The following is a 42795-nucleotide window of genomic DNA, read 5'->3' as shown; positions in this document are numbered from 1 at the left end:
CTTTAATAATGTGATCAGGTAATTCATGTGGGCGCTTGCCTTGATAATTGGTGATTTATCACCCTCATCGGCAAGCGCCCACATGAATTACCTGATCACATTATTAAAGAGCGTTTCGCTTGCGGGCCTCAAAACCTGACGTGGCCGCTGCTAAGCGAGGAAGGCGTATTCTACGCACTTTCCAATGTTTGTCAACGGCTGTTTGGCAGAAGCGAAGGAAATGTTTAACTCAACTTCCCTTCCTGCTATTTGCCTAACCTACTGACAAACCGAGGTTTTTACACCTCATTCACCGCTGGCAACGCTGGGCGTCCCCGGCAGCGGATGCGTACTTTACGGCTTTGCTGACGAGTTGGCAAGAGGTATTAAAAATAAAAAAAGCGACAGGTCTGATTCAAAGAACCAGGCCTGCCGCAAACCACCGATCAGAACGCCTGACCAGAGAGTGCCCGTTCGCGGCCTGCGGCCGCGCTAACCGTTAATCAGATTTCAAACCCCAGACCAAAGTCCTCACTGGACATTGCCATCAGGCTACCCGCACCCGACTGGATCATTTGCGCGTGCGCCTTGGTGCGCGGTAACAACCGCTGGTAATAGAAACGCGCAGTGTTCAACTTCGCGGCATAGAAAGACTTTTCTTCGCCCGTCAGAGACAACGACGCCTGCTTGGCAGCCCGAGCAAACAGGTACGCGAGCGTGACATAGCCGGAATACATGAGGTAATCAACGCTTGCCGCCCCAACTTCTTCGCGGTCCTGCATGGCTTTCATGCCAACGCCCATGGTCAGCTCGCCCCATTCGGCATTCAGCTTGGAAAGCGGCTCGACAAACTCTTTGAGGTCGGCATTGTCGGCTTCTGCCTTGCAGAACTTGTGAATTTCCTTGGTAAACACCTTCAACGACTCACCCTGGCTCATGAGCACTTTACGGCCCAGCAGGTCGAGCGCCTGAATACCGGTCGTGCCTTCATAGAGGCGGGTAATTCGCGCATCACGGACCAGTTGCTCCATTCCCCACTCTTTGATGAAGCCATGACCACCGTAGATCTGTACGCCCTCATTAGTGCTTTCAAAACCGACTTCGGTCAGGAAGGCTTTAACAATAGGTGTTAGCAAGCCCAGCAGGGTTTCAGCATGATCCCGGTCTTCACCCGGCTCACCATGCTCCACCACATCGAGCATTTGTGCGGTATAAAGCACCAGCATACGGCCACCTTCAGCAAAGGCTTTTTGCGTTAGCAGCATGCGGCGCACATCGGGATGGACGATAATCGGGTCAGCAGGCTTTTCGGGAGCCTGTTTGCCGGACAAGCCACGCATCTGCAAACGGTCACGAGCATAGCTCAGTGAGTTCTGAAAACTCGCTTCAATCAGACCCAGCCCCTGAATCCCGACCCCAAGACGTGCCGCATTCATCATGGTGAACATGCACGCCAACCCCTTGTTGGGCGGTCCCACGAGGTAACCGGTTGCGCCATCGAAGTTCATCACGCAGGTAGCGTTTCCATGAATACCCATCTTGTGCTCCAGCGAACCACAGGTGACGCCATTGCGTTCGCCGGGATTGCCTTCTGCATTCGGCAGAAATTTGGGGACAACAAACAGCGAAATGCCCTTGGAGCCTTCAGGCGCATCGGGCAGCTTTGCCAGCACCAAATGCACGATATTCTCGGCAAGGTTGTGCTCACCCGCCGAGATAAAAATCTTGGTGCCGGTAATCGCGTACGCATTGTCCGCAACGGGTACCGCACGCGTCTTGATCAAACCGAGATCAGTACCGCAATGCGGCTCGGTCAGGCACATGGTTCCTGTCCAAACGCCCTCAACCAACTTGGTGAGATAGGTGGCTTTTTGCTCGTCGGTGCCATGGTGCCTTAGCGCATCGGCTGCGCCATGGGAAAGCCCTGGGTACATCCCCCACGCCAGGTTAGTTGCGCAAATCATTTCTGACAGCATCATCGCCAATGAAGGCGGCAGCCCCTGGCCACCTTGCTCGGGGTCTGCAGCCAGACTGGGCCACCCACCTTCTACATACTGCTGATAAGCCTCTTTAAAGCCTTTGGGTGCTTTAACTTCTCCGCCTTCCAGCAAGCAGCCTTCTGCATCGCCGCTTTGATTGATGGGCAGCAGTACGTCACGGGCAAAGCGCGCTCCCTCTTCCAGAATGGCGCTCACCACGTCAGGAGAAGCGTCCTCACCGTTGGGCAGAGAGGCATAATGGGCGGGATAGTCAAACATTTCGTCCATGACGAAACGCATGTCACGCAAGGGGGCCTGGTAGCTGGGCATGGCACTTCTCCTAAACAGGGGGCTGAAAGCAACGAGCATCTTCAGAAAACGGCTTTCAAACGCATGTTTGAAAATTAGCGCGAGCCCGCCCAGTAGTCAAGCAGTCGTTTTAATTTAGCCGTCCAAATCGCTACCACTTTGGTCGCCCAACGGGTCAGTCATGCCTCAGAAAAAAATAAAGCCTGCCGACGAGAACACCGGCAGGCTATCTAATAGCGGATGAATAGGACATTTATTACTGCATTCGAATACCACCGTCCAGCCGGATCACTTCTCCGTTCAACATCGAGTTGGTAATAATCTGCTCTGCCAACTGGGCGAATTCTTCTGGCTTGCCCAACCGTTTAGGGAATGGAACGGCGGCGGCCAGCGCCTGGGCGGCTTCGTCAGGTATTTCACTCATCATGGGAGTTTCAAACACGCCGGGGGCAATGGCCATGACGCGAACGGCATGACGCGAAAGCTCCCTGGCAGCAGGCAGGCTCATACCCACAACACCCGCTTTGGAGGCACTGTATGCACACTGCCCCACCTGCCCATCAAATGCCGCTATGGACGCCGTATTGATGATTACCCCACGCTCGCCGGTCTCATTCGGCGTGTTTTTGGCCATTGCGGCCGCCGCCAGGCGCATGACATTAAAAGTACCGACGAGATTGATATTGATCGTTTTGGTATAGCTTTCCAGGTCAGCAGGATTGCCTTCGCGGTCAACCAGCTTGGCAACACTGACAACGCCTGCGCAGTGAATGACACCCGAAAGCCCGTGTTCGCCGCCCAATGCTACGGCGGTATCAACTGCCTGCTGCATCTGTTCTTGAGACGTGATATCCGCCAGGCATGCACGCGCGTCTTCCCCCAACTGCTCTGCATGGGACTTGACACTGTCGCTGAGGTCGCACAAGACGACGCGAGCACCAGCAGCCACGAGACGCTCTGCTGTCGCAGCCCCTAAGCCTGAAGCGGCGCCGGTGATTAAAAATGTATGATCCTTCACCTGCATAGTCGTGTTTCCCTGTCATGAAAGTCGTTATTGGCTCAAGTTGACGTCTTCTGCTGCTTGAGCGCGTAACTTGAAGCGCTGAATTTTGCCGCTTGGCGTCTTGGGGAGTTCGTCGACAAATTCGATGACCCGGGGAAATGCATGGGCCGACAAACGCTCGCGTACCTGCTGACGAATTTCATCCGCCAGGGCTTCGCTTGCCGCGTAGCCGTCACGCAACACAATGTACGACTTGATCACTTCGCCCCGAATATCATCCGGCTGACCAACCGCTGCCGACTCTGCCACAGCGGGGTGTGCCATAACGCTGTTTTCGACATCGGTCGGGCCCACACGGTACCCGGACGTCGTGATGATATCGTCATCACGGCCAGCAAACTGAAACGACCCATCCTCGTTGCGAATCACTACATCGCCAGTCAGGTAATACCCCTGCACAAAGGGATCTTTTTCCTGCCAGGTATAACCCTGAAAAAAGTGCGCGGGCGACTGTTCAATATCCACGGCCAGAACCCCCGGCTCGCCGGGCGGCAACTCATTGTACTCAGCATCCAGAATCGCCAGGCGGTACCCGGGCATGGGCACTCCCATGCCACCGACATGTTTGGGGTGATCAAGGGCATGGTGGTTGTTACACGTCATCCCGGTTTCGGTTTGTCCATAGTGGTCCATCACCGAACAGCCCAACGATGCCTCCACCCATGAAACCACTTCGGTATTCAAGGGCTCACCCGCTGAACTGGCGGCACGCAACTCAAGCGTTTGATGAGCGTCATCGAAAAGGCCTGATGCCTTCATTAGCCGATAGGCCGTTGGCGCTGCGGCAAAGTTGGTAATACGGTGGCGCTTCATGAACTCAAGCGCTCCTTCGGCACTGAACCCTGCTTCGCAAAAGTGGGTCGTGACCCCCAGAAGCAACGGGCCTGCAATCGCATAGTAAAGCCCGTACGCCCAGCCGGGGTCCGCCATGTTCCAGAAGCGATCTTCCTCGCGAAGGTCAACCGCCAACTCCATGTAGAGAGCGAATGCCGTCATACCGGAAAGCGGCACGGCAACGCCCTTTGGCTTGCCCACCGTCCCCGAAGTAAACATCTGCAGGAAAGGCTTATCCGCTGACAGGCGGGGCGGCTCACCGCTCATTGACGTATGCGTCAACGCTGTTTGCCAATCATGGTCGTCAGAATGCTCTCGGGTCGGCCCACCGACTGCCAAGACGGGTGGGCATTGGCCCAGACCATCAAACTTGTAACGGTTTGCATGGTCGGTAATGACAAGCCTGGAGTCAGCCCGCCCCAACCGATAATCCACTGCATCGGGTCCAAAGGCAGTGAACAACGGTTGGTAAACCGCGCCAATACGCCAGGTCGCCACCACAGCTACCAAAAGCGCCAGCGAACGGGGGAGCATACACGCAATGCGATCACCCTCGCCGAGTCCTTGAGCTTGAAACCAGCCCGCCAGCTTAGCGCTCTGCTGGTCGAGTTCCTTATAGCTCAACGTGTGCGTCGCACCTTCCAGGTCCTCCTGCACCAGAGCCAACACCTCGCCCCTGCCGGCACGGACATGGCGCCCACAACATGCTTCGAAGGCGTTTAACTGACCGTCCTGATGATCATCAAGTTTGGCGATGACTTCTCCGATGGAAAACGAATCAAGGTAATCCGAATAATTGGGGCGTGATGTCGCTGTCATGATGGCTCTCTTGGGTATTGTTGGTAGTGAGCATCGGGTTACGCAGGCGTCGGCATTGTTTTTATCAGTTTACGTTAACGGAACCCTTTGAATAAAACTACGCTAAAAGCAAACACGAAGAAGCGCAAGCGAGTCGTGGCGTTTACTGGTTATACGTTAGTCGCGCAAAGCCAGAGAGTCACTCTGTTCATCCTGACGGGCCATGATCATTGCGACCAGTTCATCGGCCAGATCATCCGGTGTTCTAGGGCCGTCCGGGTCGTACCAGCGCACCGTCCAGTTCAAAGCACCCAGTACAAAGCGTGAGACCAGGAAGCGATCCCCATGAATCAGCCCTGCTGCCAAGGCATCATCGATCACCGCCACCCACAGCGCTTCGTACGCATCACGCAGATGGCTCAGATGAGCGCTGGCATCAGGTGTTAACCGTCGCCACTCAAACAACGCCACCACGTGGGCATTGCGATCGGTAAACAGTGTTTCGAGGTGCGCTCGCGCCATTGCGCGAAGACGCACCTCGGGGTGATCTGCGCAGCTATCGAGCGCACGACGCGCAATCAACAGCGCATTGTGAGTGCCTTCTTCAATCACAGCCGCCAGGATTTCCTGCTTATCTTTAAAATGGTGGAACAAGCTACCGGACTTGATACCCATTTCCTGCGCCAGCATGCGCACCGTGGTACGGTCGAAGCCTTCCTGAACAAAGAGCTGAGCCGCGAGGCGTGTTAATTCCTTGCGACGAGGAGATGCATTCATTACATTCATGTCGTTCACACTAGCGCTTGCTTGGTTACCTCGGAGAAGACCACAGCACCGACAACGGGTCAACGCATAGCGCACCTCTCAGTGAGATAATCACAATAACCTTTATGGAGAACACCATGAGTAACGCTAAAGACATCGTGTTTCTGTCGGCAACACGCACCCCGATGGGCGGCATGATGGGTAGCCTGTCGAGCATGAGTGCTACCGAGCTGGGCGCGATTGCCATCCGTGCCGCCATTGAGCGCGCCAGTATCGACCCCACGACGATCGAAGAAGGCATTATGGGCTGTGTACTGCCGGCGGGCGTTAAACAGGGCCCGGCACGGCAAGCCATGCGCCAGGCAGGCATCCCCGATGCCAACGGCGCCACCACCATTAACAAGCTGTGTGGCTCGGGAATGAAAGCCACCATGCTGGCTCACGACCTGATCAAGGCAGGCAGTGGCAATGTCATCCTGGCTGGCGGCATGGAGTCCATGTCCAACGCTCCCCACGTTCTCACCAAGGCGCGCAGCGGTTATCGGTTAGGTCACGGGGAACTGAAAGATCACATGTTCCTGGATGGCCTGGAAGATGCCGAGACCGGCAAGTTGATGGGCGTCTTCGCGCAGGATGTCGCGTCTCAGCGTGGCTACACCCGCGAGCGGCTTGACGATTTCGCCATCGCCTCGCTCGAACGCGCCATGGCGGCCACCAATGCAGGGCATTTAGATGCCGAAATGGCCGCCGTCACCGTTACCTCGCGCCATGGCGAGGCTATGGTTGAACATGACGAGCAGCCCTTTCAGGCCAAACTGGACAAAATCCGCCAACTGCGCCCCGCCTTTGCCAAGGAGGGCACCATTACTGCTGCCAACTCAAGCTCGATATCTGACGGCGCATCGGCACTTATCCTGGCCAGCCAGGCAGCGGCGGATCAGCACGGCCTTAAACCGATGGCGCGCATGCTGGGGCACACAACCCACTCACGCCACCCGAGCGAGTTCACGATCGCGCCCGTGGGCGCGATTGAAAAGTTGATGAAGAAGCTGGATTGGAACGTTAGTGACGTTGACCTCTTTGAAATCAACGAAGCCTTTGCCGTGGTAACCCTGATGGCAATGGATGACTTGGGCCTCCCCCACGACAAGGTCAATGTCTTTGGTGGCGCCTGCGCCCAGGGTCACCCGATCGGCTCTACCGGCTCACGCATCATTGCGACATTAATCCACGCGCTGCGCACCAAAGGCGGCAAGCGTGGTATTGCAAGCCTGTGCATCGGCGGCGGCGAAGCCACGGCCGTCGCGGTTGAGTTGATGGATTAGCCAACGATTTCCCGGGTAAAACAATATTGATTCACGCCCTGGCAACGTTTCAGCCAGGGCGACTCGACTACTTAGCGAGGCCATGAGTATTGCTATGAAGCGGCCAGCAAACGAACATCAGGGCCCTTCTTGCCGGGGCGGGCTGTGGCACTACCATCTTGGCTAAGCTGCTCCCATTCGGGATACTCGATGCCCTCTTCATTGGTGCGGTCATGACCTTCGTCTGCGACCTCCCCATCGACACTGAACTGACCGGCATATTCCCGCATTTGCAATGCTTCGCGGGATAGCACCTCCGCGCTATGGGCAGCCTGATTGACCAGGCTCATGGTTCCCTGGGTAGTCGTGTCGATCTGCACGACGGCCTGATTGACCTCCTCTATACCCCGCCGCTGCTCCTCCGACGCATGGGCCATCTGGATCATCAAGGTATCCACATGACGAGCCGCCTGCATGATAGATCTGGTGTGTTCACCCGCCTGCTGCGAAAGCTCACTGCCTTGTTCCACACTATCCCGGGATGCCTCGATACGCTTCCGAATGTCGCTAGCGGCATTGGCGCTGCGCGTCGCCAACGCACGTACCTCGTTGGCGACGACCGCAAAACCACGGCCATGCTCACCGGCACGGGCCGCTTCCACCGAGGCATTAAGCGCGAGGATATTGGTCTGAAACGCAATACTTTCAATCATTCTGATAATGCTTTGAATTTCTTCGGAGTGACGATTGATCGCTTCCATTGTCATAATGAACTGAGAGATCACCTCATCACCCTGCTGCGCCTTGTGTGACACATCCGCAGTTGACTGACTGACATGCGACGCGCTCTCCGCGTTTTGATTCACCGTGGCGGTCAATTGCTCCAGACTCGCCGCCATCTGTTGCAAGGCGGACACCTGAGTATCTGTCTGCCTCGCCAAACGCTGGTTCTGTTCGGTCATTTCCTGGCTATTACTGTGCACCTGCTCGCTACTTACAGTCAGTCGATTCACCGTCGTACGCAGTGATTGCTGCATATAGGCAAGCTCACTGAACAGTTGACCAATCTCGTTATTTGCGTGCGACTCAACCGGAACAGAGAGATCACCTTTGGCGATGCGCTGGAAATGCTTAGTAATGGCTCTTAGAGGTCGAAGCACATTTTTAAAGACGCCCCACACGACCACTGACACGACCATCAGCGAGGCGACCAGCGCTGCGATCACCCCCCAAAAGAGTAGTGATGACACTTCCTCGAAACGTGCAAAAAGCGCATTACCGCGCTGCGCTGAGGCATCAAAGAATGCGTCGGCACTGTCAATAAAGCGCTGACTGCTTTCGTCCACTCGCGACTCCCCCGAGAAGAAACCCGTTATATCGCGATCTTGAAGCATCATCATCTGCAGACTGAGGTTATTGTTAACAAATGATTGAAAGTCAGATGCTAACTGATCGACGATCGCCTGCTGTTCTTGATCAAAATGACTTGCCTCGAAGCGGGTAAAATCCTCTGCTGCCGAGGCAAGCAGTTGCTCCGCCTCATCTATCAGGGGATCGGGGCGATCAAACGACGGCGTCCGAATCAGTTCCGCTGCCCGGTTCATTTGGATACGTGCGCGCAATAGCTGATTGTAAGCACTGTTGAGCTGGCTAATCTGTGTCATGTCGCGTTGATGCAACGAGGTAAATGCCTCACGACCAAAATGATTGGCGAACAACCCAAGCCCGCCAATCACGACTACCAGGCCGCTGAACATTACCAGCACCAACGTCCAGCTTGCTTTAACACTTAACGCATTGAGCCATTTCATCCCGCCCCTCCCTTTGACTGTGATTTACTCAGACGTATGCAGTGGCAGCCACAACTGCAAGCGACGACGAATTTCCTGCAGCGCCTGCTGATAAGCATCTGGCTTGTTGATCAGTCTGGGATCACGGATATCCCAATAAAGAGTCTCTCCGGCCTTCCCCTGCCAATCGCGACAGGCCTGAAGATCCTTGTCACAAAGCACAATCACGTAGTCGAAGGCTTCGCTTTCAAACGCATCAAGCGACTTGCTGTACAACCCTTCTGTGGAAAGTCCTTGCTTGTTAAGGGCATCGAGGGTCAGCGCATGAGGTTCATCCGGCTCGGTGCCCGCGCTGAACGCCTCGAATCGGTCACCGGCCATATGACGAAGCAGCACCTCACCCATCAATGAACGTGCAGAATTGGCGTTGCAAAGAAATAACACACGACGTTTGGACATAAATAAACAACCTCTTATCTAAAGATTGAACATCACATTACGCAGCAATCATGACGGCATTGTTGCAGCGATAACGATGCCGCTAGAAATATATGGAAAAACATATATTATGAAGACAGTGCGTTTCGACGTGAATCAAAAAGGAAGCCGATCATATGACCACTCTGGACGATTTACCCAATCTGGACGCGAACCTCTTTCAAATACCCAACCTAGAGCGACTGGGTTTAACGGCAGGCAATACACAAGCACCGAAAATTCTGCTGCTTTATGGCTCCCTGCGTGAACGTTCGTTTAGCCGTTTAGCAACTGAAGAAGCCGCCCGCTTGCTCAACGCCATGGGCGCTGAAACAAGAATTTTTGACCCTAGAGAGTTGCCGTTGCCGGATACAGAAGATGCCAGCCACCCCAAGGTTGAAGAGCTGCGCCAATTGGCCCAATGGTCAGAAGGCATGGTGTGGTGTTCTCCCGAACGCCACGGCGCGATGACCGGGATCATGAAAGCGCAGATTGACTGGATCCCGCTTGCGTTAGGTGGCGTGCGTCCAACCCAGGGCAAGACATTGGCGGTAATGCAGGTATGCGGCGGTTCCCAGTCATTCAACACCGTCAACCAACTACGTATTTTGGGCCGCTGGATGCGCATGCTGACGATCCCCAACCAATCATCAGTGCCCAAAGCGTTTAAGGAATTCGACGATAACGACCGCATGAAAGCATCACCTTTCTACGACCGCATCGTGGATGTCATGGAAGAACTGGTGAAGTTTACGCTACTTGTGCGGGACCGCAGCTCGCTGCTCACCGACCGTTATTCAGAGCGCAAGGAAAGCGCCGAAGAACTCTCCAAGCGGGTTAACCAGCGGGCCATTTGATCAGGAGCTTTTCATGTCATCCAAACAGGATACGTCATCCCCCTCCACGGCTGAGGGCATGGGGCTATTCGAGCGCTTTCTCTCGGTATGGGTCGCTCTTGCCATTGTGGCAGGCATCTTGCTCGGGCAGCTCGCCCCGGCGATACCGGAAGCGCTTTCACGTCTTGAGGTAGCCCAGGTCTCCATCCCTATCGCGGTACTCATCTGGGCCATGATTTTTCCCATGATGGCGCAAATTGACTTCACCTCCATCGCTGGGGTTCGCCGCCAACCCAAAGGGCTAACCATCACCACAGCCGTCAATTGGCTGATCAAGCCCTTCACCATGTTTGCCATTGCCTGGCTTTTTTTAATGGTGATCTTTCGGCCCTTTATCCCTGAAGCGCTTGCCAGCCAGTATCTCGCGGGGGCTATCCTACTTGGTGCCGCGCCGTGTACCGCCATGGTGTTTGTATGGAGCTATCTCACGCGAGGGGACGCGGCTTATACCCTGGTGCAGGTGGCTCTCAATGATCTGATCATGCTGTTCGCGTTTGCCCCCATCGTGGTCTTCCTGCTGGGGATCTCCAACATTCAGGTGCCCTGGGACACCGTCGCCCTGTCGGTCGTGTTGTATATCGTGATTCCCCTGGCAGCAGGCTACATTACGCGGCAAAGCTTGATTAAAAAACGCGGCGCCGAGTGGTACGACAATGTGTTCATGAAGCGCGTTGGCCCGATCACCCCGATTGGCTTGATCATTACCCTGGTGCTGCTGTTTGCCTTCCAGGGCGAGGTCATTCTGAATAATCCACTGCATATTGTGCTCATTGCCATTCCGCTGATTATTCAAACCTTTCTGATCTTTTTTATCGCCTACGGCTGGGCGAAAGCCTGGTGCGTTCCTCACAACATTGCCGCTCCCGGCGCGATGATTGGCGCGAGCAACTTTTTTGAACTCGCCGTCGCAGCCGCCATTGCGCTGTTTGGCATGCAGTCAGGCGCGGCACTGGCAACGGTCGTCGGCGTATTGGTCGAAGTGCCGCTGATGCTGGCACTGGTAAGCATCGCCAACAAGACGCGCCACCGCTTTAAAACGCCATAAAGCGAGAAAGAATGATATCAGCGCTAAGCTGGTTGCCTGGGCAACGCCAGCGCCATCACCGCGCTGGAAGCAACCAGCGCAGCGGCAACCCACAGGCAAGCACTCAGGCCGAAGGCCATATATAGCCAGCCCGATAGCAGTGTGCCCACTAATCGCCCCATGGCATTGGCCATATAGTAAAAACCGACGTCCATGGAAACACCGTCGGCGCGGGCATAATGCACAATCAGATAGCTGTGCCAGCTGGAATTGATCGCAAACAGAACGCCAAACGCCAGTAAGCCAACGACCAGCCAACCGACCTGCGCCAAGGGCAGCATCGCCAACACAATCGCCAGCACTGCCAGTGCCGCTGCCCAGCCTGCGGTAAGGGCGCGCGCATCGCCCTTGATCAACCGCGTGAGCTTGGGGGCCTGAGTCTGCACACCGCCATAGCCAATAACCCATATCGCCAGCAAACCGCCCACGGTCCAGTGGGTCCAACCGTGTTGGTCATATAAAAACACCGGCAGCGCCACCACGAACCAAACATCCCGCGAGGCGAACAGGCAAAACCGCGCCGCTGACAACACATTAATGGCACGTGATTTCGAGAAGACTTCTGAAAACCTGGGTTTTACCTTTTGCCGACCCAGGTCAGCCCTCAAGCGCCATAGCGATAACAGCAATACCACGCCCAGCATCACGGCCATGACCACCACGGCACCGCGAAAACCAATCAGTGTCAGCAGCAGTCCGCCGACGAAAAAACCCAAGCCTTTCAGCGCATTCTTAGAGCCGGTCAACATGGCCACCCAGCGGTAGAGCGAGCTGTTGGCGTTGGCGCTCTCTTTAGGCACCAGCACTTTCACGGCACTTTTGGCGCTCATCTTGTTGAGGTCTTTGGCGATGCCCGACAGCGCCTGGGCGGCCATGACCCAGGCGACGGTCAGCAATCCGGCAGGCACCATCAGCATGGCCAGGGCAATTATCTGTAGCCCAAGTCCGACGTTCATGGTGCGGTTGAGACCCAGGCGAGCGCCCAGCCAACCACCGACCAGATTCGTCACTACGCCAAAGGCTTCATAGAACAGAAACAACATGGCGATGGCCAACGGCGAGTAGCCCAACTGGTGGAAGTGCATCACCACCAGCATGCGCAGCGCGCCATCGGTAATCGTGAAGGCCCAGTAATTGCCCGTTATCAGCATGTACTGGCGGACTTCAAACGGCAGTGCCTTTACACGTGCCCGCATTTTCAACAACGCCGATTCAGCCACGCTCCACCTGCTCGCCACCTACCTGCAGGGCCAGCTCGGCGGTACGGTTGGCATAGCCCCACTCGTTGTCATACCAGGCGTAGAGTTTCAACTGAGTGCCGTTGATCACCATGGTGGAGAGCGCATCGATAACCGAGCTGCGCGGATCGGTGCGGTAATCGATCGACACCAGCGGACGCTCTTCATAGCCTAAAATCCCCGCCAGCGAGCCATCGGCGGCGGCTTTGAGCGCCTGGTTGACCTCATCCACTGTGACCGAGCGCTCCAGCTCAAACACCATATCGGTCAGCGACGCATTGGCCAGCGGCACGCGCACGGCATGACCATTAAGCTTGCCTTCCAGCTCAGGAAAGATCGCAGTAATGGCTTTCGCCGAGCCGGTCGTGGTGGGAATCAGGCTCATGCCGCAAGCACGGGCACGGCGTAGATCCTTATGCGGGGCGTCGAGAATCGTCTGTGTATTAGTGATGTCGTGTACCGTGGTCATTGAGCCATGGCGAATACCGAAGCCTTCCTGAATAACCTTGACCACCGGTGCCAGGCAGTTGGTGGTACAACTGGCGGCAGTGACAATCTTGTGTTGAATGGGATCAAAGAGATGGTCGTTGACGCCAACAACCACGTTCAACGCGTCCTCATCTTTCAGAGGCGCACTTACCACCACCCGGGCAACGTCCTGATCAAGATACGGCTGAAGCTGAGCGGTGTTTTTCACCATGCCCGAACATTCGATGACCACCTCGCAACCGGACCAGTCGCTATCCACGATCTGCTTGTTGGCGCTGAATGGGATCGAATCGCCGTCGATCACAATGGCGTCCTGATCAGCGACTATACCGGCACCCGGTGACCACTGCCCATGCACGGAGTCAAACTCAAGCAGGTGCGCGAAGGTCGCCGCATCACCACCAGGGTCGTTAATGTGAGCCAGCTCCACTTCACCCGCTTCTACCCGCGGCCACAAACTTCGCAGTGTCAGTCGACCAATACGGCCGAATCCGTTGATACCGATACGTAGTGCCATGGAAGCCTCCTAAGCTATTTGCCGCATATAAAGCTTAATGCTCATATACGAAAAATCATATATGAAGGGGTAAAAAAACACGTCCTTCGTCAGGCCCACCGTGCCAACGGTGGGCCTGACTGGCGAGGGCTATTTAGCCATAACGTCCGGAAATGTAATCTTCGGTTTTTTTCTTGGCCGGGGTTGAGAACATCACTTTCGTGTCGTTGTACTCAATGATTTCCCCCAGATGGAAAAACGCCGTGTAGTCAGCCACCCGCGCCGCCTGCTGCATATTGTGCGTTACCGTCACAATGGTGAATTTCTCTTTCAGGCGGTCCATCAGATCCTCGATGGTCGCCGTGGAAATCGGATCAAGGGCCGATGTCGGCTCATCCATCAAGATGACGTCAGGTTGCACGGCAATTGCCCGGGCAATGCACAACCGCTGCTGCTGACCACCGGAGAGCGACGTACCCGGCTCCTGAAGCTTGTCTTTCACCTCTTCCCAGAGACCTGCATCACGCAACGCTTTTTCAACCAGTTCGTCCTGCTCGGCTTTACGGCTGACCATATCGTGCATACGTGGCGCATAGGCGACATTTTCAAAAATTGACTTGGGAAATGGATTGGGTTTCTGGAACACCATGCCCACGCGCCGACGCAGCGCCACTTCGTCCATTTTGGACTCGTTGACGTCGTGGCCGTCCATCTCCACCAGCCCTTCGGTGCGCACACTGGGAATAAGGTCATTCATTCGGTTCAGACAGCGCAGGAACGTGGACTTACCGCAGCCGGAAGGCCCTATCAACGCCGTCACATTTTTCTGGAACAGGTCGATATTGAGGTTTTTCAGCGCCTGGTTCTTGCCGTACCAGAGGTTCAGGTCGCGGATGCGGATACTCAGGTCATGGCACGCCTGTTCATTGCGCGTATAGGGCTGACCAACGCTCGGCGTATCTTGCTCAGTCATTACGGGTGCTTGGCTATTCATAGCGATATCCTTTTTAACGCGCTGGATTACCAGCGACGCTCAAATTTCTTGCGCAGTAACACGGCGAAAGCGTTGAGGGAAATGAGCACTGCCAGAAGAACCAGAATGCCGCCGGCGGTTTTTTCCACGAACGCTGGCTCCGGCTCACCGGCCCAGGTAAAGATCTGCGCGGGCATCACGGTAGCTGCCTCAGTAAAGGAGGCGCTCATATCTGGGATAAACGCTACCATCCCAACGATGATCAACGGGGCCGTCTCCCCCATGGCTTGCGCCAGACCAATAATCGAACCGGTCATGATACCCGGCATTGCCAGTGGCAATACGTGATCGCGCACCACCTGCCAACGCGAACAGCCCACGCCAAACGCCGCATGCCGAATCGAATCCGGTACGCTACGCAGCGCCGCACGCGTCGAGATAATGATCACCGGCAGGGTCATCAACGCCAGTGTCATACCACCGGCCAGCGGCGATGAGCGCGGCACACCAAAAAAGTTGATAAAAATCGCCAGGCCCAACAAACCAAACAGGATCGAGGGGATCGCGGCCAGGTTGTTGATATTGATTTCAATCGCCTGGGTAATCCGGTTATCCGGCGCGAACTCTTCCAGATACACCGCCGTCATCACGCCAATCGGAAAGGAGATCGCCAAGGTAACGATCATGGTCATGATGGTACCTACGACGGCTGCCAATATACCGGCGCTCTCAGAGGATTTGGAGTCACCCTCTGTAAAGAAGGTGTGGTTAAATCCCAGCTCGACCTGCCCTGACTCAACCCGTTCATCAATGGCCGCACGTTCCTCTTCGCTCAGGCTATTACGATTGCCCTTGAGGTATTGGTCTACCTCACTGTTCGCCAACAGCCATTTTTGCTCGGACGTCCCTAAAAGGTCCTCGTTATTACGCATTTGCAGTGGGATGCTACGGATCTCGGTTCGGCTGACCAGGGGCACCAGGTCACCAGGAATTGCTTGCCGCGCATCGGAGGCCGCTTCCTCTGTATAGTTTATTTCCGTATTAACATACGCCTGTTGGAAGGCGGGTAAACCCTTATTGAGCATGTCGGCGAAAAACAGCAGCAAAAACAGACCTGCCAGACCGAGTGCGCCCATGGAGATCCACTTTAAGCGGCTCGACTTGCGGTGACGCCGCTTGAGCTGCTGGCTGATGTCATCAAAAGTTTGGCTCATCGAATCAGTTCCTCGGCGTTACAGGTTATTCACGCGATATTTTTCACGGAAGCGGCGGATCATCAGCACCGAGACCAGGTTAAGCGTCAGCGTGACGGCAAACAGCACCAGACCAAGCGCAAAGGCAGACAGGGTTTCAGCGCTTTCAAACTCCTGATCCCCGGTCAGTGCAGCCACGATGCGCACCGTCACGGTGGTCATGTCTTCCAATGGGTTGGCCGTCAAGTTGGGACGCATACCCGCCGCCATGACCACAATCATGGTTTCCCCCATTGCCCGTGAAACACCCAGAAGCGACGCTGAAATAATCCCCGGTAACGCTGCTGGTATCACCACGTCGCGAATGGTTTCGCCTTTGGTCATGCCCAGCGCGAGCGACCCCTGACGCATGGTATCGGGTACCGAATTGATCACGTCATCCGACAGCGATGAGATAAACGGAATGATCATGATGCCCATGACGATGCCCGGTGCCAGCGCGTTGTTATAAGAAGCTTCTAGGCCCAAAAAACCGGCAACATCGACGATGATGGGTGCTACAGTGATTGCCGCGAAGAAACCGTAAACCACGGTGGGAATACCTGCCAGAACCTCAAGCACAGGCTTGGCGATGGTACGAACCTTGCTGGGGGCATATTCGGACATGTAAACCGCCGAGAACAAGCCAACCGGTACCGCCACCAGCATGGCGACGGCGGTAATCATGAAGGTACCGGCGAAAAGCGGCACCGAACCGAACTGGGCGCCACCGCCGTCGCCGCGACCGGCAGCCGCCAGGAAGCTGTCACCCGGGCTCCAGGTCGTGCCGGTGATGAACTCCCAGAAACTGTGCATCTGGAAAAAGCGAATGGCCTCGGAGATGATCGAGATCAGGATGCCAAAGGTCGTAAAAATCGAGATCAGGGCCGCTGACGCCAGTGCCAGTCGTATCACCTTTTCGATTGCCTGGCGGGCGTGAAAATCAGCACGCACTTGCGCCAACCCCACCACCAGACCGGCGGCAGATACCACCAGGCTTGCGGCAAGAAGATAGAAGGTGGGTATATCCGCCCCCAGCAGAAGCATGATAAAGGCGCCCACCGCTCCCACGACTATGGCGGGGCCTGCGGTGGAGAGCACGGCAAACCACGCATACTGGTCGGGTTGGGCAAACATCTTGCCTCCCCCGCTGCGAACCCGCGAGGCCTTGGTGCGACCTGCAAAAAAGGCCGCAAGTCCCAGCAGCAAGATCACGGTGCAAAAGAGTAAAACTAGCTGGTTGGTTTGCATCTAATCTCTCTCGCGTTACTGATGAAATCGATTTTGAAATATCTTGAGGTAAAAACATTACAGCAATATGACAGTCAGCGAATCGAAAGCCGATCTCGCAACATCAATCGCAAAATAAAAGGCCGACAGCTTATGCTGCCGGCCGATGCCACATTCTCAATTAAACACTCTGTTATTGCAGGTCAGAGAGTTCCAACTGAGTGCGGTCTGCCACTTGTTGGCGCCATTCTTCACGCTCACTTTCCGGCAGCACGATCAAGCCGAGATCACGGAGGTAACCGTCGCCGCCAATCATCTGTTCTGACATGAACATGTCAACGTATTCGTACATGGGCGGCACTTCGTCAGCGTGCTGGTTCTTGACGTAGAACCACAGTGAACGGGCAACCGGATAGTCACCAGAACTGATGGCTTCGGGCTCCGGCTCAACACCGTTGATTGTTGCCGCATTCAGCGTGTTGGTGTTCTCTTCCAGGAATGAATAGCCGAAGATACCGAAGGCACCAGTGTCTTCCTGGAGACGCTGAACGATCAGGTTATCGTTCTCACCAGCGTCGATGTAGACACCGTCAGAACGGATGTCAGTGTAGGCTTCTTCGTAGGCATCCATACCTTCGGAGGCGGTTTCCATCACCAGCTCTTCGAAGGCATCACGGGTACCGGACGTGGTGGGCGGTCCGTAGATGGAGATTTCGCGATCCGGCAGCGAAGCGTCGATTTCGCTCCAGTTGGTGTAGGGGTTTTCAACCAGTTGGCCATCCTGGGGCACCTGCGCGGCCACAGCCATGAAGATGTGTTCAAGGGTGAGTGGCACGACATCGTTTTCGTTAGACTGACCGAGCACGATACCATCCGAGCCGATCTTGGCTTCGGTAATATCGGTCACGCCGTTCTCTGCACAGCGCTCGAACTCAGACGGCTTCATGCGGCGCGATGCGTTGGTGATATCCGGGGTGCCATCGCCAACACCGTTACAAAACAGACGCAAACCGCCGCCTGAACCGGTAGACTCGATGACCGGCGTCGGGTAGTTGGTTGTCGCGCCAAATTCCTCGGTCACATAGCTGGCAAACGGATACACAGTGCTAGAGCCGACAATGTTTATTTGATCACGAGCCTGAGCAACACCTGCCACGCTCATTACAGCTGCCGCGAGCACGGTAGTTTTGAGAATACGGTTCATGCGAATTACTCCTGAAGCTGTTAGGGATATTGCCTTCGCAAGGCACACTTTGCATCGCTTCGATGACAGCTTCATGACAAGCAATGTCACAACATAATTTTTTTAAAATTTTTCATCACGGCTCGCAACGCCATCATTTATTACAACAAAAGCCCCACGGCTGCCAGGGTACATAGCGCAAGCGACGCGGCCTGAAGCCATTGCCGATCAATGCGATGCGCCACCCTGTCGGCAAGCGCATTCCCCAGCAGTACAGCGGGCAATAACGTTGCCGCCACGCCTAAATGCCATAAACCCACCTGCCCTGCCAACGCCAGTGTAGCGAGCGTCAGCATCGAGGTGATGATAAAGAAAGCCGCGAGGTTGCCGCGCAGTCGGTCTGGGGCAAATCCATGCATTAGCAGGACCATTGGCGGCCCGCCGATGGCAGCGACAGTGCCAAAAATCCCCGAGAATACCCCCGCACCAAATAACGACACGCGATTGACCGGCACCCGCACGCGGCATAGCGTGACAAATACCGCAAACAGAACGATGGCAGCAATCAACTTTTCCAATACCACCATTGGCGCTGCGATAAGCAGCCAAAGCCCCAACGCATTGCCCGGCAAGCGTCCCACCAGTGCCATGGTCAGTGCCCCCAGGCGTACCTCGTGCAGGTAGTGGCGTACCATTATTAGCGACACGGTGAACCCGAAAAGCACCAACACCACGGGCACCAGGCGCGGCTCTATCATCAACAACAGCGGCGCCCCAATAACCGCCAAGCCAAAACCAGTGGCGCGTTGTACAAAGGCACCTAACGCGAGGGTCAGCGCGCACCCCGTCCAGGTGCTCGGCGACATATCCAACCACGTCACAACGTCCTCGATCATCCCGATCGCACATCCGTTGCCGCTGGCGTCAGCAAGCGCACGCCGACGTTGCCCAACAGGGCAGCCGCCAGCATGGTCAGAACCATCGGCCATAGGTGTTCGACTTCAAAGAGACCCACCATGGCGCCTGCCAGGGCACCACAGCTAAATTGAATACCACCTAACAAGGCAGTGGCGGTGGCACTGATGTGGCCGAAATGATCCAGCAACGAGGAAATGGCATTGGGTGTAATAAGGCCAATCATGCCGGTAAATAGCATTACCAGCGGTACGACAACGGCCAATGAAGCAATATTGAGCGCTGTGGCAGCCACCAAGCCCATTGCAGCGACCAGTTGAACCGCCAGCCCCAAGCGTAAATTTTGCTGGGGTGTGCGTTTACGCAATAGATAGATATTGACTCGGTTCGAACCGGCGATCATGACCACGTTGACGCCAAACACGAACGGATACACCCCCGGGCTCAACGAAAAATAGTCCAGATATAGAAACGGCGACGCTGTCACAAAGGCAAACAGGCCAGCGAACGAGGCGGCAACGGCGCAGATATACCCCATTCCCTCGCGATGGCGCAGCACACTGGCATAGTTGCGAATCACCTGGCGCGGCGAGGCTGCAGGCAACGACATATCCCGGGTTTCGGGCAGCCTTGTTCCCAACAGCCAGAGAAGAAACCCCGCATACACAGCGAGAAACACAAAGATCAGCCACCAGTCCGCCATGTGCAGCAGCAGGCTGCCGACCGCCGGGGCTACCAGAGGCGCGAGCATCATGATCATGGCCATGGTCGACATCACTCTGGCGGCTTCACGACCACTGAAACAGTCGCGCACAATCGCCGCCGAGTTGACGACGCAGGCCCCGCCACCCAAGGCCTGTACAAACCGCCAAACAAGCAGAGAGGTAAGGGTGTCGGCGGTCATAATCATCAAGCTTGCGCACAGAAACACGACCAGGCCGCTCATCAGCACCGGCTTACGACCTAGCCGGTCAGACATGGGCCCGAAACACAGTTGCCCCAGCGCAAAGCCGAACAGGAAGACGCTAATCGAAAGCTCGGTACGATGAATACTCGCATTGATGGTATCGGCAATGGCCGCCATTGCCGGTAAATAGGCATCAATGGCAAAGGGAGCCAGCGCCGTGTTGGCGGCTACCAGAATAGCGACGCGCCGGGGATTGAGTTCCATGTCTCTCCTTAGGGTGGCCGCAGTCACCCTTGCAGCATAAAGGTAGGCCGCTAATTATATGCCTTTTAGGCTGCATTGTCGGCCATGATCACTCGAAGGCCGTCAAGGAGATGATAATTGAGGGGGAAAAATCGTCTGAGGCCAGCGTGCGGACGCGTCAGTGGTGGGGCGTCTCTTGGGATTCGAGCATTTCCACCAACGGCTGAAACTGTTCGCGGTTGTGCTCGTTCATGCGCATAAGAATACGGTGAGCTTCCAGGATCCGCTCACGCAGGCCTTCCTCATCTGCCGGGACTTCAGGCAATTCTTCTAACGCACTATTCAAGCCAGCCGTAGGCTGAAGGGGGGCTTCCATCAAGGTGAAAAAACGCGCAAACCCCATGACATCAAGCATTTGGCGAACGTCCTGATTATCCACGATGATCGTCGGGGGCTGTTCCAGGCGCCCTTTCACCGCCATGGACACCTTGGCAAGAAAACCAAGCGCCGTGGAGTCAACGTTTGTCGCTTCACGCAGATCGATCATTACAGCGCTCAACCCTGGCGTCTCAGCCAAGCGCTGAGCCTGAGTATCCAGGGTGGCACACAGTGTCAAGCGTACATCGCCACACAATTTTAAAACAAAAACACCAGAGTCGAACGCCGCTTTTATGCGACCTTCTTCAGTCAGCATGACCAAATCCGCTCACCATCATGATTGTCAGGTCGTCGGGCAAAGCATCACGATCAGGGCTGTCCTCATCACCAGCACGCTGTTTGCTTAATAGCGCGTTGTTGTTGGTCAGTCGATCACAAAGCTGTTCAAGCGTGGTACTCACGCTTACGAGTTGCTCAAGCTCCCTGAGCCGCGTGTCGAGCGAATCACCCGGCAAGCACTCCAATACGCCATCCGAGCACAGCCATAGCCGAAAATCCTCCGGCAGTTCACAACTGAGAACGGGGTAATCCACATCAGGAAACAGCCCTACCGGCATCCCTTCACCTGGCAACCGCGTCAGTTGATCACCCGAAACCAATAGGGGCATCGGCAGCTGTGCTCCGAGCGAATAGTGAAGAGTATGCGCCTCATGGTCAATAACGCCAACAAATAATGTGGCGTGCTTACCAATATCAGTACCCTGTAACTCTCGATTCATCGCCGCCAGCCATTGACTGGGCAGTTTGTCTGGCTCAATACCATCCCACTCCCCTAGCCAGCGATTGCAGAGATACTTTAACAATACCGTGACAAATGCCGAGGACGCCCCATGGCCTGATACATCAGCAAAGTAAAAGGCACTGTAGCGCGAATTGTAGCGCTGGTAGTCGAGAAAATCCCCGGACAAATAAAGCGATGGCGCGAACCAGTAGTCATAATAAACACCGTTGATGACCTTGGGGCGCGGCGGTAGCAGGCGACGTTGAATATGCCCCCCGCTCTGCTGGTCCATACGCAGCAATGCCAGATGGGTTTCCAGACTTTCGTTCAGCTCGGCCAATCGCTCGTGATCCCTGGCACGGGCTTTTTCAAGCACGTCCAGTTCGATCGCCTTGCGGATCATGCGCCGAAGGAGTTCAGCGTGTCTCAATGGGTGGACAATGTAGTCGACCAGCCCAACGTCCACCGCTTTGATCAAGTCGGCATCCTGGCGCGAGTCGCTCACTACCAGCGTGGGCAGTTGATGGGTCAACTGCGACCACTGCTGACGGGGAACCGCCCGGGCATGGGCCACAATCAGAGCGGTTTCGTCCGGTAGATGCGCAATATTGTCCGCTGCATATACCCACATACCATCGCAGGTAATCGCCTCGGCAAGCGCATCGCGCTCTGAACCGGGTTCATCGATCACCGCAATCAGCTGCTTATGCGCCATGGCAAGCCTCAGTCGGCGAAGTCGGCATCATCAAATTCAAAGTCATCGGCAGAAAACGGATCATCCCCGAGTTCGCCATCGCTAATTTCAAATTGACGACGCTGGAGGTAGGCGTCCCGAATAAACCGGTAGCGATCGCCCTGGATCAATTCTTCCTGATCCAACAGACCGGCTCGTGTATCAACGATATTCAGTGCCGTCAGGCCCGCTCGCACCGCGTCATCATCAACGTAAGTGACCGGGTAGGCTGCCATATCGGCAGGCAATCCGGATGTGTCACGCAGCGTGCTGGGCCCGAGCAGCGGCAGCACCAGATAGCGTGAGTCTTCCCACCCCCATGTCGCCAGGGTTTGGCCAAAGTCTTCTTCATCGGCTTCAATGGGCATCAGTGACGCAATATCGAATAGCCCACCCAGCCCCATGGTCGAGTTGACCAAAAAGCGCGAGGTCGAGCGCCCGGCGTTGGCTGGCTTGCCCTGTAAAAGGCTATTGAGCGTCGTGGGAATCTCACCCAAGTTGCTGAAAAAATTACCTACCCCCTGCTGTAACGGATCGGGGGTGATCGTGCGGTATCCCGTGGCAACCGGCTTCAACGCATAGCGATCAAGCACATCATTGAAGACAAACACTTTACGGTTAAAGCCTTCCCAGGGGTCATCCGGACTAGACGCTTGCGAGGTTTCCGAACCGGTTGAGCCGGTGCTGGCACAACCACCAAGCGCTATCGTCGAGGCCAAGGCGACCCCCCATAGACATCGCTGCATCAAATGAAATGTCCCTACCCTAGGCATACTGCGTTCCTCTGTTTTGCATTTTGTATCTGCAAGCGACTCATTGGCGCCTGACAACCACACTGCCCGCACTATACCCCGCACCGAAAGAGCAGATAACACCAATGTCACCCGCCTCCAACGATTCACGGTGTAAATGAAACGCAATGATCGACCCTGCTGAGCTGGTATTCGCGTAGCGGTCAAGAATGATCGGCGCCTGTTCCTCACTGGGGTCGTAACCGAGCACTTTGCGCGCAATCATATCGTTCATGTGGCGGTTTGCCTGATGCAGCCAGAGGCGCTTCAAATCGCTTCCCTGTAACTCCAGCGATGCCAGATGCTGCGCGATCATTGACGCCACCATGGGGCATACCTCGCGGAAAACGCGGCGCCCTTCCTGAACGAACAGTTTATCTTCCGCCAGCGGATCACTATCGGTGACGCGATTCAAAAATCCGGCATTATTACGGATGGCATTGGAATATGCCGTCGCCAACCGAGTCCCCAGAATCTCGTAGGCTTCGTCGGCGGACGCACACGCAGCGTCTTCCAGCACCATCGCGGTACACGCATCACCAAAAATAAAGTGGCTGTCGCGGTCAGTAAAATTGAGGTGTGCGGAGCATATTTCAGGATTCACGATCAACGCACGCTTCACGCTACCCGATGCAATGGCGTTCGCGGCGGTTTCAATCGCGAAGGTCGCCGAACTGCAGGCCACATTCATATCGAAACCATAGCCACCCGCGCCAAGCGCGTGCTGAAGTTCAACCGCCACAGCTGGGTAGGCGCGCTCCAGGTTGGAGCAGGCAACAATCACAAGCTCAATATCGCTAGCATCCACCTGGGCACTGGCTAATGCCTCACGGGCAGCACTAAGCGCCATGTCACATTGGATAGAAGGCTCGTCGTTTTGCCGCTGGGGCAGTTTGGGACGCATACGCGCCGGGTCAAGAATACCGCCGGCATCCAATACGTAGCGACTTTTGATGCCCGACGCTTTTTCAATGAACTCACTACTTGAATGAGCGAGCGGTTCCCGTTCCCCCTGCTCAATGGCTTCTGCATGGCGAGTATTTTCCTGATCCACCCAGGCGTTGAATGCGGCAACCAACGACGCATTATCAATGGCGTGTTCCGGTGTATAAAGCCCCGTACCGGTTATCACCACATGTGTCATGTACATCTCCTTTTCACGGCTGCTTGCGCCAGGTAGCTTAAACCGCCGCCAATATCATCACTGTGTGCGTTTCACACACATTTTTCCAGCCCGCGTCTAAACGCTAATTATCTCTTGCCAACGTTTTTCCAGTCGCTTCACCGAAACGGGCATTCGTGTTCCTAACTGCTGGGCAAACAACGATACGCGAAGTTCCTGCAACCACCAGCCAAACTCGACGAGTGATGGATCCTCCACGCGCCCACGGCGCTCGTTTTCGCGACGTGCATCGAATTTTTCCTCCATCGCCTGAACGTCCTGCATCAGCATTTGATCGCGCCCCCGTTCGCGGGCTGCTTTTTCAAGCCGAATCAATGCTGCCTCGGTGTAGCGCGGGTACTCTGACAGCCACTCCCCTGCCTGGGTGATAAAGCCAGGGTAAACAAGACGCTGCATTTGTGCTTTCACATCACTATAGACAAGTGCCAGTGCGAAGTTCAGCTTGCCTTTTAACACCTTGCTGACCGCCAAGTGGCCTTTCAGAGCCGCTTCCACCTGGCCCAGCAATTGCTCGGCGTGAGGCACCAGGTCGCCCTTGACCGCTGCCAGGCGTTCGTTCAGCTCGGCTGCCGAGCGCGGCATAGGCGATTGCGCCACCGTCTGGGTAAACACCGCTACTAACACATCGTCGATCAGGGCCTGCTTGCTGCCCACGTTGGTGAACAGCAACGCGCATTTTTCCAGCGCAGGCAGCGCCTTGATCATCTTGACCTGGGCAGGGGATTGCTGCATCGCCAAACGCGCCACGCCCATTTGGTGGGCCGCCTGGGCTTTTGCCGCATGGTCAAAAAGCATTACCTTAAACGTATCGGCCTCGTTAACCAATGCCGGGTAAGCTTCCACTCGAATACCCGCCTGAGTGGTCACGCGGGAATCTGGCAGGGGCTCCTCAGGTAACCCTGATAAATCCGGTGCCTCGCTTACCTGCTCGGACAGTGCCTGAGCGCCGGCCTTCGCCGCTGCTTCAAACTCCGCTTCCAGCGACCGCACCGAGCGGCCCTGCCCCAGCGTCTTGCCATCATGATCCACCACCCGGATATTCATCATCAGGTGAGCCGGCAAGGTATCAAAACGCCAATCGTCCGGGTGTACACGCGTCCCTGTGCGCTGGCGAATGAACTCGCCCAGCGCCTCGGTCAAGGGCCGCTCATCCGGCACCAGTGTTTCCAGTGCTGCATCAACCCAGTCGGGAATGGGGACCACCTGACGGCGAATGCTCTTGGGCAGGGCTTTCATCAAGGCAATGCATTTTTCGCGCAGCAAGCCTGGCACCAGCCACTCCAGGGCATGCTCCGGCAGTTGTGGCAGCATCGCTGCGGGGACGGTCAGCGTGACGCCATCGTCCTCCGCGTCGGGATCAAAATGATAGCTCAACGGATAGGCAACCCCCGAAAGGGTCAGATGATCAGGGTACTGCGCCTGGGTAACGTCTTCGGCGTCGCGGGCCTTGAGCGCTTCCATATCGAACTTGAGCAGCGACGGATCCTGCTTTTCGGCCTGCTTGCGCCAGTGCTCAAAGCCTTTGCCGTTAACGATGTCGCTGGGAAGCCGCTCGTCGTAAAACTCAAACAAGGTGTCTTCGTCGACCAGTATGTCACGACGACGGGCACGATCTTCCAGTGATTCAACTTCTTCAATCAGCGCCCGGTTGTGAGCAAAAAACTCGCCTTTGGTGTGAAACTCGCCTTCTACCAGCCCACGACGAATGAACAGCTCCCGCGACTCGACCGGGGCAATCGGGCCGTAATGCACACGGCGCCGGGTCACGATGGGCAAACCAAACAGGGTCACCTGCTCGAACGCCACTACCTGGGCACGCTTCATTTCCCAATGAGGCTCGCTGTAGCTGCGCTTCACCAGATGTGACGCCAGTGGCTCAATCCATTGGGGGTCAATCTTTGCCACGGTGCGCGCAAACAGTTTGGAGGTTTCCACCAGCTCGAAGGCCATCAACCATTTGGGCGTTTTTTTGGCCAACCCTGAGCCTGGATGAATCATGAACTTACGGTTACGCGCACCTAAATACTCGCGATTTTCCAGCAGCGTACCCAGGTTGGACAGTAACCCGGTCAGCAGGGCCTTGTGTAGCGGACCGGAGGTTTTACGCCTTGCCTGTCGCGCCTGCTCTTCGTTTTCATCCGCCGGGGCGGGCGTCGGCGCCGGCACGTCGATATCCATATCACGCAGCAGCTGACGCAACTGGCGGAAGGTATCGTGCCACTCGCGTACGCGCAGGTAATTGATGTAGTGGTCCCGGCACCAGCGGCGCAACTGATTGCCTGACAGTGCTTCGCGGGCATTGTCGATGCCGTGCCAAAGGTTCAACAGCGCCACGAAGTCCGAGTCGGGATCGTGCCAGCGCTGGTGGGCCTGATCGGCGGACTGGCGTTTGTCGGCCGGACGGTCGCGAGGGTCCTGAATCGCCAATGCAGAGACCACGACCAACACATCGCGCAGGCTGCCCTGCTCTTTACCCGCCAGCACCATACGCGCCAGCCGGGGGTCTATCGGCAACCGGGCGAGCTTGCGACCCAGCGCCGTGAGCCGCTGGCGCTCGTCGACAGCCCCAAGCTCAAAGAGCAGCCGGAAGCCGTCTTTGACAAAGCGACTATCGGGCGGGTCGACAAACGGAAAGTCCTCAATATCGCCCAGCTTGAGGGCCAGCATGGATAAAATCACCGAGGCAAGATTGGTGCGCTGGATCTCGGGGTCGGTAAACGCCGGGCGGGCCAGGAAATCGTCCTCATCGTATAGACGGATACACACGCCTTCGGCAATCCGCCCGCAGCGCCCCATGCGCTGGTTGGCGCTTGCCTGGCTCACCGGTTCGACCGGCAAGCGCTGGATTTTCGACCGGTAGCTATAACGACTGATACGCACCAGCCCTGGGTCGATCACATAGCGGATACCCGGGACGGTCAGCGAGGTTTCGGCGACGTTGGTCGCCAGCACGATCCGTCGACCCCGATGGGGCGCGAACACCCGGTTCTGCTCGGCGTTGGAAAGCCGCGCGTACAGCGGCAGAACTTCACAGTCACGCAAATCAGCCCGGCGCAGGGTGTCAGCCGTTTCACGAATTTCCCGCTCGCCGGGCAGGAACACCAGCACATCGCGGGGGCCATGCTGCCAGCCCTTTTCACGTTCCAACCCCTCGATTTCCTCGACCGCGTGGAGAATGCCCTCTTGCAGCGTGCGGTCCTCTTCGTCCTCGCCGTCGCGCACCAAGGGCCGGTAATGCACCTCCACCGGATAGGCCCGACCGGAGACTTCGACCGTCGGCGCAGGGCGCTGCGCATTGCCAAAATGGGCGGCAAATCGCGCTACATCAATGGTGGCCGAGGTGATAATAATCGACAGATCCGGGCGTTTGGGCAGCAGACGTTTCAGATAGCCCAACAGAAAATCGATGTTGAGGCTGCGTTCGTGGGCCTCATCGATAATGATGGTGTCGTAGCGCAGTAGCAGCGGATCGTGCTGGGTTTCCGCCAGCAGAATCCCGTCGGTCATCAGTTTGACCAGGGTGTTCTCGTTACTCTGATCGGTAAACCGGACCTGATACCCCACCTGCTCGCCAAGCGGCACCGCCAATTCCTCGGCAAGCCGGGTGGCCACACTGCGTGCGGCAAGCCGACGCGGCTGAGTGTGGCCTATCAGGCCACGCCGGCCACGCCCTAGCTCCAGGCACATTTTGGGTAACTGGGTGGTTTTACCCGACCCGGTTTCCCCCGCGACGACGACCACCTGATGGTCGCGAAGCGCCGCGAGAATATCCTCACGGCGTTCAACCACCGGCAATTCGGGCGGATAGTTCCAGTCAAACGACTGGTTATCTCGCTGACGAAGCACCTGCTGCGCACGCGCCATCTCGGGTTCCAGCTCGTTCAACCCCCGGTCGATCGGCTTACCCTCCTGCAGGCGACGCGACAAACCGGCCAACCGCCGCTCGAAACGCTGGGCATCGCGTCGCATCGTGTTGTTCACGGCGGACTTAAGCGTCTTGAGGCGTTGTGCATCAGAGGTCGTTGCGAGCGGCGTGTCGTTGGTCACGATATATCCAGGTCCTATGGGCACTTAAAGGGTGGCACTTATAAAAAAGTCTGCCCGCTCAACTGAGCGGGCAGATCATTGTAACGCGTTCGCCAGGCAAGCGCATAAGTCGCGCTGCCTATGACGAAGCAGCTTTTTGGCTATCTTCATCGCGTAGCTGACGGCGCAGTACTTTACCCACATTGGTTTTGGGCAACTCATCGCGAAACTCGATGTACTTGGGCACTTTGTAGCCGGTAAGCTCACTCTTGCACCAACGACGCAGCGTTTCGGCATCCAGCTCGGGGTTTTTGCTGACTACAAACAGCTTGATCGCCTCACCGGCCACCTCATCGGCAACCCCAACCGCGGCTGACTCTACGATATCGGGATGCCCGGCGACCACGTCTTCCACCTCGTTAGGGTAAACATTAAACCCGGATACCAGGATCATGTCTTTCTTGCGATCCACGATACGGATGTAGCCATCCTCCTGAAGCACGGCAATATCACCGGTGTAGAACCAACCCTCATCGTCAATAGAGTTACGGGTTTCCTCTTCGCGTTGCCAATAACCCTTCATGACCTGTGGCCCCTGGACACACAGCTCGCCTGGCTCACCCAGCGGCTGATCCTGACCGTCGGCATTCACCACTTTGACCGCAGTGCCTGCCACCGGTTTGCCGATGGTGCCCAGCTGGATGGCATCCGAAGGATTGAAGCTGACAATCGGCGAGGTTTCGGTCAGTCCATAGCCTTCCGAGATCGGGCATCCGGTGACCTCCTCCCAACGCTTCGCCGAAGCTTTCGTCAGGGCCATGCCCCCGGAAATGGTCAAATGCAGGTTGGAAAAATCAAGCTGCTTGAAATCATCCCGGTTGCACAACGCATTGAACAGCGTATTGAGACCAATGAAGGCAGTAAACGGCATACCTTTCAAGGTCTTGATAAAACCATCAAGGTCACGAGGATTGGTAATCAGCACCGAGTGGTTACCAGTTTCCATTAAAAACAGGCAGTTAACAGTAAACGTATAGATGTGATAAACGGGCAAGGGGGCAATCACCAGCTCGTTGCCGTCGGTCAGATTGCCACCGATGGCTTCTCGAGCCTGCAGCATATTGGCGACGAGGTTACGGTGGGTCAGCATCGCCCCTTTGGGCATGCCGGTGGTTCCGCCAGTGTATTGCAGTGCGGCCAGATCTTCCTGCTCGCGAGTGATCTCGCGGTGACTCAAGGCCTGCCCTTTATTCAATGCGTCGCGAAATGTCACCGCCTGGGGCAACGAATAGCGAGGGACCATTTTCTTGACGTACTTGACCACGCTGTTGATCAGCAACCGCTTGGGGAAGTCGTGCAGGTCGGCAAGCTCGGTCACCACCACATGCTTGATCTCGGTTTTATCGAGAACACGTTCAAGCTTGTCCGCCATGTTGGCCAGAATCACGATCGCCTTGGCGTTGGCATCCTTGAACTGGTGGGCCATTTCGCGCTCGGTATAGAGCGGATTAGTGTTCACTACTACCAGGCCCGCGCGCAGCGCGCCAAATACCGCAACGGGGAACTGCAGCACGTTGGGTAATTGAATGGCGATTCGGTCACCCGGCACCAGGTCGGTTTCATGCTGTAACCAGGCAGCAAAATTGGCCGACAGTCTGTCAAGGTCAGCGAAGCTGAGCGTTTTTCCCATGCAGCTGAACGCCGACTTGTCCTTGAAACGTTCAACCGCCGAGTGGAAAACGTCGGTAACCGCACCGTACCGCTCTAAACCCTCAAGCGCGGGGCCACGCAGAATAGGGGCATCAGCTTGTTCGCTCATGGGCAATCTCCAGTTTCCATGTCGATGTCGTCACCGACCTTGTTGTTGTCGAGTCGCGAAAACGCAACGATATACGACTGGCCTACCACTGTAAAACGATCGATTGAAACTTACGTTTCAACTTTAGCCCTAACCTCGCATCAGGCCTGGCTCGAATAACGCGCCTGAATGCATCCATCACGCCATACCAGTAGCTCCCCTGGTTGCATGCGGTACCACTGTTCATTGTGGGTCAAGGGTTCGGTCGCAATCACCGACACGATATCGTTGGGCGTGGTATGTTCGGCAAAATTGACCGTTAGTTCGGCGTCGGACAGTTCAGCCTCGCCAAAGGGCGCAGCACGGGTAATATGAGCAAGCTTAGTTGAACAGTAGGTATAGAGGTACGTTCCGTCAGAGAGGAGCAGATTAAAAACACCCAGCGTTCGCAGCCGCTCGCATAAACCATGGAGCGTTTGCCAAAGTGGCGCCTGCTCTCCTGGCGGGGTTGGAAAGGCACGCCTTAACTCGCTCATCAGCCAGCAGAAAGCATGCTCGCTGTCCGTACTGCCCACCGGGGTGTAAAAGCCCAGCGGCAAAGGCTCCCAGTCGTTCAATTGACCATTATGGGCATAGCACCAGGGCCGCCCCCACATTTCACGGGTAAACGGATGGGTATTGGCCAAGGTGACCTCACCGACGTTGGCCTGACGGATATGACTGATCACGACATTGGATTTGATCGGGTAATCGCAGATCAGTCGTGCGATGGGCGAGTCTACCGACGGATGGGGGTCGCGAAACTCCCGGTAGCCCCCTTCTTCATAGAAGGCAATGCCCCACCCGTCGCGGTGTGGCCCTGTTCCCCCACCCCGGTGCAGAAACCCCGCGAAGCTGAAACAGATATCGGTGGGCACATTGGCGCTCATTCCCAGCAGCTCACACATCGACGCGCTCCTGTGTGGCTTAGCCGATGACCGGTTCACGGCGGCGCGTTTCTTCGGGGTCGCTGGGCTCTTTTTCCTCGACAGCAGGCTCATCCACGAACTTGTTACGCCCGCGCCACCACAACGCGACCCCCACAACACCACCGATTGCCATGCCAAGCAGTAAGCACAGCAGGCCATTACGCAGGGCGCCACCGTTGCTCTCTAAAAATCCCACAGCGGCGACCATGGCGGAAGGCGCCCAACCCGTGTAAAACTCACCCTCTTCAACCAGGGGTAGCCGGAATGGCGCAGGCGCCCACATCGCGCCGCCAATGCACCATGTCAGCAACAGGCGTGGCAGCCTGGGCAAAAAGGCGAACGCAAAATAAACGGCCACGAACACGACCAGCGACAGACCGTAATAACTTAACCACAACAGTGACATTGAATCAGCAAACAGCATAATACTCCTCATGAGGGTGCATTCACCCACCGTAGATTTCCCGTTATGGTACCTATCAATTTATGAAAGCACAGCCAGCTTTGAACAACGACCACCCGGTCAGCGCCTATTTTCGCGCGGATGACCCACAATGGCACTGGCTAGAGCAACGTGACTGCGCTGATGTCAGCCGCTTTTTAACCGCGGCAAACCAACAGCATGCCGAATGGTTCAAACCGCTGGAACCGCTTGCCGATGCGCTTTATGAAAGCCACCTGCGCCGGCGGGAACTCGCAGTTACCAGTCTTCAGACAACACTCGACCACTTTACGTTCTGGAGCGAGACAGCGGCCGACGAGGAATACCCCCGCTGGTGGCGTCACCCTAACGGCCAGCCCGATGCCCCAGACTGCATTCTAGCAGTGCCCGACCTTGCCGCCGGGCAGCCATTCTACGAAATGGGCGACATGGCGCTGTCACCTGATGAAGCATGGCTGGCCTGGACCGACGACACTCAGGGGGACGAGCGTTTTACCCTGTGGCTGAAACGTCTGCCTGACGGCCAACCGGTCCAGTTGCTCAGCGACATCGGCCCCGGCATCTGCTGGGCAGAAGACCAGACCGCTGGCAATGCATCGCTATTGTTTACCCGCTTCGACGACACTCAACGTCCGGACAGCATTTGGTGCCTGCCGATCAGCCTTGACCAGACACCACACTCACAGACAGCGACGTTATTGCTGCGCGAGGACGACCCCGAATTTTGGCTGGGCATGGGCAAAACCCGTTCGCGGGAGTGGCTGGTGCTTGAAAGCGCCTCCAAGGACACCAGTGAAGTCCATCTGGTGCCAGCCCGAACGCCAACCCATCCCCCACGCTGCCTCCAGCCTCGCCAACCAGGCGTTGAGTATACGATAGACCATCGTCCCGGCGTGTTTTATCGACTGCATAACCAGGCCAGCACCCACTTCCAACTTGATGTTTTGCCCGTCGATGAACTGGATAGCGACCTGCCTGCTTGGCAGCCCCTCGTCCCGGCGCGGGAAGATGCGACCCTGGAGGGGGTTGATGCTTTCGCCTGGGGGCTGATACTGGCTGAACGCGATCATGATCAAGCACAGGTGAGACTGCGTCGTCTGGACATTAATCCACACCAGCAGATCACCCGGGACGACTACCTCGCCCAACCCGAGTTGCTTTGCTCACAGTTGCTTGAGGACGCGCCCCACTTTGACACCCAAGAGCTGCGCCTAAGGGAGGAATCGTTTACCCGTCCGCCGAGCTGGTATGCCCTGGACCTGATCACCGGGGAGCGCACGCTGCTCAAACGCGTGCCGGTATATGGCAGCCTGGCACCCGAGCAGCTCGTCAGTCAGCGGGTATGGGCGACCAGTGCCGACGGCCAGCGTGTGCCCGTCTCGGTTGTCACTCGCCGCGACCTGGCCAACCAGCCGCTGCCCACTCTGCTATATGGCTATGGCGCATACGGTGAACCGCTTGACCCATGGTTTTCCATTGCCCGCCTGGAACTACTCGAACGGGGTGTCGCCTTTGCCGTGGCCCACGTGCGAGGAGGCGGCGAACGCGGCGAACCCTGGTATTTGGACGGCAAAATGGCCCACAAGGAACACAGCTTTGACGATTTTCTAGCCGCCCGCGATGCACTGGTGGCACAAGGCTTGAGCGATCCCCAGCGAGTTGTCGCCTGTGGCGCAAGCGCGGGCGGCCTGCTTGTCGGCACCTGCCTCAACCGAGCCCCTGAGTCGTTTTGCGCCGGTGTCCTCGAGGTGCCGTTTCTGGACGTGCTGCGCACCATGCAGAATCCGGCACTGCCGCTGACCACCGCCGAATACAGCGAATGGGGCAATCCGGCCGACCCGCAGGTGGCCGAGCGCATCCGCCATTATTCGCCCATCGATAATGTGACGGCACAGCGCTACCCGGCGCTTTGGCTCGAAGGCAGCTGGTTTGATACCCGGGTTAGCTACTGGGAGCCGGCCAAATTCTATGCGCGCGTCAGTCAACTCCAGCAAGGCGACGCCCCGGTATTGCTACACACTGACATGAGCAGCGGTCACGGTGGCGCCTCCGGTCGTTTCAAGGCGTGCCGGGACGCCGCTCGCCAGGATGCCTTTATCCTCTGGGCACTGGGTTTGATAGATTAAGACACAGCGATGCCAAGGAAGGCATGTTACATGGGTAATACGGCGATGATGTGGGATTCCAACTGGTTTTCGGGAACATCATCTTGCGAAACCGCATAGCTTCTCACGCTCACCCCTTTGCGATGGACTCGCTCGGCATCGTTGCTGAGTAACGGATGCCAGCCAGCCAGCTTTCGCCCTTCGGCGACGCGCCGGTAGCCACAGGTTGACGGCAGCCAGGTGAATTCTTTCACCAGTTCGGGGGTTAGCTGAGTGCAGTCGGGGACGAAATCAAAACGATTTTCGTAATCGCTGCATTGGCAACTGTGGGTATCCAGCAGCCGACAGGCCACATTGAGCACGGCCAGCTCCTGGCTCTCCTCATCGTGCAGCTTCAACAGACAGCACTGCCCGCAGCCGTCACAGAGTGCCTCCCACTCGGGCGTGGTCAATTCTTCCAGCGTATAACGCTCCCAAAAGCGCTCACGTAACGCGCCTGTCATTGGATCACCTTCACTTGCTACTCGTATGCGTTGGGAAACGACGCTCGGTACCTAGCGCATCAAAAAGCGCGGGCCAGAGTTCATCAAAATCGCTCTTCAATCGAGCGTAATCCTCGTGCAGCCATGGGACAAGCTCCGCCAGCCGATTGGGTCCCGAAAGCCGCCTGCCAACGCCGGCAATGGCCTGGCAGGTAAAATCAAAATCGGCATAGCGGCGCAGCCAGTCGTGGGAGATCAAGGGCTCCACCATGGGGGCCAGACGGTCAGGCGCGGAACGCTCATTCAGCAGTCGATAGCACCGCTCGATCAATACCGGCTGCGAGTCGTCGGCATGGGACTCAAGGGAGAGAAAGTGGTCCCAGACAATATCCAATGCAATACCCATAAAGCGTCGCTGAGCGGGAGGCGACCGACGTAACGCCGCCTTGACGCATGGATGCCCATCCACCCAGGCATCCACACGGCGGTGGTGACGGATCCCCAGTGCCGTATCATCAGGCCAGGCGGCCAGATCGCGACCTTTTACGCCATCGGCAATCAGGTTGCCGTAGAGAAAGTCATCACTGCCGTCGCGGGCAAGCCAGGCGTGGGCCAGAAAATTCATTCGCCTGACGGGTTGCCGGAACGCTGCTGGGCCAAGTGCTCGGTCAACAAGTTCGTTTCATTGCCAGGCGGCATCTGCAGATAAAAACCTTGGGAATCAATCGCCTCGATGATGTCTGCAGCACTGGCACGCGCCAGCTTTTTATCAGCGGTCAAGATCATGGTGAGCAACGCCTGGGGTTTGCCAAACGACGTCAGTAGCGGTTCGGGGACATGCGTGAGTCCCTGACGCTTATCAACGTAAAGATACATCTCCTCTTTACGCGAGCTTTTGAAAATCTCACACAACAGTTTATCGCTCACTCAGCTTGCGCCTCCAACGCCTTCGTCAGATCATCATTCAGCCGCTCACCTCGCCAACCGGTGGGAAGGGTTAACGGTGTCCCCGCCAGCGATTGCATGACCAACGCCTCGAGATCACGGCGGCGCAGCAAAACCTCAGGCGCAAGTCCCAGTTCATCAGCGTGGCCTTTAACCACTTTCTTTAACGCCTTGAACCGATGCTTGAAAGCTGGCTGCATCGGATCCGGCCAGGGCGTGGGCAATACTTCGCTGGGCGTATGCTGGGCCTGCTTGACGAATCCCAGCAGAGCATCACCCTCCTTCTTGACCAGCGGTGGTGTCATACCTTCAACACGGGCCAGTTCATAGCGATTGGCGGGCATCGCCTCGGCGATGGCCATCAAGTGTTTATCGCTTATCAACCAGTTGCGCGGTATGTCGCGACGACGGGTCTCGCCTTCCCGCCAGGTGGTCATCAACTGATACGCTTTCAGCTGAGGGGCGGTAAGTCGCCATAGCTGGCGTTGCCGGGTGTACCACTGTGTGTCGTTGTCATCACTGCGGCCTGCCTGGTCGATCAGTTGGCGGCAGTCGCTCTCCAGCCAGGCAAACCGGTCAAGGTGCTCAAGCTGCTCACGCTGTTTTGCCCATACATCGAGCAGGTAAATAACGTCCAGAGCGGCATATTCACACTGCGCGGAGGACAATGGTCGTTCCAGCCAGTTGGAGCGGGTTTCTTCCTTGGGCAGGGTTCTACCCACCCAGGCCTCAACCAGCTTCTGGTATCCCATACTGGGATTTTCACCCAGAAACCCCTGTGCCACCTGGGTATCGATCAACGGGCTTGGCAAGACACCTGCCCAGATTTGAAACACTTCCAGGTCTTCACTGCAGGCATGCAGCAGCTTGATTGCTTGGTTCTGCAGCAATGCTCGAAAGGCATCGGTACAAGGCGTTGCCAGCGGATCGATCAGAAACGCATGCTCACACGCACTGAACTGGATTAGCGCCGGGATGGGAAAAAACGTTTTCTCGCGGAAAAACTCCGTATCCAACGCAATGACAGGGGCATCGGCCACCTGCTGGCAGGCGTCATCAAGGGCCTGCGGCGAGGCAATCCAGCTGATGTCAGCGGGTTGAAATGAGGACAAAAGTCTATTCCCTGTTCACACAACCGCCTGAGCGCTTGCTTAAGATAAGTTATTCACTACTGAACGGCTGACGGCCGTTGAACGCTCGGCTAAGCGTGCCGCCGTCTACGTACTCCAGCTCACCGCCCATGGGGACACCGTAGGCGAGCCGCGATAGCGTCACACCATGATTCGCCAGCAAGGCAGCAATGTAGTGTGCGGTGGCTTCGCCCTCCACCGTGGGGTTGGTGGCAAGCACCACTTCGCTGATTTGACCTTCCGCGACACGAGCTTCAAGCACATCCAGACCGATGGCATCAGGTCCAATACCATCCAGCGGCGACAGGTGGCCGTGAAGGACGAAATAGCGACCCTGAAAACCACCGGCTTCTTCAATCGCCAATTGATCGGCAGGTGATTCCACCACGCATAGCAGGTGATCATGACGTCGCGGGCTTTCACACAACGCGCAAATATCGGCTTCTGTCAGCGTTCGACAACGCCGACAGTAGCCAACTTCGTCAATCGCCTGCTGGATGGTGGACGCCAGTTTCTGGCCGCCGGGGCGGTCCCTTTCCAGCAGGTGCATGGCCATTCGCTGTGCTGTTTTGGGCCCCACGCCCGGCAAGACGCGAAAAGCCTCCATCAGTTGCTCGACTAGCGGAGAAAACCGCATCATTTAAAATGGCATTTTGAAGCCGGGGGGCAGGTCGAGCCCGGCAGTGGCTTCTTCCATTTTGGCTTTCGAACTGACCTCGACTTTGCGCACTGCATCGTTGACGGCAGCGGCCAGAAGATCTTCCAGCAGTTCTTTGTCTTCCTGCATGACGCTCTGGTCGATATCGACCGAAATCACGTCATGACGGCCATTCATGGTCACCTTGACCATGCCGGCCCCGGCTTCGCCCAATACTTCTGCCTCGGCCACTTCTTCCTGGGCACGCTGCATTTTTTCCTGCATCTCTTGGGCTTGTTTCATCAAGTTGCCCATGCCGCCTTTCATCATGGTAAGACTCTCCAATCATCAGTGGATCGCACAGCGTTAGCGCGACGCTTCAACAGGTTTGACACTGGTTTCGACAAGCTGTGCGCCGAAAGCCTGAATTAACTCTACTACATGGGGGTCGCGCTGCAATACATCAACCGCCTGAGCGTGACGCTCAGCCTGACAACGCACTTCGCGTTGCCGAGGGGTTTCCAGAGCCTCGGCAAGGGCTTCCACATGAAACACCACTCGGCGCTTTACTCCCAGCTCAGCCAGCGCCTTCTCGATGCGCGTCTGGTGAACCTCGGCTTGCATCGCCGACTGGCTAGGCGCTAACCGCAGCGTCAAGGTGTGCCCGTGGTCATTGACCAACTGACAATGGGCGGCCAGGTTACGGGTCAGACCACCCAGCCCAAGGGCATCGAACTGCTCAAGCCATTGCGCATGATCCCAGTACTCGCCCGTGGGCTTGGAAGCACTGGCTTGCGTAGACGGCTCTGGCTCTGGCTCTGGCTCTGGCTCTGGCTCTGGCTCTGGCTCTGGCTCTGGCTCTGGCTCTGGCTCTGGCTCTGGCTCTGGCTCTGGCTCTGGCTCTGGCTCTGAGGTCAGCGTTGGCTCATCTTGAGAGGCGTCAAGCGCCCAAGGGGGCGCTACTGACGCCTCTTCATCGTTGACCGACGCCGGAGCCGGAGGCGGCGAATCCTCTGGCTTTGCTTCTGACCGCTCCCCGGCAGGCGCCTCTTCAGGCGCTTCGGGCTGGACTGGCGCTTCAGGCTGAAGCGGCAGTTTGGTAGTCGGCGGTTTGGGCACCCCCTGTGGGCGGAATGCCAGCATTCTCAGCAGCGTCATTTCCAGCGCACTGCGCAAATCGGGGGCGTGTTGCATATCGCCACGCCCCTGAATACCGATTTGATAATACAGCTGAATATCCTCGGCGCTGAAACGCGATGCCAATTGCAGGATGACGTCCCGGTCGCCGTGGCTGTTATCCACCGCATCGGGCACCATCTGCGCCACGGCCAAGCGGTGCAACACGCCGGTAACATCATCCAGCACTGCGGCAAAATCAGGGCTTTGCTCAGCCAGCTGGCCGACTTCCGCCAGCAAGCGGGCGACGTCAACCTCTGCCAAGGCTTCTATCAGCGCAATCACATGGCGGTGGTCCAGGGTGCCCAGCATCGCCGCCACATCCGCGTGCCTGACGGCACCCTGACCAAAGGCAATCGCCTGATCAGTCAGACTCATGGCATCGCGCATGGAGCCATCAGCCGCTTTACCCAACAGCCAAAGCGCACTCTCGTCAAAGGCGACGCCTTCACTGTTCAGTATATGCGTCAGGTGCGTCACCACGCGTTCCGGCGGCATGTGCTTGAGCGTGAATTGCAGGCAGCGCGAGAGCACCGTCGCGGGAAGCTTTTGCGGATCGGTGGTCGCCAGCAGGAACTTGACGTGAGGGGGAGGCTCTTCAAGGGTTTTCAGCAGCGCGTTGAAACTGCTTGTCGAGAGCATATGCACCTCATCAATGAGGTACACCTTATAGCGCCCTTGGGTCGGGGCGTATTGAACGTTGTCGAGCAGTTCACGGGTGTCTTCGACCTTGGTGCGCGAGGCGGCATCCACCTCGATCAAGTCGACAAAACGCCCTTCATCGATGGCCTGGCAGCTATCGCACTGCCCACAGGGGGTTGAGGTAACCCCTTCATCGCCGCGACCATTGGCGGTGCAATTCAGGCATTTGGCCAGTATTCGTGCCAGCGTGGTCTTGCCCACGCCCCTCGTACCGGTAAAAAGGTACGCATGGTGCAGGCGGCCCTGGTCAAGGGCATTGACCAAGGCACGCTGCACATGGGCCTGGCCCACAAGCTCGTGAAAAGTACGCGGCCGCCATTTACGGGCCAGAACCTGATAGCTCATTGAGCATGACATCCTTGGGCGGTGTGGCTTCAGAGCCAAGATAAAACGTTATTCTAGCGACTGCGCCACGACCCGCCAACCGTCTACCCAACGGGCCAGGCAAACCCGTTAGGCACTGTCACCGCTTTCATTGGCAGCGGCGCGCTGCCCTGCTTCTTTAACCAGCGTTTCCAGCTCGCCGTTCTGATGCATCTCGATCACGATATCGCAGCCACCGACCAGCTCACCTTCAACCCACAGCTGCGGGAATGTCGGCCAGTTGGCAATTTTCGGCAGCTCGGCACGAATATCCGGGTTATCCAGCACGTTGACGAACGCAAAGCGCTCGCCACAGCTCATCAGTGCCTGCACGGTTTGGGCTGAGAAGCCACATTGCGGCAGCTGAGGCGTGCCTTTCATGTAAATCAGGATCGGGTTTTCACTGATTTGACGCTGAATATTGTCGGCTGTGGTGCTCATACAGTCTCCTATAGAGATGGGCCTCGATGGTCGATTCGACGGCGCACCGCCGGGTAGCCTCAAGGCGATTGATGGATAATGCAGCATGCTTGAGGCATGGCACTTTAATACCCGAGCATACTACTCAACCTTATGCGGTGCCTGCCATTCTACGCGTGCCAACCACGTTGCGCATCCCCCAGGGCATCGCTAGGATAGGGTTTTTGCGCGGAGACTACCTTCATGGCGACACGCCATTTTCTGACGTTACTGGACTTAACGCCCGACGAACTGAACTATTTGATTCAGCGTGCCATCACGATCAAGAGCAACCTGAAGGCGCAAGGGCCACGCTACACGCCGTTGCCTAACCGCACGCTGGCGATGATCTTCGAGAAATCATCGACTCGTACACGCGTTTCGTTCGAGACGGCCATGGCGCAATTCGGCGGCCACGCCCTGTTTCTCTCTCCCCGTGATACGCAGTTGGGTCGCGGCGAACCCATTGAGGACACCGCCCGCGTGCTTGCTGAAATGGTCGATGCCGTAATGATTCGCACCTTTTCTCACGCTGGCCTGGAAACCTACGCCAACGCCAGCAGCGTACCGGTCATCAACGCGCTGAGCGATGACTACCACCCCTGCCAGCTGCTCGCCGATGTCATGACCTGGACCGAGCTTCGCGGCAGTGTCAAGGGACGGACGGCGGTATGGGTTGGTGATGGTAATAACATGTGCCACTCCTGGATCAACGCCGCGCGCCAGTTCGACTTTCACCTGCGTATTTGCTGCCCCAAGGGGTACGAACCACGAGCCGACATCATGGCAGCTGCTGGCGATCAGGTGACGCTCCTGCACGACCCGCAAGCCGCCGCCGACGGCGCCGACCTGATCACCACGGATGTCTGGGCCTCCATGGGGCAAGAAGAAGAACAGGCCAAGCGCGAAGCGGATTTCGCAGGCTTCCAGGTCACCGAGGCGTTACTTGATAAAGCCAAGCCTGACGCACTGTTTTTGCACTGCCTGCCCGCTCATCGTGGCGAGGAAATCAGCCACACGCTACTTGATGACCCACGCGCCGTGGTTTGGCAGGAAGCGGGTAATCGTCTCCATGCTCAGAAGGCGCTGATCGAGTTCTTGCTACTTGGCAAGGTGAGTTCTTAGCGGCTCGGTTATTGTCATCCTGCGACAGGCCCAAAAAAAACGCCCCATCGGTGAGCCGATAGGGCGTTTTTAGGATATTCATGGTGGAGCCTAGCGGGATCGAACCGCTGACCTCAACACTGCCAGTGTTGCGCTCTCCCAGCTGAGCTAAGGCCCCACAAGCTGTCATTGCAGCAGCGAGGCGCATACTACGATGCCAATTGCCGTTGGTCAAGGTTTTACGCATTTCACCGCTTACTAATTCTCCTTTACTAACAGCTGTGGCACTCTATAGGACATAACAGGGTCACATCGTATAGTTAGCCTGCTTTTTAACGACTAATGGGCGCAAGCGACAACGACCCAGCTTCTGGAATCCACCGCATGCAAAATGTGACCCTTCAATGCAGGAGCTTGTCCTTTGATCAACGTTTTAATTGCCGATGATCACCATCTGGTGAGAACAAGTATCGCCCACCTACTGAACGACGAAACCGATATTCGTATCGTCGGTGAGGCCGATGACGGTGAAAGCGCCGTTTCCAAATGCCGTCAGTTGAGACCCGACATTGTACTGATGGACATCCGCATGCCGGGCATAGGTGGGCTGGAAGCCACTCGCCGCATCCATCGTGGCATGGCAGACATCAAGGTATTGATTCTTACCGGCTACTTAGAGGATAACGTCGCCCGACGCATGCTCGAAGCAGGGGCCGCCGGGTTCTTGAGCAAGGGCACCAACGCCACTGAAATGGTGAACGCCATTCGTGACGTTTTTCATGGGCGACGTTATATCAGCCAAGAGATTGCCCAGCGCCTGGCCATGTTACACTTCCATACTGAAGACAGCCCATTCGCCCACCTGTCGCACCGCGAACTGCAAATAGCGCTGATGATTGTTAACTGCCAGCGGGTTCAGGATATTTCTGACCGCCTGCACCTGAGCCCCAAGACAGTCAACACCTACCGCTATCGACTGTTTGAAAAGCTTCAGGTGGCCACCGACGTGGAACTGACCCACCTTGCGCTACGCCACAATTTGGTCGAGGGGTTTGATCAGGCAGAAAGTTGATCTCCTCGTTGACCAGCGGGCGGCGATAAAGACAGCAACGCTTGACTATGACCTTTGATGCAAAACAGTTTTTAAGCACGGTAAGCACGTCTCCCGGCGTTTACCGCATGCTCGATACAGAGGGCAACACCCTTTATGTCGGCAAGGCGAAGCGACTGAAAGCTCGCTTGGCAAGCTACTTCCGTGGCCAACTCAACGCTAAAACCCAAGCCATGGTGGGGCGCATTGCGGATGTCCAGGTCACCGTCACACGTAGCGAAACAGAAGCCCTGCTGCTCGAACAGACGCTGATCAAGGAACTGCGGCCTCCCTACAACATCCTGCTGCGCGATGATAAGTCATATCCTTTCGTGTTCGTCAGTGACCGCCATCCCTACCCTGCGCTTGAATACAAGCGGGCGCGCCAACGGCGTGGTGATGGACGCTATCTCGGGCCTTACCCCAGCAGCGGCGCCGTCCGGGAAAGCCTTGCCCTGATGCAAAAGATCTTCCGCATTCGTAACTGCGAAGACAGTGTCTTCGCACACCGGTCACGTCCATGCCTGCAGTATCAGATCCAGCGCTGCAGCGCCCCCTGCGTGGACTACATTTCGGCCGAAGATTACCAGCGCGACGTTGAACACGCGGTGATGTGCCTGGAAGGCAAAAGCGAACATGTCACCCAGGAGTTGACCGCCTCAATGGAGGCGGCAAGCCAGGCACTGGATTTTGAAGAAGCCGCACGCTTTCGTGACCAGATACAGCAATTGCGTCAGCTCCAGCAGCGCCAGTTTGTCGATACCGAAAGCGGCAATGCCGATATTTTCGCCCTGGCCCAGCGCCCGGGGGCACTGGGTATCTCGGTGCTGAGCGTGCGCGATGGCCGTTTGCTTGGCGCCCGCCATCACATGCCCAAAAACGATCTCGACCTGTCACCGGAGCTGCTGTTGACCGAGGTGGTCAGCCAGTACTACCTGGGACAGCCGCATAATATTCCCAGCGAGGTGATCACCAGCCATCCGCTTGAAGATGCCCAGTTATTGTCTGATGCACTCTCCCAGCACGCCGGAAAGCGCATCCGGGTTACCAGTCAGGTACGCGGCCACCGTGCCCAATGGCAGCACCTGGCCATGACCAACGCCGAGCAGCAACTGGCCTCCCAGCTCGCTAACCAGAGCCAACTGAGCGAGCGTTTCAGCGCCCTGCAACAAGCACTTGGGCTTGAGGAAACTCCCCAGCGATTGGAATGCTTCGATATCAGCCACAGTCATGGTGAAGCCACCGTGGCTTCGTGCGTGGTGTTTGATCAGCAAGGGCCTCGCAAGGGCGATTATCGCCATTTCCGCATTGAGGGCGT

The 42795-nt window shown here is 56.7% G+C and carries 37 protein-coding genes and 1 tRNA gene (1 of these 38 only partly in view); 7 read left to right on the top strand and 31 right to left on the bottom strand.

What is annotated here, in order from left to right; translation table 11 throughout:
* Positions 1-482: 482 nt before the first annotated feature.
* The 4 genes from B7L15_RS02765 to B7L15_RS02750 all read right to left on the bottom strand — a co-directional run bounded on the left by B7L15_RS02765 (position 483) and on the right by B7L15_RS02750 (position 5739).
* Positions 483-2288, bottom strand: coding sequence for an acyl-CoA dehydrogenase C-terminal domain-containing protein (locus B7L15_RS02765; RefSeq protein WP_085917513.1), 1806 nt, complete (start codon positions 2286-2288; stop codon positions 483-485).
* Positions 2289-2523: 235 nt separating this feature from the next.
* Positions 2524-3291 carry an SDR family NAD(P)-dependent oxidoreductase gene (locus B7L15_RS02760; protein ID WP_085917512.1) on the bottom strand — a complete coding sequence of 256 codons (768 nt, stop codon included), beginning with the start codon at positions 3289-3291 and terminating at the stop codon, positions 2524-2526.
* 27 nt (positions 3292-3318) lie between these two features.
* Complete coding sequence (locus B7L15_RS02755; protein WP_085917511.1) at positions 3319-4983, bottom strand: AMP-binding protein; 1665 nt, start codon at positions 4981-4983, stop codon at positions 3319-3321.
* Positions 4984-5139: 156 nt separating this feature from the next.
* Positions 5140-5739: a TetR/AcrR family transcriptional regulator gene (locus tag B7L15_RS02750; RefSeq protein WP_085917510.1), complete on the bottom strand. Its 600-nt coding sequence runs from the start codon at positions 5737-5739 to the stop codon at positions 5140-5142.
* Between the two features lie 125 nt (positions 5740-5864).
* Between B7L15_RS02750 and B7L15_RS02745 the strand changes: the two genes are divergently transcribed.
* A complete protein-coding gene (locus B7L15_RS02745; protein WP_085917509.1) occupies positions 5865-7052 on the top strand; it encodes an acetyl-CoA C-acyltransferase in 1188 nt (395 codons plus the stop codon).
* A gap of 92 nt (positions 7053-7144) precedes the next feature.
* Here B7L15_RS02745 and B7L15_RS02740 read toward each other — a convergent pair whose 3' ends face one another.
* Complete coding sequence (locus tag B7L15_RS02740; protein ID WP_085917508.1) at positions 7145-8842, bottom strand: methyl-accepting chemotaxis protein; 1698 nt, start codon at positions 8840-8842, stop codon at positions 7145-7147.
* 24 nt (positions 8843-8866) lie between these two features.
* On the bottom strand, positions 8867-9280 hold the full coding sequence (locus B7L15_RS02735; RefSeq protein WP_085917507.1) for an arsenate reductase ArsC: 414 nt from the start codon (positions 9278-9280) through the stop codon (positions 8867-8869).
* Between the two features lie 155 nt (positions 9281-9435).
* Between B7L15_RS02735 and arsH the strand changes: the two genes are divergently transcribed.
* The gene (gene arsH / locus B7L15_RS02730) at positions 9436-10155 is read left to right on the top strand and encodes an arsenical resistance protein ArsH (protein WP_085917506.1); all 720 of its coding nucleotides are present in this window, start codon (positions 9436-9438) and stop codon (positions 10153-10155) included.
* A gap of 13 nt (positions 10156-10168) precedes the next feature.
* Positions 10169-11239, top strand: coding sequence for an ACR3 family arsenite efflux transporter (arsB, locus tag B7L15_RS02725; protein ID WP_085917505.1), 1071 nt, complete (start codon positions 10169-10171; stop codon positions 11237-11239).
* A 23-nt stretch (positions 11240-11262) separates the two neighbouring features.
* On the opposite strand, the gene arsJ is transcribed toward arsB, so the two are convergent.
* The 16 genes from arsJ to B7L15_RS02645 all read right to left on the bottom strand — a co-directional run bounded on the left by arsJ (position 11263) and on the right by B7L15_RS02645 (position 31266).
* Positions 11263-12474, bottom strand: coding sequence for an organoarsenical effux MFS transporter ArsJ (gene arsJ, locus B7L15_RS02720; RefSeq protein ID WP_085917529.1), 1212 nt, complete (start codon positions 12472-12474; stop codon positions 11263-11265).
* A 16-nt stretch (positions 12475-12490) separates the two neighbouring features.
* Positions 12491-13522, bottom strand: a complete 1032-nt coding sequence (locus B7L15_RS02715) for an ArsJ-associated glyceraldehyde-3-phosphate dehydrogenase (RefSeq protein ID WP_085917504.1) — start codon at positions 13520-13522, stop codon at positions 12491-12493.
* A 133-nt stretch (positions 13523-13655) separates the two neighbouring features.
* Positions 13656-14495: a phosphate ABC transporter ATP-binding protein PstB gene (pstB, locus tag B7L15_RS02710; RefSeq protein WP_085917503.1), complete on the bottom strand. Its 840-nt coding sequence runs from the start codon at positions 14493-14495 to the stop codon at positions 13656-13658.
* 26 nt (positions 14496-14521) lie between these two features.
* Positions 14522-15688 carry a phosphate ABC transporter permease PstA gene (pstA, locus tag B7L15_RS02705; RefSeq protein ID WP_085917502.1) on the bottom strand — a complete coding sequence of 389 codons (1167 nt, stop codon included), beginning with the start codon at positions 15686-15688 and terminating at the stop codon, positions 14522-14524.
* Between the two features lie 18 nt (positions 15689-15706).
* Entirely contained in the window at positions 15707-16957 is a 1251-nt protein-coding gene (pstC, locus tag B7L15_RS02700) for a phosphate ABC transporter permease subunit PstC (protein WP_085917501.1), read from the bottom strand.
* A 172-nt stretch (positions 16958-17129) separates the two neighbouring features.
* On the bottom strand, positions 17130-18140 hold the full coding sequence (locus B7L15_RS02695) for a PstS family phosphate ABC transporter substrate-binding protein (RefSeq protein WP_085917500.1): 1011 nt from the start codon (positions 18138-18140) through the stop codon (positions 17130-17132).
* A 140-nt stretch (positions 18141-18280) separates the two neighbouring features.
* Positions 18281-19015, bottom strand: a complete 735-nt coding sequence (locus B7L15_RS02690) for a sulfite exporter TauE/SafE family protein (protein ID WP_085917499.1) — start codon at positions 19013-19015, stop codon at positions 18281-18283.
* Positions 19012-20205 carry a multidrug effflux MFS transporter gene (locus B7L15_RS02685; protein WP_085917498.1) on the bottom strand — a complete coding sequence of 398 codons (1194 nt, stop codon included), beginning with the start codon at positions 20203-20205 and terminating at the stop codon, positions 19012-19014. Before B7L15_RS02685 ends, B7L15_RS02690 begins: the two co-directional genes overlap by 4 nt.
* 157 nt (positions 20206-20362) lie before the next feature.
* Positions 20363-20878, bottom strand: a complete 516-nt coding sequence (locus tag B7L15_RS02680) for an STAS domain-containing protein (RefSeq protein ID WP_085917497.1) — start codon at positions 20876-20878, stop codon at positions 20363-20365.
* Entirely contained in the window at positions 20868-22058 is a 1191-nt protein-coding gene (locus tag B7L15_RS02675) for a PP2C family protein-serine/threonine phosphatase (protein ID WP_085917496.1), read from the bottom strand. Before B7L15_RS02675 ends, B7L15_RS02680 begins: the two co-directional genes overlap by 11 nt.
* Positions 22059-22066: 8 nt before the next feature.
* On the bottom strand, positions 22067-22822 hold the full coding sequence (locus tag B7L15_RS02670; RefSeq protein ID WP_217807968.1) for an MlaA family lipoprotein: 756 nt from the start codon (positions 22820-22822) through the stop codon (positions 22067-22069).
* Between the two features lie 67 nt (positions 22823-22889).
* Positions 22890-24011, bottom strand: a complete 1122-nt coding sequence (locus B7L15_RS02665) for a beta-ketoacyl-ACP synthase III (protein ID WP_085917494.1) — start codon at positions 24009-24011, stop codon at positions 22890-22892.
* 96 nt (positions 24012-24107) lie between these two features.
* The gene (hrpA, locus tag B7L15_RS02660; RefSeq protein WP_441316942.1) at positions 24108-28019 is read right to left on the bottom strand and encodes an ATP-dependent RNA helicase HrpA; all 3912 of its coding nucleotides are present in this window, start codon (positions 28017-28019) and stop codon (positions 24108-24110) included.
* Between the two features lie 196 nt (positions 28020-28215).
* Positions 28216-29895, bottom strand: a complete 1680-nt coding sequence (locus tag B7L15_RS02655; protein ID WP_085917493.1) for an AMP-binding protein — start codon at positions 29893-29895, stop codon at positions 28216-28218.
* Positions 29896-30035: 140 nt separating this feature from the next.
* Complete coding sequence (locus B7L15_RS02650; protein ID WP_085917492.1) at positions 30036-30821, bottom strand: class II glutamine amidotransferase; 786 nt, start codon at positions 30819-30821, stop codon at positions 30036-30038.
* 19 nt (positions 30822-30840) lie between these two features.
* Positions 30841-31266, bottom strand: a complete 426-nt coding sequence (locus B7L15_RS02645) for a hypothetical protein (RefSeq protein ID WP_085917491.1) — start codon at positions 31264-31266, stop codon at positions 30841-30843.
* A 62-nt stretch (positions 31267-31328) separates the two neighbouring features.
* Between B7L15_RS02645 and B7L15_RS02640 the strand changes: the two genes are divergently transcribed.
* Complete coding sequence (locus B7L15_RS02640) at positions 31329-33410, top strand: S9 family peptidase (RefSeq protein ID WP_085917490.1); 2082 nt, start codon at positions 31329-31331, stop codon at positions 33408-33410.
* Positions 33411-33436: 26 nt separating this feature from the next.
* Here the strand turns inward: B7L15_RS02640 and B7L15_RS02635 are convergent, their stop codons facing one another.
* The 8 genes from B7L15_RS02635 to grxD all read right to left on the bottom strand — a co-directional run bounded on the left by B7L15_RS02635 (position 33437) and on the right by grxD (position 39265).
* Positions 33437-33892: a YcgN family cysteine cluster protein gene (locus B7L15_RS02635; protein ID WP_085917489.1), complete on the bottom strand. Its 456-nt coding sequence runs from the start codon at positions 33890-33892 to the stop codon at positions 33437-33439.
* Positions 33893-33902: 10 nt separating this feature from the next.
* Complete coding sequence (locus tag B7L15_RS02630; protein WP_085917488.1) at positions 33903-34496, bottom strand: acyl carrier protein phosphodiesterase; 594 nt, start codon at positions 34494-34496, stop codon at positions 33903-33905.
* A complete protein-coding gene (locus tag B7L15_RS02625; protein WP_085917487.1) occupies positions 34493-34798 on the bottom strand; it encodes a YcgL domain-containing protein in 306 nt (101 codons plus the stop codon). The genes B7L15_RS02630 and B7L15_RS02625 overlap by 4 nt, the downstream gene beginning before the upstream one ends.
* Complete coding sequence (gene rnd / locus B7L15_RS02620) at positions 34795-35928, bottom strand: ribonuclease D (RefSeq protein WP_085917486.1); 1134 nt, start codon at positions 35926-35928, stop codon at positions 34795-34797. Before rnd ends, B7L15_RS02625 begins: the two co-directional genes overlap by 4 nt.
* A 49-nt stretch (positions 35929-35977) precedes the next feature.
* Entirely contained in the window at positions 35978-36583 is a 606-nt protein-coding gene (recR, locus tag B7L15_RS02615) for a recombination mediator RecR (protein WP_085917527.1), read from the bottom strand.
* 3 nt (positions 36584-36586) lie between these two features.
* Positions 36587-36913, bottom strand: coding sequence for a YbaB/EbfC family nucleoid-associated protein (locus B7L15_RS02610; protein ID WP_085917485.1), 327 nt, complete (start codon positions 36911-36913; stop codon positions 36587-36589).
* 36 nt (positions 36914-36949) lie between these two features.
* Positions 36950-38806, bottom strand: a complete 1857-nt coding sequence (gene dnaX / locus B7L15_RS02605; protein WP_085917484.1) for a DNA polymerase III subunit gamma/tau — start codon at positions 38804-38806, stop codon at positions 36950-36952.
* A gap of 108 nt (positions 38807-38914) precedes the next feature.
* The gene (gene grxD, locus B7L15_RS02600; protein ID WP_085917483.1) at positions 38915-39265 is read right to left on the bottom strand and encodes a Grx4 family monothiol glutaredoxin; all 351 of its coding nucleotides are present in this window, start codon (positions 39263-39265) and stop codon (positions 38915-38917) included.
* A 222-nt stretch (positions 39266-39487) separates the two neighbouring features.
* On the opposite strand from grxD, the gene argF reads away from it, so the two are divergent.
* The gene (gene argF / locus B7L15_RS02595) at positions 39488-40408 is read left to right on the top strand and encodes an ornithine carbamoyltransferase (protein WP_085917482.1); all 921 of its coding nucleotides are present in this window, start codon (positions 39488-39490) and stop codon (positions 40406-40408) included.
* An 81-nt stretch (positions 40409-40489) separates the two neighbouring features.
* Here the strand turns inward: argF and B7L15_RS02590 are convergent.
* Positions 40490-40565 (bottom strand) — tRNA-Ala (locus B7L15_RS02590).
* Between the two features lie 243 nt (positions 40566-40808).
* Here B7L15_RS02590 and uvrY point away from each other — a divergent pair.
* Positions 40809-41459 carry a UvrY/SirA/GacA family response regulator transcription factor gene (uvrY, locus tag B7L15_RS02585; protein ID WP_085917481.1) on the top strand — a complete coding sequence of 217 codons (651 nt, stop codon included), beginning with the start codon at positions 40809-40811 and terminating at the stop codon, positions 41457-41459.
* Between the two features lie 47 nt (positions 41460-41506).
* Positions 41507-42795, top strand: partial view of an excinuclease ABC subunit UvrC gene (uvrC, locus tag B7L15_RS02580; RefSeq protein ID WP_085917480.1) — the 5' portion only. Its footprint extends 526 nt past the window's final position; 1289 of the gene's 1815 nt are visible here — the first part of the coding sequence; the start codon lies at positions 41507-41509; the stop codon falls past the right edge of the window.

It is taken from the genome of Halomonas sp. CSM-2 (genome assembly GCF_002119345.1).
Taxonomy (GTDB): Bacteria; Pseudomonadota; Gammaproteobacteria; order Pseudomonadales; family Halomonadaceae; genus Vreelandella; species Vreelandella janggokensis.
This window is presented reverse-complemented; position numbering and strand designations above follow the sequence as displayed.

Excerpts from the sequence above, each read along its gene's own strand:
- B7L15_RS02765 (WP_085917513.1), bottom strand. The coding sequence starts at position 2,288 with ATGCCCAGCTACCAGGCCCCCTTGCGTGACATGCGTTTCGTCATGGAC.
- B7L15_RS02760 (WP_085917512.1), bottom strand. The coding sequence starts at position 3,291 with ATGCAGGTGAAGGATCATACATTTTTAATCACCGGCGCCGCTTCAGGC.
- B7L15_RS02755 (WP_085917511.1), bottom strand. The coding sequence starts at position 4,983 with ATGACAGCGACATCACGCCCCAATTATTCGGATTACCTTGATTCGTTT.
- B7L15_RS02750 (WP_085917510.1), bottom strand. The coding sequence starts at position 5,739 with ATGAATGCATCTCCTCGTCGCAAGGAATTAACACGCCTCGCGGCTCAG.
- B7L15_RS02745 (WP_085917509.1), top strand. The coding sequence starts at position 5,865 with ATGAGTAACGCTAAAGACATCGTGTTTCTGTCGGCAACACGCACCCCG.
- B7L15_RS02740 (WP_085917508.1), bottom strand. The coding sequence starts at position 8,842 with ATGAAATGGCTCAATGCGTTAAGTGTTAAAGCAAGCTGGACGTTGGTG.
- B7L15_RS02735 (WP_085917507.1), bottom strand. The coding sequence starts at position 9,280 with ATGTCCAAACGTCGTGTGTTATTTCTTTGCAACGCCAATTCTGCACGT.
- arsH (WP_085917506.1), top strand. The coding sequence starts at position 9,436 with ATGACCACTCTGGACGATTTACCCAATCTGGACGCGAACCTCTTTCAA.
- arsB (WP_085917505.1), top strand. The coding sequence starts at position 10,169 with ATGTCATCCAAACAGGATACGTCATCCCCCTCCACGGCTGAGGGCATG.
- arsJ (WP_085917529.1), bottom strand. The coding sequence starts at position 12,474 with ATGCGGGCACGTGTAAAGGCACTGCCGTTTGAAGTCCGCCAGTACATG.
- B7L15_RS02715 (WP_085917504.1), bottom strand. The coding sequence starts at position 13,522 with ATGGCACTACGTATCGGTATCAACGGATTCGGCCGTATTGGTCGACTG.
- pstB (WP_085917503.1), bottom strand. The coding sequence starts at position 14,495 with ATGAATAGCCAAGCACCCGTAATGACTGAGCAAGATACGCCGAGCGTT.
- pstA (WP_085917502.1), bottom strand. The coding sequence starts at position 15,688 with ATGAGCCAAACTTTTGATGACATCAGCCAGCAGCTCAAGCGGCGTCAC.
- pstC (WP_085917501.1), bottom strand. The coding sequence starts at position 16,957 with ATGCAAACCAACCAGCTAGTTTTACTCTTTTGCACCGTGATCTTGCTG.
- B7L15_RS02695 (WP_085917500.1), bottom strand. The coding sequence starts at position 18,140 with ATGAACCGTATTCTCAAAACTACCGTGCTCGCGGCAGCTGTAATGAGC.
- B7L15_RS02690 (WP_085917499.1), bottom strand. The coding sequence starts at position 19,015 with ATGATCGAGGACGTTGTGACGTGGTTGGATATGTCGCCGAGCACCTGG.
- B7L15_RS02685 (WP_085917498.1), bottom strand. The coding sequence starts at position 20,205 with ATGGAACTCAATCCCCGGCGCGTCGCTATTCTGGTAGCCGCCAACACG.
- B7L15_RS02680 (WP_085917497.1), bottom strand. The coding sequence starts at position 20,878 with ATGCTGACTGAAGAAGGTCGCATAAAAGCGGCGTTCGACTCTGGTGTT.
- B7L15_RS02675 (WP_085917496.1), bottom strand. The coding sequence starts at position 22,058 with ATGGCGCATAAGCAGCTGATTGCGGTGATCGATGAACCCGGTTCAGAG.
- B7L15_RS02670 (WP_217807968.1), bottom strand. The coding sequence starts at position 22,822 with ATGCAGCGATGTCTATGGGGGGTCGCCTTGGCCTCGACGATAGCGCTT.
- B7L15_RS02665 (WP_085917494.1), bottom strand. The coding sequence starts at position 24,011 with ATGACACATGTGGTGATAACCGGTACGGGGCTTTATACACCGGAACAC.
- hrpA (WP_441316942.1), bottom strand. The coding sequence starts at position 28,019 with ATGCGACGCGATGCCCAGCGTTTCGAGCGGCGGTTGGCCGGTTTGTCG.
- B7L15_RS02655 (WP_085917493.1), bottom strand. The coding sequence starts at position 29,895 with ATGAGCGAACAAGCTGATGCCCCTATTCTGCGTGGCCCCGCGCTTGAG.
- B7L15_RS02650 (WP_085917492.1), bottom strand. The coding sequence starts at position 30,821 with ATGTGTGAGCTGCTGGGAATGAGCGCCAATGTGCCCACCGATATCTGT.
- B7L15_RS02645 (WP_085917491.1), bottom strand. The coding sequence starts at position 31,266 with ATGCTGTTTGCTGATTCAATGTCACTGTTGTGGTTAAGTTATTACGGT.
- B7L15_RS02640 (WP_085917490.1), top strand. The coding sequence starts at position 31,329 with ATGAAAGCACAGCCAGCTTTGAACAACGACCACCCGGTCAGCGCCTAT.
- B7L15_RS02635 (WP_085917489.1), bottom strand. The coding sequence starts at position 33,892 with ATGACAGGCGCGTTACGTGAGCGCTTTTGGGAGCGTTATACGCTGGAA.
- B7L15_RS02630 (WP_085917488.1), bottom strand. The coding sequence starts at position 34,496 with ATGAATTTTCTGGCCCACGCCTGGCTTGCCCGCGACGGCAGTGATGAC.
- recR (WP_085917527.1), bottom strand. The coding sequence starts at position 36,583 with ATGCGGTTTTCTCCGCTAGTCGAGCAACTGATGGAGGCTTTTCGCGTC.
- B7L15_RS02610 (WP_085917485.1), bottom strand. The coding sequence starts at position 36,913 with ATGATGAAAGGCGGCATGGGCAACTTGATGAAACAAGCCCAAGAGATG.
- dnaX (WP_085917484.1), bottom strand. The coding sequence starts at position 38,806 with ATGAGCTATCAGGTTCTGGCCCGTAAATGGCGGCCGCGTACTTTTCAC.
- grxD (WP_085917483.1), bottom strand. The coding sequence starts at position 39,265 with ATGAGCACCACAGCCGACAATATTCAGCGTCAAATCAGTGAAAACCCG.
- argF (WP_085917482.1), top strand. The coding sequence starts at position 39,488 with ATGGCGACACGCCATTTTCTGACGTTACTGGACTTAACGCCCGACGAA.